Source organism: Kitasatospora sp. NPDC101183 (assembly GCF_044767945.1).
Classification (GTDB): Bacteria; Actinomycetota; Actinomycetes; order Streptomycetales; family Streptomycetaceae; genus Kitasatospora.
The window spans coordinates 222312-278264 of the sequence record NZ_JBIWOW010000002.1; the positions used below are offsets into that span (position 1 = coordinate 222312).

At 75.2% G+C, this 55953-nt stretch carries 50 protein-coding genes and 1 riboswitch (2 of these 51 running past the window's edge); of the genes, 22 read left to right on the forward strand and 28 right to left on the reverse strand.

Features of this window, described 5'->3' with window-relative positions; genetic code table 11:
* Positions 1-231: the final stretch of a hypothetical protein gene (locus tag ACIRRS_RS03165; RefSeq protein WP_402964138.1), read on the forward strand. 372 nt of this gene lie to the left of the window's left edge; 231 of the gene's 603 nt are visible here — the last part of the coding sequence; the start codon falls outside the window, past its left edge; its stop codon occupies positions 229-231.
* A gap of 150 nt (positions 232-381) precedes the next feature.
* On the opposite strand, the gene ACIRRS_RS03170 is transcribed toward ACIRRS_RS03165, so the two are convergent.
* Positions 382-759: a hypothetical protein gene (locus ACIRRS_RS03170; RefSeq protein ID WP_402964141.1), complete on the reverse strand. Its 378-nt coding sequence runs from the start codon at positions 757-759 to the stop codon at positions 382-384.
* 268 nt (positions 760-1027) lie between these two features.
* Positions 1028-1093, forward strand: a riboswitch (guanidine-III (ykkC-III) riboswitch).
* Between the two features lie 11 nt (positions 1094-1104).
* Here ACIRRS_RS03170 and ACIRRS_RS03175 point away from each other — a divergent pair.
* Positions 1105-1965 carry an MBL fold metallo-hydrolase gene (locus ACIRRS_RS03175; RefSeq protein WP_402964144.1) on the forward strand — a complete coding sequence of 287 codons (861 nt, stop codon included), beginning with the start codon at positions 1105-1107 and terminating at the stop codon, positions 1963-1965.
* Here ACIRRS_RS03175 and ACIRRS_RS03180 read toward each other — a convergent pair.
* Positions 1962-2240, reverse strand: coding sequence for a hypothetical protein (locus ACIRRS_RS03180; RefSeq protein WP_402964147.1), 279 nt, complete (start codon positions 2238-2240; stop codon positions 1962-1964). The two genes, ACIRRS_RS03175 and ACIRRS_RS03180, sit on opposite strands and share 4 nt — an antisense overlap.
* Before the next feature lie 86 nt (positions 2241-2326).
* Between ACIRRS_RS03180 and ACIRRS_RS03185 the strand changes: the two genes are divergently transcribed.
* Positions 2327-3208, forward strand: coding sequence for an NAD-dependent epimerase/dehydratase family protein (locus tag ACIRRS_RS03185; protein WP_402964150.1), 882 nt, complete (start codon positions 2327-2329; stop codon positions 3206-3208).
* Positions 3198-3815, forward strand: a complete 618-nt coding sequence (locus ACIRRS_RS03190) for a hypothetical protein (RefSeq protein WP_402964153.1) — start codon at positions 3198-3200, stop codon at positions 3813-3815. The genes ACIRRS_RS03185 and ACIRRS_RS03190 overlap by 11 nt, the downstream gene beginning before the upstream one ends.
* 3 nt (positions 3816-3818) lie before the next feature.
* Here the strand turns inward: ACIRRS_RS03190 and ACIRRS_RS03195 are convergent, their stop codons facing one another.
* Genes ACIRRS_RS03195 through ACIRRS_RS03205 form a run of 3 tightly spaced genes read right to left on the reverse strand, consistent with a single transcriptional unit; the run spans position 3819 to position 12573 of the window.
* On the reverse strand, positions 3819-5210 hold the full coding sequence (locus ACIRRS_RS03195) for a DHA2 family efflux MFS transporter permease subunit (protein WP_402964156.1): 1392 nt from the start codon (positions 5208-5210) through the stop codon (positions 3819-3821).
* Entirely contained in the window at positions 5207-5392 is a 186-nt protein-coding gene (locus ACIRRS_RS03200) for an MbtH family protein (RefSeq protein WP_402964159.1), read from the reverse strand. Before ACIRRS_RS03200 ends, ACIRRS_RS03195 begins: the two co-directional genes overlap by 4 nt.
* Entirely contained in the window at positions 5389-12573 is a 7185-nt protein-coding gene (locus ACIRRS_RS03205; protein ID WP_402964162.1) for an amino acid adenylation domain-containing protein, read from the reverse strand. The genes ACIRRS_RS03200 and ACIRRS_RS03205 overlap by 4 nt, the downstream gene beginning before the upstream one ends.
* Positions 12574-12690: 117 nt before the next feature.
* Between ACIRRS_RS03205 and ACIRRS_RS03210 the strand changes: the two genes are divergently transcribed.
* Complete coding sequence (locus tag ACIRRS_RS03210; RefSeq protein WP_402964165.1) at positions 12691-13821, forward strand: M20 family metallopeptidase; 1131 nt, start codon at positions 12691-12693, stop codon at positions 13819-13821.
* 86 nt (positions 13822-13907) lie between these two features.
* Here the strand turns inward: ACIRRS_RS03210 and ACIRRS_RS03215 are convergent, their stop codons facing one another.
* The 9 genes from ACIRRS_RS03215 to ACIRRS_RS03255 all read right to left on the reverse strand — a co-directional run bounded on the left by ACIRRS_RS03215 (position 13908) and on the right by ACIRRS_RS03255 (position 23222).
* Complete coding sequence (locus tag ACIRRS_RS03215) at positions 13908-14627, reverse strand: AMP-binding protein (protein ID WP_402964168.1); 720 nt, start codon at positions 14625-14627, stop codon at positions 13908-13910.
* Entirely contained in the window at positions 14627-14854 is a 228-nt protein-coding gene (locus ACIRRS_RS03220; RefSeq protein WP_402964171.1) for a phosphopantetheine-binding protein, read from the reverse strand. The genes ACIRRS_RS03215 and ACIRRS_RS03220 overlap by 1 nt, the downstream gene beginning before the upstream one ends.
* The gene (locus ACIRRS_RS03225; RefSeq protein WP_402964174.1) at positions 14851-15498 is read right to left on the reverse strand and encodes an isochorismatase family protein; all 648 of its coding nucleotides are present in this window, start codon (positions 15496-15498) and stop codon (positions 14851-14853) included. The genes ACIRRS_RS03220 and ACIRRS_RS03225 overlap by 4 nt, the downstream gene beginning before the upstream one ends.
* Before the next feature lie 26 nt (positions 15499-15524).
* On the reverse strand, positions 15525-17222 hold the full coding sequence (locus tag ACIRRS_RS03230; RefSeq protein WP_402964665.1) for a (2,3-dihydroxybenzoyl)adenylate synthase: 1698 nt from the start codon (positions 17220-17222) through the stop codon (positions 15525-15527).
* An 8-nt stretch (positions 17223-17230) separates the two neighbouring features.
* Complete coding sequence (gene dhbC, locus ACIRRS_RS03235; protein ID WP_402964668.1) at positions 17231-18382, reverse strand: isochorismate synthase DhbC; 1152 nt, start codon at positions 18380-18382, stop codon at positions 17231-17233.
* Positions 18383-18604: 222 nt separating this feature from the next.
* A complete protein-coding gene (locus ACIRRS_RS03240) occupies positions 18605-19417 on the reverse strand; it encodes a 2,3-dihydro-2,3-dihydroxybenzoate dehydrogenase (protein ID WP_402964177.1) in 813 nt (270 codons plus the stop codon).
* A 158-nt stretch (positions 19418-19575) separates the two neighbouring features.
* Positions 19576-20739, reverse strand: a complete 1164-nt coding sequence (locus ACIRRS_RS03245; protein WP_402964180.1) for a CapA family protein — start codon at positions 20737-20739, stop codon at positions 19576-19578.
* A gap of 286 nt (positions 20740-21025) precedes the next feature.
* A complete protein-coding gene (locus ACIRRS_RS03250) occupies positions 21026-22426 on the reverse strand; it encodes an MFS transporter (protein WP_402964183.1) in 1401 nt (466 codons plus the stop codon).
* A 7-nt stretch (positions 22427-22433) separates the two neighbouring features.
* Positions 22434-23222 (reverse strand): glycerophosphodiester phosphodiesterase, encoded by a 789-nt coding sequence (locus ACIRRS_RS03255; protein WP_402964186.1) that lies wholly within the window; start codon positions 23220-23222, stop codon positions 22434-22436.
* A gap of 170 nt (positions 23223-23392) precedes the next feature.
* Here ACIRRS_RS03255 and ACIRRS_RS03260 point away from each other — a divergent pair, with 170 nt between their 5' ends.
* The 3 genes from ACIRRS_RS03260 (at position 23393) to ACIRRS_RS03270 (ending at position 26302) form a co-directional block, all read left to right on the forward strand.
* A complete protein-coding gene (locus tag ACIRRS_RS03260) occupies positions 23393-24559 on the forward strand; it encodes a M48 family metalloprotease (protein ID WP_402964189.1) in 1167 nt (388 codons plus the stop codon).
* A gap of 30 nt (positions 24560-24589) precedes the next feature.
* Positions 24590-25012, forward strand: a complete 423-nt coding sequence (locus tag ACIRRS_RS03265) for a MarR family winged helix-turn-helix transcriptional regulator (RefSeq protein ID WP_402964192.1) — start codon at positions 24590-24592, stop codon at positions 25010-25012.
* A gap of 99 nt (positions 25013-25111) precedes the next feature.
* Entirely contained in the window at positions 25112-26302 is a 1191-nt protein-coding gene (locus ACIRRS_RS03270) for a PP2C family protein-serine/threonine phosphatase (RefSeq protein WP_402964195.1), read from the forward strand.
* A gap of 64 nt (positions 26303-26366) precedes the next feature.
* On the opposite strand, the gene ACIRRS_RS03275 is transcribed toward ACIRRS_RS03270, so the two are convergent.
* From ACIRRS_RS03275 to ACIRRS_RS03285, 3 genes are all read right to left on the reverse strand, one after another.
* Positions 26367-26900 (reverse strand): RICIN domain-containing protein, encoded by a 534-nt coding sequence (locus ACIRRS_RS03275; protein WP_402964198.1) that lies wholly within the window; start codon positions 26898-26900, stop codon positions 26367-26369.
* Positions 26901-27144: 244 nt separating this feature from the next.
* Positions 27145-28557 carry an ABC transporter substrate-binding protein gene (locus tag ACIRRS_RS03280; RefSeq protein WP_402964201.1) on the reverse strand — a complete coding sequence of 471 codons (1413 nt, stop codon included), beginning with the start codon at positions 28555-28557 and terminating at the stop codon, positions 27145-27147.
* On the reverse strand, positions 28548-29117 hold the full coding sequence (locus ACIRRS_RS03285; RefSeq protein ID WP_402964204.1) for a hypothetical protein: 570 nt from the start codon (positions 29115-29117) through the stop codon (positions 28548-28550). The genes ACIRRS_RS03280 and ACIRRS_RS03285 overlap by 10 nt, the downstream gene beginning before the upstream one ends.
* Before the next feature lie 113 nt (positions 29118-29230).
* Here ACIRRS_RS03285 and ACIRRS_RS03290 point away from each other — a divergent pair, with 113 nt between their 5' ends.
* From ACIRRS_RS03290 to ACIRRS_RS03315, 6 genes are all read left to right on the forward strand, one after another.
* The gene (locus tag ACIRRS_RS03290; protein ID WP_402964207.1) at positions 29231-29857 is read left to right on the forward strand and encodes a hypothetical protein; all 627 of its coding nucleotides are present in this window, start codon (positions 29231-29233) and stop codon (positions 29855-29857) included.
* Positions 29858-29861: 4 nt separating this feature from the next.
* On the forward strand, positions 29862-31781 hold the full coding sequence (locus ACIRRS_RS03295; protein WP_402964210.1) for an ABC transporter permease: 1920 nt from the start codon (positions 29862-29864) through the stop codon (positions 31779-31781).
* On the forward strand, positions 31778-32503 hold the full coding sequence (locus tag ACIRRS_RS03300; RefSeq protein ID WP_402964213.1) for an ABC transporter ATP-binding protein: 726 nt from the start codon (positions 31778-31780) through the stop codon (positions 32501-32503). The genes ACIRRS_RS03295 and ACIRRS_RS03300 overlap by 4 nt, the downstream gene beginning before the upstream one ends.
* A 483-nt stretch (positions 32504-32986) precedes the next feature.
* The gene (locus ACIRRS_RS03305) at positions 32987-33490 is read left to right on the forward strand and encodes an AAA family ATPase (protein ID WP_402964216.1); all 504 of its coding nucleotides are present in this window, start codon (positions 32987-32989) and stop codon (positions 33488-33490) included.
* 84 nt (positions 33491-33574) lie between these two features.
* The gene (locus ACIRRS_RS03310; protein WP_402964219.1) at positions 33575-34252 is read left to right on the forward strand and encodes an ATP-binding cassette domain-containing protein; all 678 of its coding nucleotides are present in this window, start codon (positions 33575-33577) and stop codon (positions 34250-34252) included.
* Positions 34253-34276: 24 nt separating this feature from the next.
* Positions 34277-34702, forward strand: a complete 426-nt coding sequence (locus ACIRRS_RS03315; protein ID WP_402964222.1) for a hypothetical protein — start codon at positions 34277-34279, stop codon at positions 34700-34702.
* A 183-nt stretch (positions 34703-34885) separates the two neighbouring features.
* Here the strand turns inward: ACIRRS_RS03315 and ACIRRS_RS03320 are convergent, their stop codons facing one another.
* From ACIRRS_RS03320 to ACIRRS_RS03330, 3 genes are all read right to left on the reverse strand, one after another.
* Positions 34886-35671, reverse strand: coding sequence for a GNAT family N-acetyltransferase (locus ACIRRS_RS03320; RefSeq protein ID WP_402964225.1), 786 nt, complete (start codon positions 35669-35671; stop codon positions 34886-34888).
* Between the two features lie 74 nt (positions 35672-35745).
* A complete protein-coding gene (locus ACIRRS_RS03325) occupies positions 35746-36483 on the reverse strand; it encodes an MIP family channel protein (RefSeq protein ID WP_402964228.1) in 738 nt (245 codons plus the stop codon).
* Positions 36484-36672: 189 nt separating this feature from the next.
* On the reverse strand, positions 36673-37596 hold the full coding sequence (locus ACIRRS_RS03330) for an NADP-dependent oxidoreductase (RefSeq protein ID WP_402964231.1): 924 nt from the start codon (positions 37594-37596) through the stop codon (positions 36673-36675).
* A gap of 150 nt (positions 37597-37746) precedes the next feature.
* Here ACIRRS_RS03330 and ACIRRS_RS03335 point away from each other — a divergent pair, with 150 nt between their 5' ends.
* From ACIRRS_RS03335 to ACIRRS_RS03345, 3 genes are all read left to right on the forward strand, one after another.
* Positions 37747-39123 (forward strand): LuxR C-terminal-related transcriptional regulator, encoded by a 1377-nt coding sequence (locus ACIRRS_RS03335; RefSeq protein WP_402964234.1) that lies wholly within the window; start codon positions 37747-37749, stop codon positions 39121-39123.
* A 13-nt stretch (positions 39124-39136) separates the two neighbouring features.
* Positions 39137-39568: a protein phosphatase gene (locus tag ACIRRS_RS03340; RefSeq protein WP_402964237.1), complete on the forward strand. Its 432-nt coding sequence runs from the start codon at positions 39137-39139 to the stop codon at positions 39566-39568.
* A gap of 147 nt (positions 39569-39715) precedes the next feature.
* A complete protein-coding gene (locus ACIRRS_RS03345) occupies positions 39716-44119 on the forward strand; it encodes a trypsin-like peptidase domain-containing protein (RefSeq protein WP_402964240.1) in 4404 nt (1467 codons plus the stop codon).
* Here ACIRRS_RS03345 and ACIRRS_RS03350 read toward each other — a convergent pair whose 3' ends face one another.
* Positions 44120-44995: an NmrA/HSCARG family protein gene (locus ACIRRS_RS03350; RefSeq protein ID WP_402964243.1), complete on the reverse strand. Its 876-nt coding sequence runs from the start codon at positions 44993-44995 to the stop codon at positions 44120-44122.
* A gap of 69 nt (positions 44996-45064) precedes the next feature.
* Between ACIRRS_RS03350 and ACIRRS_RS03355 the strand changes: the two genes are divergently transcribed.
* On the forward strand, positions 45065-45556 hold the full coding sequence (locus ACIRRS_RS03355; RefSeq protein WP_402964246.1) for a MarR family winged helix-turn-helix transcriptional regulator: 492 nt from the start codon (positions 45065-45067) through the stop codon (positions 45554-45556).
* A 3-nt stretch (positions 45557-45559) separates the two neighbouring features.
* On the opposite strand, the gene ACIRRS_RS03360 is transcribed toward ACIRRS_RS03355, so the two are convergent.
* Complete coding sequence (locus ACIRRS_RS03360; RefSeq protein ID WP_402964249.1) at positions 45560-46483, reverse strand: urea transporter; 924 nt, start codon at positions 46481-46483, stop codon at positions 45560-45562.
* The gene (locus ACIRRS_RS03365) at positions 46480-47211 is read right to left on the reverse strand and encodes an alpha/beta hydrolase (protein ID WP_402964252.1); all 732 of its coding nucleotides are present in this window, start codon (positions 47209-47211) and stop codon (positions 46480-46482) included. Before ACIRRS_RS03365 ends, ACIRRS_RS03360 begins: the two co-directional genes overlap by 4 nt.
* A 150-nt stretch (positions 47212-47361) precedes the next feature.
* On the opposite strand from ACIRRS_RS03365, the gene ACIRRS_RS03370 reads away from it, so the two are divergent.
* The 3 genes from ACIRRS_RS03370 (at position 47362) to ACIRRS_RS03380 (ending at position 50984) form a co-directional block, all read left to right on the forward strand.
* A complete protein-coding gene (locus ACIRRS_RS03370) occupies positions 47362-49440 on the forward strand; it encodes a HEAT repeat domain-containing protein (protein WP_402964255.1) in 2079 nt (692 codons plus the stop codon).
* Positions 49441-49551: 111 nt separating this feature from the next.
* Complete coding sequence (locus tag ACIRRS_RS03375) at positions 49552-50085, forward strand: SigE family RNA polymerase sigma factor (RefSeq protein WP_402964258.1); 534 nt, start codon at positions 49552-49554, stop codon at positions 50083-50085.
* Positions 50082-50984, forward strand: coding sequence for a hypothetical protein (locus tag ACIRRS_RS03380; RefSeq protein ID WP_402964261.1), 903 nt, complete (start codon positions 50082-50084; stop codon positions 50982-50984). The genes ACIRRS_RS03375 and ACIRRS_RS03380 overlap by 4 nt, the downstream gene beginning before the upstream one ends.
* 47 nt (positions 50985-51031) lie before the next feature.
* On the opposite strand, the gene ACIRRS_RS03385 is transcribed toward ACIRRS_RS03380, so the two are convergent.
* The 5 genes from ACIRRS_RS03385 to ACIRRS_RS03405 all read right to left on the reverse strand — a co-directional run bounded on the left by ACIRRS_RS03385 (position 51032) and on the right by ACIRRS_RS03405 (position 55434).
* Entirely contained in the window at positions 51032-51379 is a 348-nt protein-coding gene (locus ACIRRS_RS03385) for a hypothetical protein (protein WP_402964264.1), read from the reverse strand.
* Between the two features lie 122 nt (positions 51380-51501).
* A complete protein-coding gene (locus tag ACIRRS_RS03390) occupies positions 51502-52704 on the reverse strand; it encodes a glycosyltransferase (RefSeq protein ID WP_402964267.1) in 1203 nt (400 codons plus the stop codon).
* Between the two features lie 159 nt (positions 52705-52863).
* Positions 52864-53622: an arylamine N-acetyltransferase gene (locus tag ACIRRS_RS03395; RefSeq protein ID WP_402964270.1), complete on the reverse strand. Its 759-nt coding sequence runs from the start codon at positions 53620-53622 to the stop codon at positions 52864-52866.
* Between the two features lie 66 nt (positions 53623-53688).
* Entirely contained in the window at positions 53689-54486 is a 798-nt protein-coding gene (locus tag ACIRRS_RS03400; protein ID WP_402964273.1) for an alpha/beta fold hydrolase, read from the reverse strand.
* 117 nt (positions 54487-54603) lie between these two features.
* The gene (locus ACIRRS_RS03405) at positions 54604-55434 is read right to left on the reverse strand and encodes an oxidoreductase (protein ID WP_402964276.1); all 831 of its coding nucleotides are present in this window, start codon (positions 55432-55434) and stop codon (positions 54604-54606) included.
* Between the two features lie 93 nt (positions 55435-55527).
* On the opposite strand from ACIRRS_RS03405, the gene ACIRRS_RS03410 reads away from it, so the two are divergent.
* Positions 55528-55953: the 5' end (the start) of a LysR family transcriptional regulator gene (locus ACIRRS_RS03410; protein WP_402964279.1), read on the forward strand. 480 nt of this gene lie beyond the right edge of the window; only the first 426 of its 906 coding nucleotides appear in the window; its start codon is at positions 55528-55530; its stop codon lies beyond the right edge, outside the window.

Consider the following 55953-nt stretch of genomic DNA (forward strand, 5'->3'; position numbering starts at 1 on the left):
CGCACCGGTAAAGCCCTGCTGCGGGAGCGCGCCTGGCGGCCCGACGGCGAGGAGTGGACGGAGGGCAGGGAATGGGAGGAGGGCGAACTGCTGCACCGCATCGAGCGGATGACCCGCCGCGAGGCCGTACGGCCGGACGGGGCGTGGGCGCCGGTGTTCACGGTGATGCGCACGCTCGCGGGGCTGCACGGCGAGGGGAACGTACGGCTCACCGTCTGGTTCGACTCCTGAAACCCGCCTGCCCCCGCCCGCCGCGTACGGGCCCGGCGTCGACGTGGCTGCGCCCCGCCACGGGCGCGGTGGTCCGGTGTGGCGGGGCGCAGGAGTGCTGAAGCCGGTCAGGGCAGGGTCATCGAGGAATCAGCGAAGGCTGCTGGTGCGTCAGTTCGCGGCGATCGGGTCGGTGCCGTAGCTCCAGTTGCTGCCGGAGCGGCCGTAGACCTGGATGGGGTCGGTGCCGACGGGGTTGTAGTAGACGGTCGCGCACGTCCCGGGGTTGATCCTCGGGGTGACCGTGGAGATGAGGGTCTGACCGGTGCGGGCGTTCGTGATCCACAGGTAGAAGTCGTTCGCGGAACCCTGGTTGTTGCAGATCTGGCCGGTGGCGGTCCCGTTGTAGTTCCAGCCGTTGAGACAGGTGCCGAACCGGCAGTAGGTGTCGCTGGCGGCACTGGCGGTGCCGGTGGTGGCGGCGAGGCCGCCGAGGGCGATGGCTGCGGCCGCGAGGCCCTGGACGGTGCGCTTGGTGACGATACGCATGGGAAGTCTCCCGTATCAGGCATGCGGGGGTGGCCCTGCTGCCTTCCCCCCGCTGGCACCGATGAGCCTAGCCACGGGGCGAGGGGCGCCGTAGGGACACTCCCGGCCATATCCCGTGTGGGGCGCCGGCGCGGCGGTTGCGCGTGATCGCCCGGCGCTACGACCGCCCCTGACCTCGCGGAACGCCTCCCCACCCGCGGTCGCCTCCGCGGGCGGGTCGACGCGCCCACCTTCGTCGCGGGTGTGATCCGCGTGCTAGCGTCCCCGTGGCGGCGCACTGGTGTTCGCCCCGGACGAGATGTGCGCCGTACCCGGCTTGCCAAGACGACGCACCTGGGAGACGTCATGGCCGATGCACCGATCGCCCGTCCGCTCGATGTCCGGTGGATCCACGGGTCTCCGTCCGCGAAGCACAACGGCGACCCCGACATCCAGATCCACCACTATGACGAGAACACGGTCATCCTTCGGCAGAACAAGGCCGTCAACTACGAAGCGCCGTTCCTGTACCTGCTGTTCGGCCCGGATCGGGCCCTGCTGATCGACACCGGGGCGACGGCCGAGCCCGCGTACTTCCCGCTGCGGGAGACGGTCGACGCGCTGGTGAAGCGGTGGCTCGTGCGCAACCCCGCGTCCAGGAACCGGGTCTACGGCCTGGTGGTGCTGCACACCCACCCGCACGGGGACCACGTCGCCGGCGACCGGCAGTTCGCCGGGCGGCCCGCGACGACCGTGGTGGACGCCCAACGGACCAGTGCCTGGCCCTACTTCGGGTTCGACGAGGACCCGGATGCGGTGGCCCGGGTCGACCTCGGCGGCGGCCGGGTGCTGGAGTGCCTGGCCACCCCGGGGCACCACGAGGCGGCCGTCACCTACTACGACCCGTGGACGGGCCTGCTGTTCACCGGCGACACCGTCTACCCGGGCCGGCTGTACATCGACGACTGGCCCGCCTTCGGCCGCACGATCGAGCGGCTGATCGCCTTCGCGCAGGCCCGGCCGGTGACCCATGTCCTGGGCTGCCACATCGAGATGACCCGCGACCCGGGCGTCGACTACCCGATCCGCACCACCTACCAGCCCGAGGAGCCACCGCTCCAGCTCACCGTGGAGCACCTGCACCGCATCCGGGCGGCGATCGCCGAACTCGGCGACGAGCCGCGGAGGTTCGCCCTGGACGACCTCATCCTCTGCCCCAACTCCTAGCCGGCGGCGGGCGCGATGACGGTCTCCGGCAGGTAGGTGAGGTCGGGCACGCGGACGGCGCCCGCCCCGGGCGAGGCGAGGGCGAGGTTGCCGGTCGGGAAGTGGCCGGGCGGGCAGTGGGCCTCGAACTGGCGCCGCACGATCGACAGGTTCCGTTCGTGGATCGGCGGCGGGGGCGCCTGGGCGAGGATCAGGTCGCCGGACAGTTCGGGCTTCCAGCCGGGCGGGAGGGCGAGCCGGGCCCTTGTCAGGAGGCGGTAATGCTCGGGGTTCATCGGGTCTCCTCTGCCGCTCCCCTCACGGTACAGCGCGGGGCGCCGTAGGCTCGGCGGATCGTTGGTGCCGGTGGGGAGGGGTCTTCATGGTGGGGCATGTGCTGGTGACGGGGGCGGCCGGGCTGGTCGGGGGCGCGGTGGTGCGGCGGTTGCGGGTGGCCGGGTGGGGGGTGGTGGGGGTCGACCGGGTGCCGGGGCCGGAGGTCCGGGTGGTGGCGGATCTGCGGGAGGAGGAGGCGTGGCGGCGAAAACTCACCGGCGCCGTCGCCGTGGTGCACGCGGCGGCGCTGCACGCGCCGCACGTGGGGGCGGTGCCGGACGGGGAGTTCTGGGAGGTGAACGTCGAGGCCACCCGCACGCTGCTGAAGGCGGCGGAGGAGGCCGGGGTGCAGCGGTTCGTCCTCACCTCCTCGGCCTCGGTCTACGGGCACTCGCTGGTGCCGGCCGACGGGTCGGCGGTCTGGGTGACGGAGGAGACGCCCTGCCGCCCGCGTGACGTGTACGACGAGACGAAGCTCGCCGCCGAGCGACTGGTCCTGGACGCGGCGGGGCGGATGGGGACGGTGTGCCTGCGTATCGCGCGGTGCTTCCCGGAGCCGCCGGCCGTCCTCGCCCGGCACCGGCTGTACCGGGGCGTGGACCTCGCGGACGTGGCGCGGGCGCACGAGCTGGCCGTGAGGACCATCGGCGCCTCGGGGGTGCTGAACATCGCCGGCCCGTACCCGTGGCGGGAGGCGGACGGGGAGCGGCTGTGGCGGGAGCCCGCCGCACTGGTGGCGGAGCGGCTGCCGGAGGTGGCGGCCGGGTTCGGGCGGCGCGGCTGGGAGCTGCCGGCAGCCGTGGACCGGGTGTACGTGTCTGGGCGGGCGGCCGACGTGATGGGCTACCGGCCGCGCTACGGCGCACCCGAACTGCTGGGCTTGTCGGGTGATCATTCCGAGTGCCAGGCTGGCGCCCATGGCACATGATCAGACCGGCCGGATCATCGGCGCGGGGTTCGGGCTCGTGTTCGTCCAGGCCAACGCGGGCGCCCTGCCCGAGGCGGTGGGCGTGCCGCTGCGGGTGGTGTCCGTGGCCGCGTTCCTCGCGCTGGTCGGGGTCGGCCGCCGCTGGGGCGGGCGCGCGGAGCGACACGAGGAGCGCGGGACCGTCTTCGGGCGCCGGTACGCGGTGATCGTCGCCGCCGAGGTGGCCGCGGTGGCGGCCGGGCTGGCGGTGGTCAAGAACCTGCTGCACACCCCACTGGCCACCGTCCCGTGGATCGCCTTCGTCGTGGGCGTGCACTTCTTCGCCCTCGCGGCCGCGTGGCGCCGGGCCGAGCTGCGCGTGCTCGGCGCGGCGGTGGCGGCCTGCGGGGCGGCCGGACTGGTGCTGGCCTTCGGCGGGGCGCCGGAGGCGGCGGTGGCCTCGGTGGCCGGGATCGGGCCGGGGGCGCTGCTGCTGGGCTCGGTGTGGTGGTCGTCCGTCCAGGAGCACCGCCGGTCCGCGGAGCCGAAGCAGGAACCGGTGCCGAAGCAGGAGCCAGTGCCGAAGCAGGAACCGGTGCCGGACCCGGAGCGGACGACCACCGCCTGACCGTCAGTCCCCGGGCGGCGGCCCGGGCGCCTCGACCGGCATCCGTACGGCGAGCAGGGCGCCTGCCGCGACCAGCGCGGCCGTGAGCCCCAGGGCGATCCGGTACGGCCCCGCGCCCGCGCCGTCGCCGAACGCCCCGATCAGCGCGGCCGCGGCGGCGATGCCGAGGGCGCCGCCAAGGGTGCGCACGATGGTGAACAGGCCCATCGCCCGGCTCATCCCCGGCGGCGGCACGTCCGCGAACCCGGCGATCTGGACGGTGAGCACGGCGGTGCCCAGGACCAGGCCCACCGCGAACATCAACCCCCGTACGGCCCACGGGTTCTCGGCGAAGCCGAGCCCGGCGAGCACCGCGGCCGCCAGCAGCAGCGCGGGCAGGGCGAGGCGGCGCGGGCCGAGCCGGGGCAGCAGCCGGTCGACGGCCTGGGAGGCCGCCATCAGGCCGATCGCCTCGGGGAAGACGCTCAGCCCGGCCTCCAGCGCGGAGGCACCGAACGCGGCCTGGTGCAGCAGCGGGACGAGGAACAGCGCGCCCATCAGCCCGGCGGAGGTGAGCAGGGCCAGCCAGGTGGCGGCGCCGAAGGTGCGGTCGGCGAGCAGCCGCAGCTCCACCAGCGGTTCGGCGGTGCGCAGTTGGTGCCGCACGGCGAGGGCCAGCAGGGCGAGGCCGAGCGGCCCGGAGAGGGCGACGCCGGGCGAGGTCCAGCCGTGCGCCGGGCCGAAGCCCAGGGCGTAGACGAGCAGGCCGAGTCCGGGGGTGGCGAGCAGGAAGCCGGTGGTGTCGAAGCGGCCGGCAGGCGGCTCCTCCTCGGCCCGCAGCCCGACGGCGCCGAGGGCCACCGCCGCCACGCCGATCGGGACGTTGACCAGGAACAGCCAGTGCCAGCTGAGGTGTTCGGTGAGGAACCCGCCCAGCGGCGGCCCGAGGGCGGGCATCAGGGCGGTCGGCACGATGAGGACGCGGCCGAGGCCGGCGCGCTCGTGCGGGGCGAAGGCCCGGAACAGCAGCGTCATGCCGACGGGGGTGAGCAGGCCCCCGGCGACGCCCTGGAGGGCGCGGGCGGCGGCGAGCCAGCCGAGGTCGGGGGCGGCCGCGCTCAGGGCGGAGGCGGCGGTGAAGGCGGCGAGCGCGGCGAGGAAGACCCGCTTGACGCCGTACCGGTCGCCGAGCCAGCCGGCCACGGGCAGGCCGAGGGCGAGGCCGACGAGGAAGGCGGTCTCGACGGCGTTGGCGGCGGACAGGGGGCGGCCGAAGTCCTCGGCGATGCTGTACAGGGCCGGGTTGACGATGGTCGAGTCCAGGCCGTTCATGCACATCGCGGCGGTGTAGACGACGACCACCGCGGCGCGCCCCGCGAGCAGGGGGCGCGTCGCGGCCGGGGCGGGTGCGCTCACAGGTCGGTCCAGTGGGCGGTGATCCAGGCGAGGGCGTCGGCGCGGGCGCCGGGGCCGTGGGCGACGGTCCAGCCGGCGGGGACGGCGGCGAAGGCGGGCCAGAGGGAGTGCTGGCCCTGGGAGTTGACGAGGGCGAGGAAGTCGCCGTCCGCGTCGAAGGGGTTGGTGGGGGCGTCGCTCATCGGGTGCTCTCCAGGCGGTCGGCGATCACGCGGGCGATGTGCGCGATCGGTTCGGGCAGGGTCATGTCCTTGTGCGAGCAGGCGACGTCGGTGTTGTCGATCCGCCCGGTGACGTAGGGCGCCCAGAGCTCGGGCACCAGGGTGTCGTCGATGGTGTCGACGGTGGCGCGGAAGAACCGCACGTCGCCGTCGAAGGGCCGGTGGTCGTGGCCGCGCACGAGGTGGTTGGTGTGCAGGTAGATGCGGTTGAGGGCGTCGACGGTGGCCTCGTCGAGCCCGGCCAGCGGGCTGCCGGCGCCGCGCAGCAGGGCGCTGACGGCGGGGAGTTCGAGGGCCTGGCCGTCGAGGTCCTCGGGGCCGAAGCCGCCCATGGTGAGCAGTGCCTCCAGGGCCTCGGCCTGGTCGGGGACGGGCAGGTCGCGGAAGCCCTCGGCGGGGTAGGCGTCGAGGATGGCGAGGAGCTCGACCTCCTGGCCGAGGTCCTGGAGCCGGACGGCGAGCGCGTGGGCGATGATGCCACCGGTGGACCAGCCGAGCAGCCGGTACGGGCCTTCGGGCTGGACTTCGCGCAGCCGGTCGGCGTAGTGCGCGGCGAGCTCCTCCAGCGTGGCGGGCAGCGGGAGTCGGGCGGTGGCCGCGCCGACGCCCTGGGCCTGGAGGCCGTAGATCGGCACGTCGGGGTCGAGGTGGCGGATCAGGCCGGTGTAGCACCAGCTGAGGCCGCCGGCCGGGTGGACGGCGAACAGGGGGCGCTGCCGGCCGGGGGCGGCGGGGCGCAGGGGCAGCAGCACGTCCAGGGCGTCCACGGCGTCGGCGGCGCCGGACAGGCTGCTCTCCAGCCCGGCGGGGGTGGGGGCCTGGAAGAGGGTGCCGATGCCGATCTCGAGGCCGAGGACCTCGCGGATGCGCCCGGCGAGGCGGACGGCGAGCAGGGAGTGACCGCCGAGGGCGAAGAAGTCGTCGTCCACGCCCACGGTTTGGGCGCCGAGGACTTCGGCGAACAGTTCGCACAGCTGCTGTTCGCGGGGGCTGCGCGGGGGCCGTCCGCCTCCGGTGGGTGCGGGCGCGGCGGGGGCGGGCAGGGCGCGGCGGTCGAGCTTGCCGTTGGCGGTGAGCGGCAGGCGCTCCAGCGGGACGACGGCGGAGGGCACCATGTGGGAGGGCAGTTCGGCGGCGGCGTGGGCGCGCAGCTCGTCCGGCTCCGCGTGGGAGACGGCGTAGCCGACGAGGCGCCTGTCCCCCGGGGTGTCCTCGCGGACGATGACGGCGGCGTCGGCGACGGCGGGGTGGGCGGCCAGGACGGCCTCGATCTCGCCGAGTTCGATGCGGAAGCCGCGCAGTTTGACCTGCTGGTCGGCCCGGCCGAAGTACTCGAGGACGCCGTCGCGGCGGCGCCGGGCGAGGTCGCCGGAGCGGTACATCCGGGTGCCGGTCTCGCCGAAGAGGTGGGCGTACGGGTCGGCGACGAAGCGGGTGGCGGTGAGGTCGGGGCGGCCGAGGTAGCCGCGGGCGAGGCCCGCGCCGGCGACGTACATCTCGCCGGTGACGCCGGGCGGGAGGGGCTGGAGGTGCTCGTCGAGGACGTAGACGCGCAGGTCGGGGATGTTGACGCCGATGGTGCTGCTGCCGGTGGTGGCGGTGCTCGCCCGGTCGAGGGCGAGGTGGGAGACGTGCACGGTGGTCTCGGTGATGCCGTACATGTTGACGAGGACGGGGGCGTGCTCGTCGTGGCGCGCGTACCAGTCGTCGAGGCGGGCGAGTTCGAGGGCCTCGCCGCCGAACACGACGTAGCGCAGGGCGAGTTCGGCGCCGGGGTGCTCGCGGTCGGCGGCGGCGAGCTGGTAGAAGGCGGACGGGGTCTGGTTGAGGACGGTGACGCGTTCGCGGGCGAGCAGGTCGAGGAAGGCGGCCGGGTCGCGGCTGATCAGGTGGGGGACGACGACGAGGCGGCCGCCGTGGAGGAGGGCGCCCCAGAGTTCCCAGACGGAGAAGTCGAAGGCGTAGGAGTGGAAGAGGGTCCAGACGTCCTCGGCGCCGAAGTGGAACCAGTGGTCGGTGGCGGTGAACAGCCGGACGACGTTGTGGTGGGTGACGGGGACGCCCTTGGGGCGGCCGGTGGAGCCGGAGGTGTAGATGACGTAGGCGGTGTCCTCGGGCCGCAGGTCGCGGGTGCGCTCCTGGGGGGTGAACGGCTCGGCGGGGCCCTCGATGGGGCCGTCCTCCGGGGCGTCGACGAGGAGGACGGGGAGCCCGTCGTGGCCGGGCAGGCGGGGGGCGGTGTCGCCGTCGGTGATCAGGGCGGCGGGGGCGGCGTCGGCGAGCATGTAGGCGAGGCGGTCGGCCGGGTAGTCGGGGTCGAGCGGCAGGTAGGCGGCGCCGGACTTGGCGACGGCGAGGAGGGCGACGACGAGGCGGACGGAGCGGGGCAGGGCGAGGGCGACGATGGTGCCCGGGCCGATGCCCCGGCGGGCGAGCTGCCGGGCCAACCGGTCGGCCTGAAGCGTGAGTTCGGCGTAGGTGAGGTGCTCGTCGCCGCAGCTGACGGCGACGGAGGCCGGGTGGGCGGCAGCGGCGGCCCCGAAGAGGTCGGGGAGGGTGGCTCCGGGCTGGGTGTGCACGGGGGCGCCGTTGGCGCTGCTGCTGTTGAACGTGACGAGGGCGCGGTGGCGTTCGGCCTCGTCGATGAGCGGGAGGCGGCCGATGGCGGTGTCGGGGGCCTCGGCGGCGGCGGTGAGCAGCCGGGCGAGGCGCTCGGAGAGGGCGGTGGCGGTCTCGGCGTCGAAGAGGTCGGTGCGGTACTCGAGGAAGCCGCCGATGCCGCCGCCGGGCAGTTCGCCGGCGTTGAGGGTGAGGTCGAACTTGGCGGTGCCGCTGGGGATCGCGGTGAGGTCGGCGGTGAGGCCGCCGCCGAGGTCGAGGGGCTCGTCGGGGCGGCTCTGCCAGGCGAGCATGACCTGGAAGAGGGGGTGGCGGGCGAGCGAGCGGGGCGGGTTGAGCTCTTCGACGAGGCGGTCGAAGGGCAGGTCGGCGTGGTCGTGGGCGGCGAGGACGGCGGTGCGGGCCCGGGCGAGGAGTTCGCGGAAGGCGGGGTCGCCGCCGGTGTCGGTGCGCAGGACGACGGAGTTGACGAAGTAGCCGACGAGGGCGGCGCTCTGCTCGTCCTCGCGTCCGGCAACGGGGGTGCCGACGGGGATGTCGGTGCCGCAGCCGTGGCGGGTGAGCAGGGCGGCGAGGCCGGCCTGGACGGCGGTGAACACGGTGGTGCCGCCGGCGCGGGCGAGGTCGGCGAGGGCCGTGTGGGCGGCGGCGCCGAGGGTGAAGGGCACGGTGGCGCCGTGGTGGGCGGCGACGGCGGGGCGGGGGCGGTCGGTGGGCAGTTCGAGCTGGTCGGGCAGCCCGGCGAGGGTCTCGCGCCAGTACGCGCCCTGGCGGGCGGCGAGCGCGGTGGGCTCATCGGTGGTGCCGAGCAGCCGGTGCTGGCGGGCGGCATGGTCGGCGAACTGGACGTCCAGCGGCGGCAGTTCGGGGGCGTGGCCGTCGAGGCGGGCGGTGTAGGCGGCGGCGAGGTCCCGGCTCAGAGGCGTGGTGGAGGCGCCGTCGCTGGCGATGTGGTGGAGCAGCAGGAGCAGGGTGTGGCGCTCGGGCCCGTGGGTGAACAGGGTGGCACGCAGGGGCGGTTCGGCCGTCAGGTCGAAGGCGTGGCGGACGGCTTCGGCCAACTCGCCCGTGCCGTCGTGCAGTTCGGTGGGTGATGCGGGCAGGATGCGCTGCCAGGGGGTGCCGTCGGACTGTTCGCCGTAGACGGTGCGCAGGATCTCGTGCCGCTCGACGAGGTCGCCGAGGGCGAGGGTGAGGGCGCGGCGGTCGAGCGGGCCGGTGAGGGTGAGGGCGAGGGGGATGTTGTAGGTGGGGCTGGGGCCTTCGAGGCGGTGCAGGAACCAGAGGCCTCGCTGGGCGGGTGACAGCGGCATCCGGTCGGTGCGGGGCACGGGCACCAGGGCGGGGCGGGTGTCGGAGGCCGCGGCGGCGGAGCCGAGGTGGGCGGCGAGGGCGGCCGGGGTGGGGTGGCGGAAGACGTCGGCGAATCCGGCGGGGGTGCCGAGGGCCTCGCGCAGCCGGGCGGCGAGGCGTCCGGCGAGCAGGGAGTGGCCGCCGAGGTCGAAGAACGAGGCGTCGCGGCCGGGGAGTTCGGGCAGGCCGAGGAGTTCGGCGTACAGGGCGCAGATGGTCTGCTCCTGCTCGGTGGCGGCGGCCTCGCCGCTGAGGGCGGCTGCGGCGGGCTCGGGCAGGGCGCGGTGGTCGAGCTTGTCGTGGGCGGTGCGCGGGAGTTCGTCGAGCAGCGTCACGGCGGCGGGCACCAGGTGGGCGGGCAGCCGCTCGGCGAGGGTGGCGCGCAGGGCCTCGGCGTCGAGGGCGGCGCCGGGGGCGGGGACGGCGTAGCCGAGCAGCCGCTTGCCGTGCGGGCCGGGGCGGGCGATGACCACGGCCTGGGCCACGCCGGGCAGTTGGGCGAGGGCGGCGGTGACCTCGGCGGGTTCGACGCGGAAGCCGCGGATCTTGACCTGGTCGTCGGCGCGGCCGAGGAACTCGAGGGTGTTGTCGGCGCGGCGGCGGGCGAGGTCGCCGGTGCGGTACATCCGGCTGCCGGGCGGGCCGTAGGGGTCGGCGAGGAAGCGTTCGGCGGTGAGGTCGGGGCGGCCGAGGTAGCCGAGGGCCAGGCAGGCGCCGGCGACGTACAGTTCGCCGGTGGCGCCCTCGGGGGCGGGGCGCAGGGAGGCGTCGAGGACGTAGGCGCGGGAGCCGCGCACGACGCGTCCGTGCGGGGCGCCGTCGGGGCCCGGGGTCCAGGCGTAGGCGTCGACGGTGGTCTCGGTGGGGCCGTACAGGTCGATGGGGTGCAGGCCGGGGGCGGCGGTCAGGCGGCGCCACAGGGCGGGCGGGGTGGCCTCGCCGCCGACGGCGACGACGGCGGGGCGGTGGTGCTTCTCCCCCGCCGGGCCCTCGTCCAACAGGCCTTCGGCGAGGAGGACTTCGAGGTAGGAGGGGGTGAGGTCGAGGTAGTCGACGCGTGCGCGGCGCAGGTGGTCGAGGAGGGCGGCCGGGTCGCGGTAGGTGGCGTCGTCGAGCAGGTGCAGTTCGTGGCCGTGGACCATCCACAGCACCGGGTCCCAGGAGGCGTCGAAGGCGAAGGAGGCGCTGTGGGCGACGCGCAGCCGGTCGCGGCCGGTGCGGGCGAGGGCGGGGGCGATGTGGTCCTCGCCGTGGCCGGCGTGCAGGTTGGCGAGGGAGGCGTGGGTGACGACGACGCCCTTGGGGCGGCCGGTGGAGCCGGAGGTGTGCAGGATGTACGCGGCGTCGCCGGGGCGGGGCGCGGGTGGCCTCGTGGCGGTGCGTCCGTGCGCGTCCTGCGCGTCCTGCGCGTCCTGCGGCCGTACGGTGGCGGCGCCCTCGGGCAGGGCGAGGGCGGCGAGGGTCTCGTCGGTGCCGATGACGCAGGCGGGGCGGGCGTCGTCGAGGACGGCGGCCAGGCGCTGGGGCGGGTGGGTGAGGTCGAGGTTGACCAGGGCGCCGCCGGACTTGAGGACGGCGAGCATCGCCGTGACGGTGCCGGTGCCGCGCGGCAGGGCGACGGCGACGGGTGCTCCGGCGCGAACGCCGCGCTCGGCGAGGAGGGCGGCCAACGCGTCGGCGGCAGCGTCGAGTTCGGCGAAGGTGAGGGCGTCGGCGCCGCTGCGCACGGCGACGGCCCGTGGGGTGCGGGCGGCCTGCTCGGCGAACAGCTCGGGCAGGGTGCGCTCGACGGGCGGCTCCTCGCGGCCCGCGACGGCGCGGCGCAGGGCGTCGGCGTCGAGCAGGTCGATCCGGCCGATGGGGGTGTCGGGGGCGGTGAGCAGCAGCTCGGCGAGGGCGTCGAGGTAGCGAAGGAGGCCGTCGCGGTGGGCGGCGAGGGAGTCGGCGCCGTGGCGGGCGGGGTCGGCGTCGAGGGTGAGGCGCAGGGCGCCGTCCGGGCCGGGCGAGACGTTGAGGGCGAGGTCGTCGACGGGGCCGGCGGCGAGGTTGCGGGCGGTGCCGGGCAGGCCGGCGAGGTCAAGGTCGGCCTCGAAGGCCTTGATGTTGACCATCGGGCCGAACAGGGCACGGCGTTCGCCGGTGAGGCCGAGGTCGCGGCGCAGGTCCTCCAGCGGGTAGCGCTGGTGGCGGCGGGCGGCGCGCAGCTCCCGGACGACGTGGCGCAGGAGGGCCTGGGCGGTGTCGGAGGGGCGCACGCTCAGGTGCAGCGGCAGGACGTTGGCGAGGGCGACGGGGGTGCGCAGGGCGGCGGGGCCCCGGCGGTTGGCGAGCGGCAGGCCGAGGACGGGGGTCGCGGTGCCGGTGAGGCGGTGGAGGTAGCCGGCGGTGGCGGCGAGGAGGAGTTCGGCCCAGGTGGCGCGGGCGGCGTCGGCGGCGCGCTGGAGGCGTTCGCGGGTGCCGGCGGGCAGGTCGGCGCCCAGGCGCAGCGGGGTGGCGGCGTCGGCGGCCTCGGAGGGCGTGCCGGGGAGGGTGGCGGGCTCGTCGGCGCCTTCCGTGCGGGCGGCCCAGTGGGCGCGGTCGGCCTGGTACTCCTCGCCGGTGCGGTAGGCGGCCTCCTCGGCGGCGGTCTCGGCGAGGGGCGCGAAGGGGGTGGGCGCGGGCTCGGCGCCGGTGGCGTGCGCGGTGTAGAGGGCGGCGACGCGTTCGCCGAGGAGGTTGAGGGCGTAGGCGTCGACGGCGAGGTGGTGGATGCGCCGGTACCAGAGGGTGCGGTCCTCGGCGAGGCGGATGAGGGCGTGGGTGAAGAGCGGGCCCTCGGTGAGGTCGGCGGGGCGGGCGAGGTCGGCGCGCATCCACTGCTCGGCCTCGGCGTCCGGGTCGGCGGCGGTGCGCAGGTCGAGGTGGTGCAGGGGCCAGGGGCGGCCGGGGCGGGGGCGCTGGCGGGGGGTGCCGTCGGGGCCGGTGACGACGACGGCGCCGAGGGCCTCGGCCTCGTCGACGGCCCGGCGCAGGGCGCGTTCGAACCGTTCCTCGTCGAGCGGGCCGGTGATCTCGACGGCGTCACCGGTGTTGTAGACCGGGCTGGCGGGGTCGAGGGCCTGGGCGTACCAGATGGCGGCCTGGGCGGGCAGCAGCGGGACGTCGGCGGCCTGGGTGTCGACGGCGGGCATGGTTCGGGGTGCTCCTCAAGGGGGTCGAGGTGACTTAGGTTAGCCTAATCTAACCTCATCTGATCTGGTCAACGGCCGTCCGACGGCCCGACCCTGACACTGCGGAGACCGCCGCCCATGACCGCTCCCCCGTCCGTGAAGCAGGCCGTCCGCGAGCGCGTGCTCGCCCACCGGCGCGAACTGCTCGCGCTCAGCCGGCGCCTGCACGCCCACCCCGAGACGGCCTTCGAGGAGCACCGGGCCGCCTCCTGGTGCGCCGGGGCGCTGCGGCGGCACGGGTTCACCGTCACCGCGCCCGCGTACGGGCTGGCGACGGCCTTCGACGCCCGCCTCGGGAACGGGCCGCTGACCGTCGCCCTGGTCTGCGAGTACGACGCGCTGCCCGGGCTCGGGCACGCCTGCGGGCACAACCTGATCGCCGCCGCCGGGATCGGCGCCGCGCTCGGGCTCGCCCCGTACGCGGAGGAACTCGGGCTCACCGTCCGGGTGATAGGCGCGCCGGCCGAGGAGCGCGGGGCGGGCAAGGCGCTGCTGCTGGAGGCGGGGGCCTTCCACGGGGTGGACGCGGCGATGATGGTCCACCCCTGCCCGGTGGAGGTCGCGGACTTCCGCTCCTTCGCGCTCGGCACGCTGTCCGTGCGCTACACCGGGCGCGCCGCCCACCCCAGCCTCAACCCGCACGAGGGGCGCAACGCGGCGGACGCGCTGACCCTCGCCCAGGTGGCGATCGGGCTGCTGCGCCAGCAACTGCCGCCGCAGTGGCGGGTGCACGGGGTCACCACGGCCGCCGGGACGGCGCCCAACGTGATCCCCGACAGCGCGAGCGCCGAGTACGAGATCCGCGCCTCGGCCGCCGAGGACCTCGCCGAGCTGCGGGCGAGGGTGGAGGACTGCTTCCGGGCCGGGGCGCTGGCCACCGGCTGCGAGGTGGCGCTCACCCGGCCGGAGCCGGACTACCTCGACATGCGCTCGGACCGGCGCCTGCTCGCCCTGTGGCGGGCGAACGCGGCGGCGCTCGGGCGGCCGGAGCCGGTGGAGAGCGGGCCCTTCGCCTGCACGGACATGGGGAACGTGTCGCATGCGGTTCCGTCGATCCACCCCGTGCTGGACATCACGGGCGGCGTCTGCGCGCCCCACGAGCCCGCCTTCGCCGAGGCGGCGGCGGGGCCGGAGGGCGAACGGGCGCTGCTCGACGGCGCGGTGGGGATGGCGTGGACGGCGGTGGACCTGACGACGGCGAACGGATGACGGGGAACAGATGACGGATGACAGCGAACAGATAACAGAAGACGTCCGATGACATCTGTTCGCTGTTCGCCGTCATCCGTTCGTCGTCACCCCGCCGACAGCACCCCCGGCGCCACCCGGATCGCCGTCACGCCCAGCTCCCGTACCAGCTCCCCCACCTCTCCCGGCCGCTGCGGGTCGGCCAGCGCCACGGCGGCGCCCGTCCGCAGCGGCCACAGGAACTCCCACAGCGGCAGGCCCAGTTGCAGCACCCGGTCCCCCGGGCCCAGCGGGTGGGCGGCCTGGAGGTCGCGCACCCGCCGGTCCGCCTCGGCGTGGGTGAGGCGGACGGGCTGCGGGCTGCCGCCCGGGCCGAGGCCGACGCAGAACGGGTGCTGCGGGGTCAGCGCCCGGGGCGGGTCGGTGGCGAGCGAGCCCGCGGCGCCGTCCAGCTCCCCCTCCCCCACCACGCACACCGGCGCGAACTCCGCGAGCAGCCGCTCCCGGCGCCCGGGCGCCTCAGCCGGGTCCAGCGGCAGGTACGCCGCCCCCGACTTGGCGATCGCCAGCAGCGCCGTCACCAGATCGGCCGGCCGCAGCTCCCCGGCGAGGCCGACCACGGCCCCCGGCCGGGCGCCGCGCGCCGCCAGCGCCCGGGCGAGCCGGTTGGCCGCGGCGTTCAGCTCCCGGTAGGTGACCGCCCCGCCGCCCGCGAGCACCAGCGCGGGCGCCGAGGGCGTCCGCGCCGCCTGCGCCTCGACGGGGCCCACCATGGTGGTCGGCGGGTACCGGCGCCCGGCGGGCGCCTCGACCGCGAGGGCCGTCATCAGGACGCGCCCAGCAGTTCGGCCCAGGCCTCGACGGCGGGCCGCTCCGCGAGCTGGACGAACGCCACCTCGGCGCCCTCCGCCCGCCAGCGTTCGGCCAGCGTCATCAGCCGGATCGAGTCCAGCCCCCAGTCGACGAGGTTCTCGTCCACCGGGATCTCCTCCGGGTCCTCGCCGAGCAGGTCGGCGACCTCGGCCCGGATGCGCTCCACCGTGAACACGCTCATCGCCCCTCCCCCGCAAGCTCCTCGATGACCTGCGCCGTGGTGCTGACGAAGCCGCAGCGCCCGGCCACCCAGGCCAGTGCCGCCCGGTGCTCCTGCGGCCCGAAGTCGGCGACGGCGTCCGCCACCACGAAGGCCGGGAGGTCCCGCATCCACGCGTCGCAGGCGGTGGCCTGCACGCCGATGTGCGCGTACACGCCGGTGATCACCAGCTGGTCGCGGCCCTGCTCCTCCAGCAGCCGCGCCAACTCGGTGCGTACGAAGGCGCTGTACTTCCACTTGGTGAGCACGGTGTCCCCCGGCTCGGGGGCGACGGCCCCGGCGACGGCGACGGCGCGCGGGTCGTCCGGCAGGCCGGGGCCCCAGAAGTCCTGCTGGAGCCCGCGCTCGGCCGGGCTCTGCCCGCCGACCTGCGCCGAGTACACGACCGGCACCCCGGACGCCCGCGCGGCCCGCGCCAACGCGGCGACGTTGCCGAGCAGTTCGGGGACGGGCGCGGCCTCGGCGGCGAACGCGTCCAGGAAGTGGTTCTGCAGGTCGTGCACGAGCAGCACGGCCCGCGCCGGGTCCACCGCCCAGGAGACCCGGTTCTCGGGCAGCTCCTCGGCGGTCGGCAGGGGGTACGAGGGGATGCGGGGCAGGCCCACGACGGTTCTTCCTTAGCTCAGTGACGTCAGTTGACGGTGGTGGCGGTGGCGGTGGCGTTGGTGGCGCCGGTGGCGGCGGCCGCCGCGATCGCGGCCCGCAGGTCCTTCTTGCTGACCTTGCCGATGCCGGTGGCGGGGAACTCCTCGACGAACTCCACCCGGTCCGGCACCTTGTAGTCGGCCAGCCCGCGCCCGCGCACGAAGCGCTTCAACTCGACGGCCTTCGGCGGCCGTTCGCGGTGCCCGCCGCGCAGCACGACGTACGCGCAGGTGCGTTCGCCCAGGTACGGGTCGGGCATCGAGACCACCGCCGCGTCGTGCACGGCGGGGTGCGCGAGCAGGTGGTTCTCGATCTCCTCGGCGGCGACCTTCTCGCCGCCCCGGTTGATCTGGTCCTTGGCCCGCCCCTCCACCACCAGGTACCCGCCGGGCAGCCGCCGGACCAGGTCCCCGGTGCGGTAGAACCCGTCCTCGGTGAAGGAGCCGGCGTTGTGCTCGGGCGCGTTCCAGTAGCCGCGGATGGTGTACGGGCCCCGGGTGAGCAGGTGCCCGGTGGCGCCGTCCGGCAGGTCCGTGTCCGCGTCGTCGACCACCCGCACCTCGTCGTCCGGCGAGATCGGCCGGCCCTGGCTGACGGCGATCAGCTCCTCCGGGTCGTCCAGGCGGGTGTAGTTGACGAGCCCCTCGGCCATGCCGAACACCTGCTGGAGCACGCAGCCCAGCACCGGGCGCACCCTGCGGGCCGCCTCCTCGCTGAACTTGGCGCCGCCGACCAGCAGCACGTCCAGGCTCTCGTACCCGCGGGCGCCGCGCTCGGCGGCCTCCAGCCACAGCAGGGCCAGTGGCGGGACGAGCCCGGTGATCGTCACGCCCTCGCGCTCGATCAGCGGGAAGGCCGTCTCCGGGCCGGGCTGCGGGCAGAGCACCACCCGGCCGCCCGCGTACAGCGCGCCGAGCGAACCCGGCGAGCTGAGCGGGAAGTTGTGCGCGGCGGGCAGTGCGCACAGGTAGACGCCGTACTCGTCCAGGCCGCAGATCTCGACGGAGCCGCGCAGCGAGTAGATGTAGTCGTCGTGGGTGCGCGGGATCAGCTTCGGCACGCCGGTGCTGCCGCCGGAGAGCTGGAGGAAGGCGACGTCCTGCGGCTCGGGTTCGCGCTCGGGCCCGGGGCCGTCGCAGGGCACGTCCGCGAGCCGCTCGTGCTCGCCCGCGTCCTCCCCGGCGACCAGCACCAGGCGCAGCGCGGGGCTCTCGGCCCGTACCTGTGTGGCGAGTTCGCGGTAGTCGAAGCCGCCGGAGACATCCGGCACGATGTAGGCGACGGCGCCGGTGAAGGCGCAGAAGTACCCGATCTCGGTGCGGCGGTGGGCGGGCAGCGCGAAGACGGGCAGCGCGCCGATCCGGAACAGCGCGAAGACGACCTCGAAGAACTCGGCCACGTTGGGGAGTTGGACCACCACGCGGTCGCCGCGCCCGATGCCCCGGGCGAGCAGCCCGGCGGCCATCCGGTCGGCCCGGAGGTCGAGTTCGGTGTAGGACCAGCGCCGCTCCTCCCGGGAGGCGGTGTGGCCGCCGGGGTCGACGATCGCGGTCCGCTCGCCGTGTGCGGCGGCGCGCTCGCGCAGCATCCGCCCGAACGTCTCGCCGCGCCAGTGCCCGGCAGCGCGGTAACGCTCGGCGAACTCGGCGGGGTAGGGCGTGAATCCGTCCAGGACGGTCTGCATCGGCGTGGTCACCGGGGCACCCCCGCCGCGTCCAGGAAGGTGCGGAACTTGGCGCTGGTCTCGGCGAGTTCGTCCTCGGGGCAGGAGCGGTCGACGACGCCCGCCCCGGCGAAGACCCGCAGGGTGCGCCCGTCGGCCTCGGCGCAGCGGATGGTGACCACCCACTCGCCGTCGCCGGTGGCGTCCTGCCAGCCGACCATGCCGGTGTACAGGCCCCGGTCGAAGGGCTCGACCTCGCCGATGACCTGGCGGGCGAGCGGGGTGGGCGTGCCGCAGACGGCCGGGGTGGGGTGCAGGGCGGCGGCCAACTCCAGGGCGCCGACGGCCGGATCGGCCAGTTCGCCGCTGATGGTGGTGGCCAGGTGCCACATCGCGGCGGTGCGCACCAGGGTGGGCCGCTCGGGCACGTCGAGGGTGCGGCAGTACGGCGCCAGGGCGGCCCGGATGGCGTCCACGACGACGGCGTGCTCGTGCAGGTCCTTGGGGGACTCCAGCAGCGCGGCGGCCCGGCGGACGTCCTCGCCGAGGTCGGCGCTGCGCGGCACGGAGCCGGCCAACGGGTTGGCGGTCACGGCGGTTCCGCGCCGGGAGAGCAGCAGTTCGGGGCTGGCGCCGATCAGCGTGCGGCCCTCGCCGGCGGGCAGGGCGAAGGTGTAGCCGCCGGGGTCGCGGCGGGCGAGCCGCTGGAGGACGGCGGGCAGGTCGAGGGGCCGGTCGGCGGTGAGCTCCAGCGTGCGGGCGAGCACGACCTTGCTCAACTCGCCTCCGCGCAGCCGCTCGACGGCCTCGGCGACGCCCGCGCCGTACGCCTCGGGGGCGGGGACGGGGCGCACCTGCCAGGCGACCTGGTCGGCGGCGGGCGCGGGCAGGGCGATCAGCGGGTCGTCGCGCAGCGGGCCGGCGGTGCGGACGGCGGCGGGGACGGCGAGTTCGGCCCGGCTGTCGTGGTCGAAGGCCACCGCGCCGACGACCAGGGGCAGTTGGGCGCCGTCGCGGACGGCCTCGGCGAGGGTCTCGGCGACCCTCCGGGGCAGCGGGCGCGCATCCTGCGGGACGCGGGCGCGCACACCGGAGGCCAGCAGGGTGCGGGTCGGGGTGGCGAGGAAGGCCTCGTCGGCGCCGGCCCGGTACTGGCCGAGCAGTCCGCTGGCCGCGCCTATGACGGCGTGGTCGGCGGAGGGTCCGGCAGGTCCGGCAGCGGGCTCGGGGCCCGCCTGGGCGGAGGCGGGCGTCCCCGCCGGGGCGTGGTGCACCGTGGTCACGGTGGTCTCTCTCCAGTCTGGAACGGATCTGGCGGCGTGCGGAGTTGACGGCGTGCGGAACAGGCCTACGGAGTTGAGCGCGGAGGGCGGGACGGGACGAAACGGTCCGGAGCGGTCCGGTCAGGCGCGCAGCGTGGCGCCGCCGTCGACGTACAGGTCGTGCATGGTGATGTGCCGGGCGCGGTCGGAGGCCAGGAACACGACGGCCTCCGCGATGTCGGCGGGCGCGGCGATGCGCCCCAGCGGGATGCCGACCCGCCAGGCGCCGGGGTCGCCGTCGATGACCCGCCGTTCGGCGGCCTCGGCGTCGGCACCCCAGAGGGCGCGCTGCATCTCGGTGTCGGTCGAGCCGGGCGAGACGATGTTGCAGCGCACCCCGGAGCGGGCCAGTTCCAGCCCGAGGCAGCGGGTGAGCATGGTGGCCGCTGCCTTGGAGGCCGCGTAGGCGGCCATGCCGGCGCGCGGCACCCCGGCGGCGTTGGAGCCGACGGTGACGATGCTGCCCCGGCCCCGGGCGGCCATCTTCCGGCCGACGGCGCGGCCGGTGTGGAAGACGCCGGTGGAGTTGACGGCGAAGGTCTGCGCCCAGTCCTCGTCGGTGAGTTCGACGACCGGTGCGGTGCGCAGGATTCCGGCGACGTTCACCAGCACGGCGACGGGCCCGAGTTGACGCTCGATCACCTCGACGATCTCGCCGACGGCCTGGGAGTCGGAGACGTCCAGGACGTACGGGTGGATGTTCTCGTGCTCCGCGGCGACGGCGCCGAGCGGGCCGCCGCGCAGGTCGACGGCGGCGACCACGGCGCCCTCGGCGGCCAGCGCCCGGGCGACGGCCGCTCCGATGCCCTGTCCGGCGCCGGTGACCATCGCGACGGCACCGGCGAATTCGGATCGCTGCACAGGACATCCCCTCCGACCAGCATGATTAGGCAAGGCTAACCTAACACACCTGTTCGGCTACGCCGAGAGCCTGTGCGAGCGTCAACTCCCCCAAGGGCGCAAGACCGGGGCCGCAAAGGAGCGGCAAAGGGGCAGCAAAAAAGGGGCGAGGCGGATCGCCTCGCCCCGCCGACCCTCCGTCGGCTACCGGCTCACCCGCCGGCCGGGGCCGCCGCGGCGGCGGGAGCCGGGGACAGCCCGGTGCAGCCGCGCAGCCCGTCGCGCCGCTTGAGCGCGTTCGCGGCCGTCGCCCCGGTGACCGGCTGCGGTATCCCCTTGTCGTCGATCGTCGCCGGGGTGAACGCCTCCCCCTTGACCTTGCCGTCCGCCGTCAGCGTCAGCGTGGTCACGCCCGTCTCGTTGGAGTTGGCGTAGTTCGAGGTGCCGTACCAGAGGAAGTTGCCGAAGCCGTACCCGACATAGGTGGTGCCGAGCATCCCCGAGCCGACCATGGTGTGCGCGTGGGTGCCGACCACGGCCGTGGCGCCGACGCCCGCGAGCTTCTTGGCGACGGCCTGCTGGGCGCTCGTCGGGCAGGCCTTGCCCTCCTCGCCCCAGTGCAGGTACACGAGCACCACGGGCGCCTGCTGCTTGGCCGCCTCGACGGCCTTGGTCAGCGCGGGCACGTCCAGCGCGGAGGCGATGCCCGGCTTGTCGGCCCCGGCCCGCCACTTCTGGTTGGTGATGTCCTCGACCTGGCTGGCGGCGACCACGGCCACCTTCACCCCGCGCACCGTCGTCACGTACGGGGCGTACGCCTCCTTGGCGTTGTGCCCGACGCCGACCACCGGGATCGGCGAGGAGTCCTTGGCCGCGAGGGTGTCGGCGAGACCGTCCGCGCCGAAGTCCACGGCGTGGTTGTTGGCCATCGAGACCACGTCCACGCCCGAGTCCTTGAGCACCGACAGCGCCTTGGGCGAGGTGCGGAAGGTGTACGTCTTCGCCTCCGGCGCGCCCCGCCCGGTGATCGCGGTCTCCAGGTTGAGCACCGACAGGTCCGCCCCTTCGAGGGTGCGGGCGATGGGGCCGAGCGCCGTGTCGGGCGCCTTGACGGACAGCCGCGACTCGGTGCGCCCCTCGAAGTGGACGTCCCCCGCGAAGGCGACGGTGATGGTGCCGTCCGGCCGGGGCGCGCCGCCCTTGGTGGGCGCCGGGGCCGGGGCCGTGCCGGAGCCGTCCCCCGTGGCCGGGGCCGCACCCGACGCTCCCGGCGCGGCCTGCTTCGAGTCCGCCCCCGGCGCCGGATCGTCCGGCCCGCAGGCGGCGACGGTCGTCAGACCGACGAACAGAGCGACGGCGGCCGCGGCACGGCGCATGAGTGCTTCCCCCCGGATTCGGTTCAAGAGCGGTCAGCCTACGCCACCGTTTCGCCACCTCTTCGGCCCGCCTCAGCAACAGTCCGGACACAAAGTGCCAGGTGCGCACACGGACGGCGACCGGTTCGGGCCCGGACGTCCAGACCCCGCCGAGGTCCCGCCAAGGCCCCGCCGATGTCCCGCCGATGTCCCGGAACCGGTCCCGGAAGGGCCTCGGAAAGCGAGGAAGCCGCCGTCCCGACCACGGACCGGCGGCTCACCCCGCACCTCGTCGAGGAGGCGGACCCTAGAGCCGCTCGGGCACCGGGTTGCCCACGGCCTCGATGGCCCGGCGCACCGGCACCTTGGCCAGCACCACGAAGCCGATCACGAAGAACACCAGCAGCGAGATGATCGCCGACCGGTAGCTGCCGGTGACCTGGTACGCCACGCCGAAGACCAGCGGCCCCATCCAGCTGGTGCCCCGGTCGCTGATCTTGTAGAGGCTGAAGTACTCGGCCTCGCGGCCCGCCGGGATCAGGTGCGAGAACAGCGAGCGCGAGAGCGCCTGGCTGCCGCCGAGCACCAGCCCGATCATGCAGGCCAGCACGTAGAACCAGACCGGCTGGTGGGCGGGCATGAAGTACCCGAGCGCCAGGGTGACCACCCAGCCGACCAGCGAGCCGAGGATGGTCCGCTTGGCGCCCCAGCGGTGCGCGATCCGGCCGAGCAGCAGCGCGCCGCCGATCGCCACGACCTGCACCAGCAGCACGGCGGTGACCAGCGAGGTCTGGTCCATGCCGAGTTCCTCGCTGCCGTACAGCGAGGCCTGGGAGACCACGGTCTGGATGCCGTCGTTGTAGCAGAGGAAGGCCCCCAGGTAGAGCAGCGTCAGCGGGTGCTCGCGCATGCTGCGCAGCGTGCGGCCGAGTTCGCGCAGGCTGCTGCCGGCGGCGGGCCGCCCGGCTGCCGCGGCCGGGTCGGGCGCGACGCCGGCCCGCGAGGGCAGGCGCGTCAGCGGGACGAGGGTGAACAGCGCCCACCACAGGCCGGCCGAGGCCAGGCAGATCCGCACGGCGGTGCCGGAGGCGATTCCGAGCGCCTCGTGACCCTGGAACAGCGCCAGGTTGGCGATCAGCAGCAGCCCGCCGCCCGCGTAGCCGTACGCCCAGCCCTTGGAGGAGACGGCGTCGCGCTGGTCGGGCGTGGCCAGACCCGGCAGGTAGGCGTAGGAGAGGGCCACCGAGACCGCGTACGCGATGTTGGCGACGACCAGCAGGGCGCCGCCGAGCAGGTAGCGGTCGCCGTCGAGGAAGAACATCCCCATCGTGGCGATCGCGCCGACGTAGGCGAAGCCGCACATCAGCTCCTTGTGCCGCCCGGTGCGGTCGGCGACGGTGCCGGTGAACAGCATGGCCGCGACCGAGATCAGCACGGAGAAGGAGACCGTGTACGGGAAGAACGATCCTGCGCGGATCGTCAGGCCCAGGGGGTGGACGTCGCCGTTGGCGTCGGCGGCGTTCTTGGCGATCTCCGTCAGGTAGGGCCCGAGGAAGACGGTGAGGACGGTCGCCGAGAAGGCGGCGTTGGCCCAGTCGTTGATGTACCAGCCGAACTGCATCCGGCGCAGGGCGCGGCCGTCGTCGGCGGCCGCCGCCGTGGGCGTCGCCTCCGGCAGGTGGTCGGGCACGTGGTCCGTGGTGCTCATGGGGCTCCTATGCGCTGCCGGCTGCCCAGCAGCCGCGCTCGCCGAGGACGTCGCGCAGGACGTCGATGCGATCGGCCATGATGCCATCCACACCCAGGTCGAGCAGAGCCCTGATCCGTGTGGGATCGTCCACAGTCCACACGTGGACCTGCAGGCCGAGCCGGTGCGCGGCCCTCACGAAGGCCCGGTCGACCACCCGCACGCCCTTGTACCGCTCCGGCACCTGGGCGCAGATCCCGGCGTACGGGGCGCCGGTGCCCAGCAGTCCACCGGGCAGCAGCCCGCCGGCCAGCGAACGCAGCCTCAGCCGGGCCACCTCGCGCGGCCCGAGCGAGGTCGCGAGCCGGGGGCCGGCGGCGGCGCGGACGGCGGCGAGGCGGGAGTCGGAGAAGCCGCCGACGCAGACCCTGTCCCAGGCGTCGGTGCGGCGGATCGCCTCCACCAGGGGCCCGATGGCGGGTGCGGCCTTCACGTCGATGTTGAACCGGGCCTCCGGGAAGGCGCCGAGCAGGTCCTCCAGCAGGGGCACCGGCTCGCTGCCGCCGATCCGCGCCCGGCGCACCGTCTCCCAGGGCAGTTCGGCCACCGCGCCGGCCCGGTCGGTGACGCGGTCGAGCCGGGTGTCGTGGAAGGCGACGAGCACGCCGTCGCTCGTGGCGTGGACGTCGGTCTCCAGGTAGCGGTACCCGAGGGCGACGGCCGCCTCGAAGGCCGCGAGCGAGTTCTCGGGGTGACCGAGATCACCGCCCCGGTGGGCGAAGGCGAGCGGCCCGGAGTGGTCGAGGAAGGGGTGCATACGGGCTCCGAGCTGCGGGAAGTGGGGCCGGAGAGGGGGTGCCTGAGTGCGTTACAGTATGACGCACTCCGTCACGTGGTAACGATGCGGTCGGGCGCCGACGGCGGGCCGTCGGGTGCGTCATGCTGGGGTCCACGCACCCGACCGCGACGAGGGGTCTCACGCCACCGATGGACGACGGCACCGCCTCCGGCTCCGACTTCACTCCCGCCGAGCGCGCCCGGGGCCGGGCGCTGCGCCGCGCGCAGGTGCCGTGGGTGCTCGCGGCCCGCCTCGCCGGACTGGCGCTGACCCTGGCACTCGGCCTCACCCCGGCCGGGGCCGGCCTGGTCACCGCCGTCGGCGGCTGGTTCGGCGGCTCCTGGGCGGCCGAGGTGCTCGCCGGGGCCGCCGCCCTCGTCCTGCTCGGCCAGGCGCTGCGGCTCCCCTTCTCCGCCGGGGCGCGGTCGGTGCGCGCCCGCTACGGCCTGGTCACCCAGGGCTGGGCGGGCTGGGCCCTGGACGCGCTGCGCGGGCTGGGGCTCACCCTCGCCCTCGTCCTGCCGCTGGCCCTGGCCCTGTTCGCGCTCACCGGCTGGTCCCCCCGGCACTGGTGGCTCCCGGCGGCCGGTGGGGCCGCGCTGCTGACCGCCGCCCTCTCCTTCCTCCACCCGCTCCTGATCGAGCCGGTCTTCAACCGCTTCACCCCCATGCCCGAGTCGGAGCTGCGCTCCGCCCTGCTGGCCCTGGCCGATCGCGACGGCGTCCGCGTCCGGGACGTCCTGGTGGCCGACGCCTCCCGCCGCACGACGGCCCTGAACGCGTACGTCTCCGGCTTCGGCGCGACCCGCCGGATCGTCGCGTACGACACGCTGCTGTCGACGGCGGCCCCGCGTGAGGTGGAGCTGGTGGTCGCGCACGAGCTGGGCCACGTCAAGCACCGGGACGTGCCGCTGGGCACCGCCCTCGGGGCCGCCGGCGCGGCCGTGGCCGTCGCGCTGCTCGGGCTGCTCGCCGGCTGGCGGCCCCTGCTGGACGCCGCCGGGGCGGCGGACGCGGCGGACCCGAGGGCCCTGCCGCTGCTGGCCGCGCTCGCGGCGCTGCTGGGGGCACTCTCCGGCCCGGCGCAGTGCGCCGTGAGCCGCCGGATCGAGGCGCGGGCTGACCGCCACGCGCTCGAACTCACCGGGGACGTCGAGCAGTTCGTGGCGATGCAGCGCAGACTGGCGGTGGCGAACGTGGCCGATGTCGACCCGCCGAGGGTGCTTGAGCTACTGTTCGCCACTCATCCGAGTGCCACCCGCCGGATCGCCGCCGCCCGCGCCTGGCGGTCCGAGACGCGGGATTCCGTTGTATAGTGCAACAAATCCCGAGGACGTAGGAGCACCGTGCCCGGCCGTCAGTCGTCCATCGACACCATCCAGCGCGAGCTGACCGCCTTCGCCCGCCGCGCCCGGCACAAGGCCTCCCAGCTGCACCCCGACCTCTCCCTGGTCACGTACAGCGTCCTCGACCTGATCACCGAGCGCGGCGGCTGCCGGGCGGCCGACGTCGCGGCGCACTTCATGCTCGACAAGTCGACCGTCAGCCGGCAGGTCGGCGCCCTGGAGAAGCTCGGGCTGCTCGCCCGCGAGACCGACCCGGACGACCAGCGCGGCCAGATCCTGCGCGCCACCGAGGCCGGGCTGACCCTGCTGCGCGACGCCAACGAGCAGCGCCGCCAGGCCTTCACCAGCCGGTTCAACGACTGGTCCGACGAGGACGTCGCCCGCTTCGCCGACTACCTGGCCCGCTACGGCGCCGAGGGCTGAGCCGCCGCCGCGAGCAGCCGCCCCGAGCGGCTGTCCCGAGCAGCCGCCCGGGGCGCCTTCCGGGTGCGTGGCACCACTCGCACGGTGTACAGAGGAGGGGTGCCCCTCCGGCAGCGCCCCCGCGCCACCCCCTCCCGCGACCCCGGCCGCACCTGGCGCACGGACGACCGTGTGCTGACGGCCCTCGTCCTGGTGCTGATCGTGCTGATCACCGCCGTGGACATCCTCTCCCCGCCGCACATCCACCTCGGCCCGCTGCTGATCGTCGCCCCCGCCCTCACCGCCTCCTTCGCCGGGGCGCGCGGCACCGCCGCCGTCGCCCTGCTGGCGATCGCCGCGCTCACCTTCATCGGCCTGGCCCGCGACGGGCTCACCACCGCCAACCACCAGACCCAGCTGGGCGCGCAGGCCGTCGTCTCCACGCTGATCGTCGGCCTGCGGGTGCTGCGCGACCGGCACGAGCGCGAGCTGGCCCGGGTCCGCACCGTCTCCGAGGCCGCGCAGCGCGTCCTGCTGCGCCCGCTGCCCGAGCGGATCGGGCCGCTGCGCCTGGCCTCGGTGTACCTGGCCGCCGAGGCGGAGGCGCAGGTCGGCGGCGACCTGTACGCGGCCGCCCGTACGGCCACCGGCACCCGGCTGCTGGTCGGCGACGTGCGCGGCAAGGGCCTGTCCTCGCTCGGCGACGCCGCGCTGCTGCTCGGCGCCTTCCGCGCCGCCGCGCACCTGCACGCCGAGCTGCCCGACCTGGCCGCCTACCTGGACGGCAGCGTCAGCTGGGACCTCGCCCAGCTCGCGGAGCAGAAACGTATCGCCAAGGGGGAGGTGGGCGAGGAGGCGGGCGAGTCCTTCATCACCGCCGTCCTGCTCGACATCCCCGACGACGGCACCGAGGTGCGCCTGGTCGACTGCGGCCACCCTCCCCCGCTGCTGCTGCGCCCCGACGGCGTCACCGCGCTCGCCGCGCGCCGCCCGTCCCCGCCGCTCGGCCTGGGCGAGCTCGCCCCGGCGCGCTACGAGGTGGAGACGTTCCCGTTCGGGCCGGGCGACCGCCTGCTGATCTACACCGACGGCGTGATCGAGGCCCGGGACGCGCAGCGGCGCTTCTACCCGCTGACCGAGCGCGTCGCCGCCTGGTGCGGGGAGCAGCCCGGGACGCTGCTGCGGCGGCTGCGCGGGGACCTGCTGGAGCACGTCGGCGGGCACCTGGACGACGACGCGGCGATGGTGGTCGTGGACCGGCTCGACCGGCTCCCGGGCGGCGGACCGCCCGGGAGCCGGCGCAGGGCCTGATCAGGTCCGGGCCTGACAGGGTCCGGTTCTGATCGGGTCTGGTTCTGATCGGGCCCGGGCCTGATCAGGTCTGCTGCCACCACTGGTCGTCCCAGACGTCCGAGCAGTCGTACTGGAAAGCGCGGCTCCAGTTGTCGTAGCCCTGGATGACCATGCACCTGCCGGTGGCGGCGTTCTTGAACTGGAAGTCGCCGCCGCGCTGCTTGACGGACCACCACTGGGTCAGGTCCTGGGAGCCGGGGACCTGGACGATCGGGTTGCCGTTGTCCGGGCCGGAGGCGGACAGGTAGAGCTTGCTGTTCGTGTTGTAGAGCTTGTACACGCCGTCGATGCCGTTGTAGCCCACCGGCAGGGCCGGGCCCATGATCAGCCAGACCTGGTCCTGGAAGGAGGCGCAGTCGTACTGGCCCGGCGTGTCGCCGACCGTCGATCCCTGGATCACCAGGCACTTCCCGCTGTGCACGTTCTTGAGGTGCCAGCGGCCGTCGGTGATCCCCGCCGAGGCGGATCCCGCCGTCCCCACCACCAGCCCGAGCGCGAGGCCCGCCGCCGCGAGCACGGGCGCTCCGGCCCGTACGACCCTGTTCTTCGTGCGCATTCCGCATTCCCCTTTGCGTTGCATTGGTGACGCGTTCCGGAAAAGCCGGTGATGCCGTGATTCGGCATCGAACGACCATGGAGAGGGCTGCGATCGACGCCCGGTCGATCGCATCGGAACGCTATCCCCGGGAATCGGCGGAAAGGAATGCGCGGCGGTGATTCTTCAGGTTCTCGCAGGTCCCGCCGAATTTCTTCGCACCGCTTTTCCCCCGCGTTCCGCCGGGGCTCCGCCCGGGCGATCCTCACGGGTGGTACGGCAGCTGCGGGACCTCGAAGCAGGTGGTGGTCATCGACGGCACCTGGGTGACCCAGCCGCCCCGGCCGTCCGCCGCCGAGTCCTGCCAGCGGGCCGCGTCGAGGCAGGCGCGGGTCGGGCCGGTGGGCGGGGGCTGCGGGACGAAGGAGGCCGGCAGGATCAGGCCGTGCGCGTCGTAGGGCTCGGCGCGGTTCAGGAAGGCCTCCACGCAGGCGCGGGTGAGCGCGGCGCCGCAGGAGTCCACCGCGTCGGCGAGCCACTGCGCGCCCGCCCAGCCCTCCAGCTCCCAGGCGGACAACTGCCCTGCGCGGTCCGGGAAGTAGCGCGCCATCGCGGTGCGGAACTCGTGCACGGCCGGCTGCCGCTCGTCCTCGTAGTTCTGGCTGGAGGAGGTGGCCCAGAGCGCGTTGCGGCAGTTCGGCGAGGCGGCGTAGTCGGTGCGCACCGACTCCGACCAGTTCTGCACGTTGGTCACCTTCGCCGCCACCCGCACCCCGGCCTCGTCCAGCGCCCGGCACAGGGCGGCGTTGCCCCGGGTGTCCATCGCGTCGAACAGCAGCTGCGAGCCGTCGGCCCGGACGGCGGCGGCCACCGCCTGGAAGTTCGGCAGCGCGAAGTCCACCGTCTGGAGCAGGACGCGGTAGCCCTCCGCCTCCAGGCCGGCCTTCACCTGCCCGGCGTAACGGGCGGAGTCGGCCTGGTTGTAGGCGACCACGGCGGCGGTGGTCGCGCCCAGGCGCTGCTTGAAGAAACGGAACACCTCGGTGCTCTGGTAGAGCGTGCCGTTCCAGCCGACCGCCCGGCCGTCGCGCGGGGCGGCGCTGCCGTAGATCCCGTAGAGGTGCGGCCAGCGGTCGTACGCCGTGCCGATCGGCTGGCCGCCGACGTCCGGGACCGCCCGGGCGCTGACGTACGGGGCTCCGGCGTAGTCCAGGACACTGCCGCTCGCGAAGGCGAACACGTGCTCCTGGTCGATCAGCCGGTGCACGCAGTCCTGGTTGCCGATGCCGCTGCCGCCGTCGTCGCAGGTGACGAGCCTGACGGTGCGTCCGTGCAGGCCGCCCCGGTCGTTGAGGGCCTGGAAGAAGGCCTGGGCGCCGTAGCGCGGGCCGCTGAACACGTCGCTGCCGACCGGGCTGGTGAGGGAGGTGACGACGCCGACGCGGATCTCGTCGGGGGTGACGCCGGTGTCGGAGGCGGGGTTGGTGCCCGTCGCCGTGCCCGCGCCCGCGCCCGGGTGGGCACGGGCGGTGAAGGCGGTGTCCGGCAGCCGGGTTCCGCAGCCGGTGAGGGCGAGGGTCGCGAGGACGGCGAGGGCGAGGGCGGCGGCCGTCAGGGCGGTCTGGGCGGTCGGGGCTCTCAGGGCCGCCGGGGAGCGCCGGGGCGCGGTCAGCCGCATCCGGGGATCGGGGTGCCGCCGGCGCCCGCCGCCTGGGTGAGCAGGCCGCACAGGGTCGAGCGGGAGACCTTCCAGGTGCCGTTCTCCAGCACGGACCGGCCGCTGGCGCTCGGCTCGACGACGGTGCCCTGGAGGGAGAGGGAGTACGTCACCTTCGCGTCGGCGGCGTCGGTGAACGCCACGTCCGTCACCGTGGCCTGCACCTGGCCCACCCTCGGGTCCTGTGCGAAGCCCTGGAGGACGGGGAGCAGCAGGTCACCGCCCTGGAGCAGCTTGGCCTTGTCGGGGATGGGGGTGGCGGGGTCGAAGAACTTCTGCCAGTTCGTGGTGATCTCGGCCTTGGCGGCGGCGGGGTCGGAGGGGGCGGTGGCGCTCGCGGACGCGGTCGGGGTGGCGGTGGCGCTCGCGGCCGGGGCGGCGCTGGTGCTCGCGGAGGTGCTGGACTTGCTGCTGCCGCACCCGGCCGCCGCCGTGCCCGCCAGGGCCAGGGCGAGCAGGGCGCCCGCCGTCCGCAGGGCCCGGGCGCCGGCCTTCGGGGTGCCGCTTCGCCTCACGTGCATCTGTCTGTTCCCTCTCGACTGCGCGGCCCCGGGCCGGTGGTGGGCCCGGTCTCCCGGATGCTGTTCCGGGCCGTTCCTGGAAACGTCTCGGGTGACACCATGAAGGCGGATACATGGACGAATCGCAATCCGGCGGAGGAATCGCCCCGGACGCGCCCCGGCCGTCCGCGCTCCGGCGCGCCGGACGGGCCGTGCGGAAGGTCCGGGAGGTGCGGGAGGTGCGGGCCCGGGAGTGGGCGGGCTGGGTGCTGCTCGCCGTCGGCACCGTGCTGTGCGTCCTGGGCTGGTACGGGGTGTCGGGCCAGCGGTTCGTGGAGCAGCAGGTCCCCTACCTGGCCTCCTCCACCCTCCCCGGCGCGGCGCTGATCGTCGCCGGGGCGGTGCTGCTGGCGCTGCGTCCGTCCGGCGGCGGGGTCGGCGGAGAGCTCGGCGGCGGGGTCGGCGGCGCGGCGACGGACCTGCGGGTGCGGCAGCTGTACGAGCTGCTGGTCGAGCCGGTGCCGGGCGCTCCGGAGAAGCCCGCCGTGACCGTCGGTTCGCTGGCCCTGCCCGGGGGCACCCGCTACCACCGGGCGGACTGCCCGCTGGTCCTCGGCAAGGCGCAGGCCGCGCCCGTGGACCGGCGGGCCGTACGGGAACGGGGGCTGACGCCCTGCCCGCTGTGCGAGCCCGGGCCGCCGCCCGACGGTCCCGAGGGCCCCGCCGCCCGTCCGGGCGACCCCGATCCGGCAGACGGCTGAACCCGTGGGCAGCCTCACGATCGACCTCGCGCTCGCCGGGCTCACCATCGGCTCCGCCGCCGCGCTCAGCGGCATCGGCCTGGTGGTGTGCCACCGGGCCACCGGCGTGCTCAACATCGCCCAGGGCGCCCAGGCGATGGCCGTCGCCTACCTGCTGCGCGACCTCGTGGTGGTGCGTCACTGGCCCGTCTGGCCCGCCGTGGCGGTGTGCCTGCTGCTCGTCGCCCCGGCGCTCGGCGTGCTGCTGGACGTCCTGGTGTACCGGCCGCTGCAACGGCGCGGCGCCGGACCGGCGGAGACCATGGTCGCCGGGCTCGGGGTGTTCGTACTGCTCATCGGCGTGGCCGTGCTGCTGTGGGGCGCGGCGCCGCTGGCGGGCGCCCCCTCGCCGCTGGGCGGCGCCCCGATCCGGCTGCCCGGCGGGCACACCCTGCGGCCCGACACCGTCGCCTCGCTCGCCGCGATCCTCGCCCTCGGCCTGACCGTCGCCGCCGTCACCCGCTGGACGGCCTTCGGGCTGCGGCTGCGCGCCGTCGTCGACGACCGCCACCTGGCCGCCCTCTCCGGGGTCGACGCCGACCGGGTCTCCGCCGCCGGCTGGGCCTTCGGCACCTTCACCGCCGGGCTGGTCGGCGTCGCCCTCGCCCCGTACCTGCTGCTCGACCCGTACGGACTGCCGCTGCTGGTCATGGAGACCATGGCCGTCGCCGTCGCGGCCCGGCTGCGCAGCATTCCGGTGGCCGTCGCGACGGGCCTCGGGCTCGGCGTCGCCCAGGCCGAGCTGACCCGGCTCCGGCCGTCCGGGCAACTGCTGCCGCTGGTGGAGGCCGTGCAGTCCAACCTGTTCGTGGTCGCGCTGCTCGCCACCGCGCTGCTGGCCGGGCCGCGCATCACCGGGGAGTCGCCCACCCGGCACCTCCCCCTCGGCCGGACGGGCCCCGGCGGCGGACGGCTCGCCGGGGTCGTCTGTCTGGTGCTGCTCCTGCTGCCGTTCGGCTTCCGGGGCAACGACCTGCGCAGCGCCCTGCTGGTACCGGCACTCGCCCTCGTGCTGCTCTCCGTCACCGTGGTCACCGGCTACGGCGGGCAGATCTCCCTCGGGCAGGCCGGGTACGCGGGCCTCGGCGCGCTCGGCACGGCGCTGCTGATGTCCGGCCGCGTCCCCGGCGTCCCCGCGCTGCCGGCCGTGCCCGCGCTGCTGCTCGCCGTCCTCGCCACCGCCCCGCTCGGCCTGCTCACCGGATACCCCGCCATCCGGCGGCGGGGGCTCGCCCTCGCCCTGGTCACCTTCGCCGTCGGGACGGCGATGAGCCGCTTCGTCTTCGAGCAGCCGTACGCCACCACCGGGCTCACCCTCGACCGGCCCTCCTTCATCGACGGCGACCGGGCCTTCTACCTCGCCGAACTGCTGCTGCTCGGCCTCGGGCTCCTCGCCGTGCGCGGCCTGCACCGGGGGCGGCTCGGCCGCGCGCTGACCGCGATGCGCGACCACGAGGCCGGGGCCGTCGCGGCGGGCGTGGACGTCCCGGGGCTGAAGCTCCTCGCCTTCGTCGTCGGCGCGGCGCTCGCGGCGCTCGGCGGCGGGCTGATGGGGCTCGCCGGGCGGGCGTTCGACGCGGCCTCCTTCGACCCGGTGCGGGGGCTGCTGTGGTTCGCGGCCGTGGTGGTGGCCGGCGCGGACAGCGCGCTCGGCGCCGTGCTGGCCGCCGCGCTGCTCATCGGGCTGGACGCGGGGACCGTGCCCGGGGTGTCGGCGGTGGCGGTGGGGGTGCTGGCCGCCGCCATCGGACGGCTCCCGGGCGGGCTCGCCTCGCTGCGACGGCGGGGCGCCGCGGTGCCGGGCCTGCCGCCGCCCTTGCCGCCGTTGCCGCCGGTGCGGCTCTCGGCGGCGGGGCGGGCGCTGGCCGCGAGGCGGCGGCCGTGAGCGCCGGCGCGTTCTCCCGCCTGACCGCGCGGGGCATCGTGCGCCGCTACGGGGGGATCGAGGCCGTCGGCGGGGTCGACCTCGTCGCGCCGCCCGGCCGGATCACGGCGCTCATCGGGCCCAACGGGGCCGGGAAGAGCACCCTGTTCGACTGCCTCGCCGGCACCGCCCGCCCCGACGCGGGCCTGGTCCTGCTCGGCGGACGCGACGTCACCCGCCTCCCCGCCCACCGCCGCGTCCGGCTCGGCCTGGCCCGCACCTTCCAGCAGATCGCCGTCTTCCCCACCCTCTCCGTCGCCGACAACGTCCGCATCGGCGCCGAACACCGCCACGGCCGCGCCGACCCCCGGACCGTCACGGAGTGGACCACCCGCGCGCTCGCCCTCCTCGACCTCCAGGACCTCGCCGCCGAACCCGCCGGTGCCCAGCCCACCGGTGTCCTGCGCCTCGTCGAACTCGCCCGCGCCCTCGCGGGCGACCCCCGCGTCCTCCTCCTCGACGAACCCGCCGCCGGCCTCGACACCCGCCAGACCGCCCGCCTCGTCACCGTCCTCCACGACCTCGCCGCCCGAGGCCTCGCCCTCCTCCTCGTCGAACACGACCCCGACCTCGTCGCCGAACTCGCCCACACCGTCTACGCCATGTCCCAGGGCCACCTCCTCGCCACGGGCCCCACATCCACCGTCCTCACCAACCCCCACCTCACCCGGGCCTGGGGCTGACGCGCCCGCGCCGGCTACTGAAGTGCCCCACCACGCCGCTGCGCCCTCCGGGGGCGCAGCGGCGGTGACCCCGCAGCGTCCACCCCACACCCCGGCCACATCGGGCGCGAGGTGCTGGGGCGGGGTCCAGGAGACAGCCCAGCTCGGGGGCACGTGCGTCGGCACGTCACGGTTGGGGCAGCAACGGGAACTGAGCGGGCATGCCGGGCGGTGAGACCCCGGGGCAGTGCCCATGGATCGGCCGGCTCGGGAGCGGTGGGTGGACCAGGGTGGAGGTTTCCCCGGGTGGCGCCGGGAGTTGGCCAACTCAGCGGGCAGGGGTGCCCCACAGCACGGCGAGCGAGCTGGGCTGCTCGGGGCCGGGAGTTCAGGGGCGGGGCGCTGTTCGACGGCGAGGGCTTGCTCCAATACCGGTCACCTCCTGGGCCGTTGGGTGTCCTGAGCCCCCGTCGGGGCCTCGGCTGCGGGGTTAGCCTGGCCCGCATGACAGGGCGATCGAGCACGGTGGTGTTGATGTGCGGGCTTCCCGGCTCGGGGAAGACGACGTATGCGAAGGGGCTGGTGCGGCGGGGGTTCGTTCGGTTGTCGATCGACGAGGTGGTCTGGCAGCGGCTCGGGGGGCGTGATGCCGGGGTGGTGCTGGCGGCCGAGGAGTTCGACCGGCTCAAGGAGGAGGTGCGCCAGCAGCAGCGGCTGGAGCTGGTCGAGCTGATGCGGGCCGGGCGGGACGTGGTGGTGGATTACAGCTTCTGGAGCCGCGCCGCCCGTGAGGAGTACAAGACCCTGGTCGAGAGCCACGGCTGCCGGTGGGAGCTGGTGCACCTCAAGGCCGACCGGGAGACGCTGGAGCACCGCCTCGCGGTGCGGAACGGCCAGGAGGGGGCCAACGCCGTCACGGTGGACGAGGCGCTGCTCCACCGCTACCTGGCCGCCTTCGAGGAGCCGGACGGGGAGGGCGAGCTGCTCCTCGTGCAGCCCTCGCCCTGAGGGGCGTCCGGGTCGCCGGGTCGCCGGGTCGCCGGGCGGGCGGGGGGCGGCGAGGATGCGGGGAGGAGGTAGGGAGAGGCAGGGATGGGCGTCGACGTCGCGATCAGCTCCGTTCGGGTTCGGTACGGGCCGCTGGAGGCGCTGCACGGGGTGGACCTGGCGTTCCCCTCCGGGGCGGTGACGGTGCTGCTCGGACGGAACGGGGCCGGGCGGACGACTGTGCTGCACACGGTGGCGGGGGTGGTGCGGCCGGCGCAGGGGCGGGTGGTGTGGCGGGGGCGGGACCTGGCCGGGGTGGCGGTGCACCGGCGGGCGGGGATGGGGATGGCGTTGGTGCCCGCCGAGCGCGGGGTGTTCGGGGCGCTCACGGTGGCGGAGAACCTGGGGCCGGCGGGGGACGGGGGCGGGCGGGGGGAGGTGCTGGAGCTGTTCCCGGAGCTGGTGCCGCTGCTGGGGCGCCGGGCCGGGGAGCTGTCGGGCGGGCAGCAGCAACTCGTGGCGATCGGGCGGGCGTTGGCGGCGCGACCCCGGCTCCTGCTGCTGGACGAGCCGGAGCGCGGGCTGGCACCGGCCGTCACGGCCCGGCTGCACGGGCAGCTGCTGGCGGAGGCCGCGGCGGGGCGGACGGTGGTGCTCGCCTCGCAGTCGCTTCCGCGCACGCTGGAGGACGCGGCGGTGGTCTACGTCCTGCACCGGGGCGAGGTGGCCTTCTGCGGGGAGCCCGGCGAGCTGCCGGCCCGGGGGCGGGCTTCGGCCGGGTGAGCACGGACTGGTACGAGTGATCGTATGAGTCACGAATCGAGCGCCCGCTCCCCTGGGTGGGCGCGGGCCGGGGGCCCGCTGCTGGTCGCCTGCCTGGGCTGGGCGTGCGCCGTGCCGACGGTCGTCGCGGACGACCGCCTCCGCAGGGTGCTGAGCGACTGCCGGCCCGGCCCGGGCGCCGCTCCGTACGTGTTGCCGCTCGCCTGGGCGGGCCTGGCGCTGGGCGTGGTGGCGGTGTGCTGGGGCGGATGGCAGCTCGCCACCGTGCTGCGGCGCGGGGCGCTGCGGTTCGGCGCGGGCCACGCCGTGCTGCTGTGCGTGGTGCTGCCGGTGGCGGTGATCGGCGTGCCCGTCCAGTACGCCCTGGTGGGGACGGCGTCGCTGGACAGCGGGCCGCACCGGCAGCCCTGTGTCGGGCTCGGCGAGCCGGCGGAGGAACAGAGGGCCTGAGAGGCGGCGGAGGAACTGGAGGAGGCGGCGGTGCACGGTGGGGCTCCCGTCTGTGGTGCGTGCCCCAACCATGGACCGTGAAGGCCCGATCGCACATGTGCCGATCGGACCATCCTGAGCAGGGAAAACGCCTGTGCCCCCTGCCGATCGGCAGGGGGCACAGGCGGGTGGGCCGGCCGCCCGTCAGGCGGGGCCGACGCTGCGCACGTACGGCGTCGTCGACGTCAGGCGGGCGAAGCCGAGGCGCTGGAGGATGGGCCGGCTCTGGTCGCTCGCGTCGACCTGGAGGTAGCGGTAGCCCAACTCGGCGGCCTGCAGAGCCCGGTGGGCGACCAGGGCGCGGTAGATGCCCCGCCCGCGCCACTCGGGCACCGTCCCGCCGCCCCAGAGCCCGGCGAAGTCCGTGCCCGGGACGAGCTCCATCCGCGCCGAGCAGACCGGCCGGTCCCCCGCCATCGCGACGACCATGCTGACCGTCTCGGAGCCGCGCTCCAGGTGGTCGAGCAGCCGCCGCCGCTGCGTCGGGTTGGGGGTGCCGAAGGCCTGCTCGGCGGCCTCGGCCAGCAGGTCGACCCCGGCGGCGTCCGTCACCGGGAGCAGCCGGACGCCCTCGGGGAGGGTGGCGTCGGTGGGCAGCTCGTGGACGTCGGCCACCATCACCGCCTGCTCGTCCTCGGCCGTGAACCCGGCCGCGAGCAGCCGTTCGCCGAGGTCGGCGGGGGCGTCGTGGGCGTAGGTCTTCCACTCGAAGTCGAGGCCGAGGGCCGTGAAGCGGTCGATCTGCGCGGCGATGGCGGCGTCGGCCGTGGCCTCGTCGAGGTCCGACCAGACGACGCCGTTCCAGTCGTGCGCGAGGCCGAGCTGCCGGATGACCGCGCCGTCCTGTTCGATGCGGGTGCTGTCGCTGTCCGGCCGCGCCTCGCGGCGGAGCTGGCGGTCGAACAGGGCGAGCACGGTGTCATGATCCATTCAGACAGTGGAGCACGCCCGGCACCTCGGTGACCAGCGATTTTGCAGCGCCAGCAACTCCCGCGGCCGCCCCGTCACCCCCGGGCGCGGGCCTCCGCCGCCAGTACCTCGACCACCGGCAGGTCGGTACGCGGGTGCGTCAGCAGGTGCGCGCCCGCCGCGAGGGCGGCGCCGACGAGGGGGGCGAGCAGGAAGAGCCACAGCTGGGAGAGCGCGTCGCCGCCGGCGAACAGGGCCGGGCCGAGGCTGCGCGCCGGGTTGACGGAGGTGCCGGTGAGCGGGATGCCGACGAGGTGGACGACCACCAGGGCGACGCCGATCGGCAGCCCGTCGAAGCCGACGGCGGCCAGCCGGTGGGTGACGGAGAGGACGACGTAGACGAGCAGGAAGGTGAGGACGACCTCGGTCAGGAACGCCCCGGCCGCGTCGATGTGCACCTGGGAGCGGTCGCCCCAGCCGTTGGTGCCGAGCTTGCCGTGGGTCTCCAGGCCCGGTATCCGCTTGGCGAGGAGCAGCACCAGGGCCGCGCCGGCGATGCCGCCGAGGATCTGCGCGATCCAGTACGAGACGGCCGTGCGGAGGTCGATCCTGCGGGCGAGCAGGACGCCGAGGGTGACCGCCGGGTTGACGTGGCAGCCGGAGACCGGCCCGAGGGCGTACGCGAGCGCGAGCAGCACGAAGCCGAACGCGAACGCGATGCCCACCGGGCCGATCGCCGTGCCCGCCAGTACGGCGGCGCCCACCGCCAGCAGGACGAGCAGCAGGGTCCCGAGGAACTCCGCCGCGACGGCCCGCCTGTCCTTTTCGCTCATGTGTTCGATCCTTCCGCCGGTGGGCGGCCCGGTGCCGCCCGTACCCGGACCACCCTGGTGGGCCGTTCGGGTGGCCGCATGTCGACCGAACGGGTGCAGCCCGTGATCACGGCGGTTCCGCACCCGGAATTACTCCGAACGGGTGAGCGACGGGTGGCCCAGACGTGAGCGAAGGAGCGGGCGGGAGCCTCAGACCGCGAGGACGATCTTGCCGCGCAGGTGCCCCTGCTCGCTGATCCGCTGCGCCTCGGCCGCCTCCGCCAGCGGGAGCACCTGGTGCAGCGGCAGCCGCAGCTCCCCCGCGTCGTGCAGCGCCAGCACCGCCGCGTACGCCTGGCGGTGGCGCGGGCCGTCCTCGATGCCGCTGAAGTGCACGCCGTGGTTGGCCGCGCCGAAATCGGCGATGCTGACGACCCGCTGCGCGTCGCCCGTCAGCTCCACGGACAGCGCCACCTCGCCGTCCCGCCCGGAGGCGTCCAGCGCCCGGTCGACCCGCCCGCCCGGGGCCGCCGCCCGCACCCGCTCGGCCAGGCCCTCCCCGTACGTCACGGGGATCGCGCCCAGCTCGCGCAGGTAGTCGTGGTTGGCCTCGCTCGCCGTGCCGACCACGGTGATCCCGCGCGCCCGGGCGAACTGCAGCAGCAGGGTGCCGACCCCGCCCGAGGCGCCGTGCACCAGCAGCGTCTCGCCCTCCCGCACGCCCAGGATGTCCAGGACCCGCTCGGCGGTCTCCGCCGCCACCGGGATCCCCGCCGCCTGCGCCCAGTCGAGCGTGGCGGGCTTGCGGGCCAGCAGCGCGGCCTCGACCAGCGCGTGCTCCGCGTAGCCGCCGCCCATCAGCGCGCCGAACACCTCGTCGCCGGGGGCGAACTCCGTCACGCCCTCGCCGACCTCGGCCACCACGCCGGCCAGCTCGTAACCGGGCACGGCGGGGAAGGTGATCGGGAAGATGCCGTCCATCTCTCCGTTGCGCACCTTGTGGTCCAGCGGGTTGACGCCCACCGCGCGGACCTCCACCCGCACCTGGCCGGGGCCGGGGGCGGGCACGTCGAGGTCGACGGGCAGCAGCACGTCCGCGGTGCCGTACTCGTGGAAAGCGATCGCCTTGGTCATGGGAAGCTCCTCGTTCCTCAAGGGAGTTGACGTCCTGTTTCGCTCTCCATCCTGGGCCGCGGGCCCCGGCCGACCGGCCCGTCTTTCGGACGGTTCCGCCTGTCCGAACGGCCAGGCGGCCCGCCCGCCCGGCGGGTTAGGCTCGACGGCATGGACGAAACCCCCGGCACCGCCCCCGCGACCGTCTACGGCAGCGACCTCGACGAGACCCGGCGACGGCACTGGGGCCGGCCCGAGGACGTGCTGGAGCGGGCCCTGGAGGTGCTGAGCACCCCCCGGCCCGACCTGCTGCAGCGGCTGTCCGAGGTCATCGGCACCCTCGTCCCGCACGAGGCGCTCGCCCAGATGAGCCGCCTGTGCACCTACTCCCCCACGGTCGCCCACGGCCCGGCCGGCTTCGCCGAGCTCGTCGGCGGCCTGGAGCTGGCCCGGCTGTCCGAACTCGGGGCCGAGACGCTCACGGCCGGGCACCCCTGGCAGGGCGAGGCCCGGCTCGTCGGGCGTTCGAGGCCCGTGCTGGTGGTCGCCGCCACGCCGGGCGGCAGCGCCGGGGCGGAACTGGTGCTCGTCCTGGCCGACGACCGGCCCGTGCCGCCCGAGGCGCTCGGCCTCCTCCAGCGGCTGTGGGACGTGCTCGTGGCCCACCTCGACCACCGCGCCACCGACTCCACCCCCGACACCGCGGCCAGGTCCCGCGCCGCCGCCACCGCCCGGTCCCGCGCGATCTCCGAGCTGAGCGGCGCCCACAACGCGGCGCTCACCGCGATCCTCGCCCCGCTGCGCTCGGCCGCCCTCGACGACACCGCCGCCCGCCGCGCCGCCACCGACCTCGCCGTCACCGCCCTGCTGGACCTGCGCCGCGCCGCCGACCTGGACCAGTCCCTCAGCGAGGAGCCCGCCGAGGCCGCGTTCGCCCGCCTCACCGAGGAGTTGCGGCCCCTGCTGCGCCACACCCTCGTGCGCCTCGACGTGGCACCGGCCGCGGAGGCCGAGCGCTCGGTGCCCAACGACGTCGCCCGCGCGGCCCGGGAGGCCGTACGGGCGGCCGTGCTGGTGATGCTCGAACAGGAGGAGGTCGGCCGACTGCACGTCGGCTGGCGGTTCGTGGACGACACCCTGCGCGCCGTGGTCCGCGACGACGGGCCGGGGCTGCTGCCCGCCGACGTGCTGGCCGTGCACCGCACCGCCGACCGGATCGCCGCGCTGGGCGGGCGCTGCGCCGTCGAGGCCGTCCCCGGCTGGGGCAGCACCGTCACCGTCGAACTGCCCCTCGTCCTGGCCGAACCGCCCACCGCCGCCGACCCGTTGGAGGGCCTGCACCCGCGCGAGCGGGAGGTGCTGCGGGAACTGGCGCGCGGGCGGCGCAACCGCGACATCGCCGAGGCTCTGCACATCAGCGAGTCGACGGTGAAGTTCCACGTCGCCAACATCCTGGCCAAGTTGGGCGTCTCCACCCGGGGCGAGGCCGCCGCCCTGGCCCACCGCGCCGGGCTCCAGGACGCCGTGCCGCTGCACGTGGCCTCCTGAGGCGGGCCGTACGGTGAACACGAGTTGGGAAGCGTCCGCCCCCGGAGTGCTGCGACTGCCCTCCGGGCGGCTGGTGCGCGGGCGCGGGCTGTCGCGGCCGCTCCCGGACGGGCCGCAACCCGCCTTCGGGATCTACCTGCTGGGCCGCGACCCCGGGCCGATGGACTGGCCCCGGCGGTGGGTGCGCTGGCCGGACTTCCGGCTCCCGGCCGACCGGGAGGACGCGGCCGACGCGTTCCGGCAGGCCTGGGCGCGCTCCGCGGTGGAGCGCGTCGAGGTCGCCTGCGCGGGCGGGAAGGGCCGGACGGGCACGGCCCTCGCCTGCCTGGCCGTCCTCGACGGCGTACCGCCGGGCGAGGCGGTGGCGTACGTACGGGAGCACTACTCCCGGCACGCCGTCGAGACGCCGTGGCAGCGCAGGTTCGTGGCGCGCTACCGCCGCTGAGCGCTCCCGTGCGCCCGTGCGCCCCCTCGAACTCCGTACGTTCACCCCCACGCCGGTGAGTTGTCATTGACATGCTCCAACTCCCTTGTGAGGCTGGGGCGATTGGCTGGTTCGCAGCCGATCCTGGCGCACCGGGGGGTAGCAGCCGTGACGTTCTCGGGCGAGGTCGGGCCCAGAGCACTGGACGCGGCGATCCTGCGGGTGCGCGGGCCGGGCGGCTTCCCCCTCGGCGTCGGGTTCCTGGTCACCGGCGAGTTGGCGCTCACCTGCGCCCACGTCGTCACCACCGCCCTCGGCCTCGCCCCCGGCGAGACCCCCGCCCCGGACGCACGCCTCGCCCTCGACCTGCCGCTCCAGCAGGACGGCGCCGCGCACACCGCCACCGTCGAGCACTGGGCGCCCGAACGCGACGTCGCCGTGCTGCGCCTGGCCGAACCCCCCGACGGCGCACGGCCCGTACGGCTGGTGGAGGCCTCCGACGTCTGGGACCACGAGGCCCGCGCCTTCGGCTTCCCCGCCCGCCACGACAGCGGGGTCTGGCACGCCGGACGGCTGCGCGGGCGCCAGGCGGACGGCCTGGTGCAACTCGACATCGACCGCGACGGCGGCTACCAGGTCGCCCCCGGCTTCAGCGGCGGGCCCGTCTGGGACGAACGGCTGGTCGGCGTGGTCGGCATGATGGCCGCCGCCGAATCCGGCCCGACGGCCGCGAGCTTCCTCGTCCCCACCGCCGAACTCCTGCGCGCCTGGCCCGAGTTGCGCGCCATCGCCCTGCCACCCTCCCCCTTCCGCAGCCTGCGCGCCTTCCAGGAGGACGACGCCGACCTCTTCTTCGGCCGCGACGAGGAGGCAGCCAAGCTCACCCGGGCCCTGCGCCGATCCCGCTGGGTGACGGTCGTCGGCGCCTCCGGCTCCGGCAAGTCCTCGCTCGCCCTCGCCGGGGTCGTCCCGCGCTGGCGCGCCGCCGACGGCCTCGCCGTGGTGCTGCGCCCGGGCGGCGGCAGCAGCCCGCTGTCCGCGCTCGCCGGGGCGCTGCTGCCGCTGCTGGAGCCCGACCTCTCCCCCACCCGGCGGCTCGACCGCCTCGGCCCGCTCACCGCGCACCTGGCCGCGCCGGGCGGACTCGCCGAGGTGATGGGCCAGTTGGCGCAGCTGCACGGGCGGCGGCGCAGGCTCCTCGTGGTCGTCGACCAGTTCGAGGAGCTGTTCGCGCGCGGCGAGCAGGCCGTGGACGAGCTGGCGGATGTGCTCTTCGGAACGGACCTCCCGCACTCGGTCCGGGTGTTGAGCACCCTGCGGGCCGACTTCCTGGAAGCCTTCCTGCACCACCGGCGCCTCGGCGAACTGTTCCAGGCCGCCCCGGAGAGCGGGGAGGAGGACCACGAGAGCCTCCTCCTCGGCCCCATGAGCCGCACCCACCTGCGCGAGGTCGTCACCGCGCCCGTCGCGGCCACCGGCTCCGTCACGTACCAGCCGCACCTCGTCGAGCGCATCCTCGACGACGCCACCGCCGAACCCGGCGCGCTGCCGCTGCTCGGCTTCACCCTGGAACAGCTGTGGCAGGCCCAGCGCGGCGGAGCGATGAGCCTGGAGTCCTACGAGGAACTCGGCGGCGTGGGCGGCGCGTTGAGCGCCTACGCGGAACAGGCCTGGCAGGAGAACGTCCGCCCCGCCGACCGCGAGGCCGCCCGACGGCTGTTCACCCAGCTCGTCCGCGTCCCCCTCGGCTCGGCCGGCGCCACCCGGCGGACCGTCCCGAGGACGGATCTGGGCGAGGCGGACTGGCGGATCGCCCAACAGCTGGCCACCACCCGGCTGTTGGTCACCGGGCGGCTCGCCGAGGGCACCGAGACCGTGGAGCTCGCACACGACGCGCTGATCACCCACTGGCCCCGGCTCGCCGACTGGGTCGCGGAGGACCGGGCGTTCCTGGACTGGCGGGAGTCGCTGCGGCACGACCGGGAGCGGTGGAAGGCGGCGGAGCGGCCGAACGAACTCCTGCCCACGGATGTCACGTTGGCGGCCTCGCAGCGCTGGGCCGAGGAGCGGGACGGGTACCTGACGGAGGAGGAGCGGGACTACCTGCGGCGCGGCCGGCGCCACCGCAGGTCACGCCGGAGGCGAAGGACGGCGGTGGCGGCGGTGCTGTGCGTGCTGACGCTGGTGGCGGGCGCGATCAGTGTGGTGTCGTGGCAGTTGAGGGACGAGGCGGCGCGGCGCACGGCGACGGTGCACTCGACGAGCCTGGCCGGCGACGCGGCGGCGCTGGTGAACACGGACCCGGGGATGGCGGCACAACTGGCGGTGGCGGCATACCGGTTGGCGCCGACGAAGGAGGCGGCGAGCCAGCTGTACACCGCGCTCCGGACGCCGATCGACCGGGTCGTCGCGAATACCGGGCACAGGATCAAGCGCATCGCGGCGCAGCCGGACGGGCCGCTGGTAGCGGCAAGCGACGAGACCGGCGCACTGCGGATCTGGGACCTCGGCGATCCGGCCGCTCCCGTCCTCTACTCGACCCTCCAACTACCGAAGTCGTCCGCGCTCGTCTTCCTCCCGCACCATCCGCTTCTCGCGGCCCCGTGCCCGGAGGGACGCGAACTGTGCCTGTGGGACCTTTCCGATCCACGCACACCCACCGTCTCAAGCCACCTGCCCGAACCCGCCACCGTCCTGACAACCGGTTCACTGGCCACGGACGCGGAGGGCGGCCACCTCGCCTGCGTCGACCACGACGGGCACACGCTGCTGTGGTCGACGGCCGATCCGGCGCGGCCGGAGCTGATTTCGGTCCTGCCCAACCCGACCCCGAAGAAGGACAGTCCGGGCGCAGTGGCGCTCACGGCGGACGGCAAGCGCCTCGCGCAGACAGCCCCGGGCGGCTCGACCACCGTATGGGACATCTCCGCCTCGCCAACGCGAACGATCGAGTTCCCCAAGGGCTACGAGTCACTCGCCTTCAACCCGGACGGCAGCGTCCTGGCCGCTGTCGATTCCGCCGATGTCCAACTGTGGCGTCTGGCCGACCCGGGTGGCCCCGCATCCACCCACGGCTCCTTGTGGTCCGTGCTCTCGGACCCGTTCAACGTGTCCTTCCGTCCGGACGGCCACGAGCTGGTGATCGGCGGGATCGACACCTGGCGCCCGAAGGGAGGGCTGTGCTTCGTGAACGTGGATCGACTGGACTGGACCGAGGAGTACCTGCCCCCGCTCAACTGCGTCCATGCGGCCTTCGACACCATCGCCGTCGCGTACACCGCCTCGGGCTCGATCCTCACCGGCGGCTCGGACGGTGCGCTCAGGCTCTGGCGTCAGCCGCTGCGCCGATTCGGCCCGCTCTCGGTCTCCGTGGGTCGGAACGGCTGGGCGTTGAGCCCGGAGGGTCGGCTCCTGGTCGCCGGGGCGTTCCGCCCCAAGGAGTCGTCGACGGCCAACACGGTCCTCGCGATCTGGCCCCTGGACCGGCCGGAAGCCACCACGCAGGTCGCCACCATCGACCTGGGGGCATCCCCCCAGCACATCTCCTTCGTCACCGAGACCCTCCTGCTGACCATCGCACACGACGGCACGGTCCGGCTCTGGGATCTCCACGACCCCGCGCATCCGTCCGGAGGACCGCCGGGCAAGGCCGAGTTCCCCACGCGGGACGTCGGGATCGGCAGGGAGATCATGGCCCCTGGCGCGAATGCCGTCGAGACCGGCCACGGGGACGCTCTGATGGGGGTCCAGTACGGGGGCGGGTTCCACCTGTCCACCGTCTCGAAGACGGGGGAAGCCCACGAGGTGGGATCGTTCCCTCTCGTCGACGGGGTCCAGGACATTCCCGTACTCGTGGACACCCGGACCGCCGTCGTGATCGAGTCGACCTCCCTCGCCTGGTGGGACGTCACCGATCCGGCGAAGCCCGTGCGGACAGGCACTTCGCCCGTGAGAGCGGGCAAACGCCTCGGGAGCGTCATCAGCGAATCGGGCCTCGTCACCATGAACCTCGGGAGCCTGGACGGAGGGGAACTCACGGTGTACTCCGCCGGGGAAGGCCGGGTGCTCAGTTCCGCCCGGCTTCCCGGGTTCGTCGGCTCCACCATCGAACTCGGCCGCAGCGGACACCTGCTGGCCTCGACCGGTCCTGCGAATGACGGCATCTCGGTCTGGGACCTGACGGACCGCGCCCATCCCCGCGCACGGGGAGCAGTGCTCACTCGGCCGGGAACCGCCAGGTCGGCTGTCAACGACGCCGAGACGATGCTCGCCGCCTGGCAGGACGACTTCTCCGACTCCGACATCAATCTGTGGAACGTGTCCGGCTCCGGCCCTCCGTCGCCGATCGCCATGATCGCACCACTGGGTAGCCGTGAGCACGATTCGCCGCACGTCACCTTCACCCGGTCCGGTGGCCAACTACTCGTCCTGGCCTCAGGATCCGGCCGGTTCTACGACACCGACCCCTCCAAGGTCGCCGACCGCCTCTGCACCCTCACCGGCAGCACCATCACCGAGGAGCAGTGGCAGCAGTACGCCCCCGGCATCCCCTACCAACGGCCCTGCGGATAGTCACAGCCTCCAGTCCTCCCGCGCCGCCCACTCCTCCAGCGTGAGCCAGTGGATCTCCGGGTGCTCGGCGCGCAACGCCTCCGCGTCCACCTCCAGGCCCGTGGCCTGGAAGTAGCGGAACATCGCGGCCAGATCCTCCGAGTACCCCTCGACCACCGTCAACGGCACCTCCTCGAACGCGATCTCGCGCCCGCTCCCCACCGCGATCGCCGCCGCGATCTGCTCGCCCGTCACCCACTGGGCGGCCAGGTCGATGCGGCGCCCCGCGTACCGCGCCGGGTGCGCCAGCACGTGCGCCGCGAAGTCGCCGATCGTCCGGGCGGCGATCACCGGGATGGGCACGCCCGGCGGCATCGGCAGGTGGAAGACGCCCCGGCGCAGGGACTGCCGCGTCCAGCCGTTGGCGTAGTTCTCCAGGAACGCCCCCGGGCCGAGCACCGTCCACGGCACCCCCAGACCCTTCAGGTGGCGTTCGAGGCGGCGCTTGGTCTCGAAGTGGGGGATGCCGGTGGGGCGGTCGGCGTTGCTGGCGGAGGTGAGGACGATGTGCTCGACCGTCCCGCTCTCCCGGGCGGCGTCCAGGAGGGCGGTGCCCTGCCGGACCTCGCCCTCCAGGTCGCTGCCGAACGGGGTGGACATCGCGAAGAGGGCGCCGGCGCCGTCGAGGGCGGCGCGGAGCGTGGCCGGGTCGGTGAAGTCGGCGCGGACGGTCTCGGCTCCGAGGGCGGCGAGTTCGGCGGCGGCCGGGGAGGAGGGGTCGCGGGTGAGGGCGCGGACGGGGCGGCCGGCGCGGAGCAGGGCGCGGGCGGTGGCGCCGCCCTGGGCGCCGGTGGCACCGGTGACGGCGACGGGACGTGCGTCAGATATCTGCGTCATGCAGATAAGATAGCCACTACATACCTGCGTCGCGCAACTTATTTCCACGCAACCCGCTACCCTTCCCCCATGACCACCCGCGCCCGCGACGACCTGATGGCCGAGCTCTGGCCGCTCTCGCGCCGCTACCTCGCCTCGTACGTCCTGTTCAACCAGGCCGTCGCCGACCACCTCGGCATGCACCCCACCGACGTGCAGTGCCTCAACCTCCTCACCCTGGAGGACGCGCCCGTCACCACCGGCCGGATCGCCGAGCTGACCGGCCTGACCAGCGGCTCCGCGACCAGGCTGGTCGACCGGCTGGAGAAGGCGGGCCTGGTCGAGCGCAGGCGCGACGAGGCGGACCGGCGGCGCGTGCTGGTGGCCGTGCGCCCGGAGGCGCTGGAGCGGTTCGGGGCGCTGTGGCGGGAACTGGGCGCCGACTGGGCGCCGGTCTTCGACGAGGACAGCGAGGCCGAACTCGCCTTCCTCCTGCGGCACATGCGCCGCACCGTCGAACTCGGCCACCGGCAGGTCGCGCGGCTGGCCGCAAAGGACGCGAAGGGCGCGAAGGAGACGTAGCCCTCAGAGGCGGCGCAGCCTCGGGATCGCCGGGACGGCGGCCAGAAAGACCAGCGTCGTCACCACGAACGGCCAGGTCAGCGCGTGCCCGCCGGCCGGGGCGGTCAGGGCCGTGAAGGCCGGGGTCAGTACGGTGGCGGCGGCCGCGCCGAGCAGGGCGTACCCCGTGCTCCACCGGTCCCGCGCCAGGAACACCCCGCCCCCCAGCGCCAGCGCGACCAGCACCCCGCTGTACCCGTACAGCCCCTGCCCGACGGCCTCGCCGGGCGCGCCGAGCGCCCAGGCGGTGAGCAGGCAGACGGCGCTGCCCGCACAGGCGGCCAGGGCGGCGAGGCGGCCGGCGGCGACGAGCCCGGCCAGGAACAGCAGGCCCGCGTACCACTGCGGCAGGAGGAAGGCCTGCCCGATGTTGGCGAGGAAGCCGTGCCAGAGCTGGTCCCAGCTCAATCCGGGAACAGCCGCTGCGGGAACAGCGGCTGCGGGTGCGACGGCTGCGGCCGGGGCCAGCCGGTGGAAGGCGGGCGCGGCGAGGGTGACGGCGGTGGCGGTCAGGCAGAACGGCACGGTGAGGACGGGCAGTCGCCAGGTGTCGAGCAGGGCGGTGAGCCCGGCCGCGAGCACCACGGAGACGGCGGCGCCGAGCGCGGCGACGACGGCGGTGGCGGGGCTGTCGGGGTCGAGGAACGCGGCGCAGCCCAGGGCCACCAGGCAGCCGTTGTACCCGTGGAGCCCGGCCTCGACGGCCTCCCCGCGCTGTCCGAGCGCACGGGCGGCGGCGGTGGCGACGGCCGTGCCGAGCAGCCCGTAGACGCCGAAGCGCCAGTCGGCGGAGAACAGTGCGGCCGTGAACAGCAGTCCGCACAGGGCGGACGGCATGAAGTCGACCTGGGCCACGCCGCGCAGGACGTGGACGGGAAAGTCCTTCACGGCAGCAGATGCCGCGTCAAAGCCGCTTCGGAGGCGGCCAGTTGGACCTCCGGAACGTCCTCGTGACCCCCCGGGTTGGCGTGCAGCGTCCGGACCGGGGAGGCGAAGGCGCCGAACAGCTCCAGCGCGGTGGCGCGGGGCACGAGGGTGTCGTCCCACTGCACCAGGAACTCCACGGGGACGGTGACGCGGCCGGCCGCCTCGACCAGGGAGGGGCCGCCGGTCAGCCCGAACACGGCGGCGGTGACGCGGGGTTCGGCCGCGGCGAGGGTGATGCCGGTGCCGGAGGAGAGCGACAGGCCCCAGTACCCGACGGGCCCGAGGCCCTCGCCCTCCTCGCCGAGCGCGTCGAGCACGGCCGTCCACTCGGGCACGGCCCGCTCGGCGAGGCCGGTGCTGTGCCGGACGACCCAGGCGCTGACGGGCCGGCCCGCGAGCAGCAACTCCCCCACCTCGCCAGCGAACCGCGTGTCGGCGGCCGTGCGCGGACGCTCGCCGTGCCCGGGAGCGTCCAGGGCGACGGCGGCGAAGCCGTCCGCGACGAAGCGGCGGGCCCGGGCGACCAGGCCGGGGGCGAGCTTGTGCTGCCCGCCGCCGTGCCCGAGCAGCACCAGCGGCCGCCCGGGGCGCATCGCGCCGGCCGGGCGCCACAGCACTCCGGGCGCGTCTCCGCAGGTGAAGCGGTACTGCGCCGCCCCGTCCGAAACCGTCCGCTCGCCGAACCGCACGATGCCGCCCCCTTCTGACCGACCTCCACCTGCCCGAACAAACGCTCACGCACCGTACCCCCAGCGGGGGCGGGCCGGTCCTCGGGCCCCCTCGGGAAGTCGGCGGGGCAGGCGGCCGACCTGTCGGTGGGGTCGGGCACAGTGGCGATCATGCTCACCGGACTGCACGACATCGACTGGTCCCGCCTCGACCACGCCTACGGCACGGCCGAGGACGTGCCCGGCACCCTCCTCGCCCTGGCCTCGGGCGACGAGGAGGCCCGGAGCGGCGCGCTGAGCCACTACTGCAGCGCCGTCCTCCACCAGGGCACCGTCTATCCCGCCACCACCGCCACCCTCCCCTTCCTCCTCGAACTCGCCCTCGACGAGGGCCACCCGGGGCGGGCCGCGATCGTCGACCTGCTGGGCGCCGTCGCCGAGAACGCCGTCGAGCACGAGGTCTTCGCCGCCGAGTACGGCTACGAGCCCGGGGACGCGGGGGACTGCGCCGCCTACCTGCGCGGCCGGGCCGAGGAGTTCGTGACGTTCGGCACGGACGGCGACCGGCTGGTGCGGCAGGCCGCGATCCCCGTGCTCGGGCTGCTGCTGGACGACTGGCGCCGCGCCGCCGCCCTGCTGCGCGAGCGGCTGCCCGCCGAGGCGGGGGCGGTGGAGCGGCTGCTGGTGCTGAGGACGGCCGCGAGCCTGGCCCTGCGCCTGCCGGAGGCCGTCCCGGAGACGGAGGCCTGGCTCGGCGGCATCGCCCGGGACGGGGCCCTCGACCCGACCACCCGGCTCGGCGCCCTCGTCCACCGGGCGCGCTGCGCACCGGAGTCCATCGACGCGGGGACGGTGGAGGCCGCGATCGCCCTGCTGCGCGAGCGCACCGCGCCCGAGAGCGGCTGGTGGCGCTCCCCCACCCCGCCCCGGCCGACGCCCGCCGTGCAGCCGAGTCCCGACGTCCCCCCGCACGTCCTCGCCGCCTTCGCGGAACTGGACCGCGCCGGCGTCGTCCACACGCCCACCAGCACGCTGCTGAGCACCTTCCACGAGGTGCTCGCCTCGCGGGTGCCGGAGCGCACGCGGCTGCTCGCCGAGCAGCTGCGCGACCCCGATCCGGGCGCCCGGATCGACGCGATGCGGATGGGCGCCGAGCTGATGCGGGGCCGGCGCGGGGACCACGGCGCGCTGGTGTCCCTCATCGGCGGCCAGCTCGCCGACCCCCGCCCCGATGTGGCCGCCGAGGCGGCGGCCGCGCTGAACAGCTGCCACCCGATCGCCGGGCCCGCCCGCGAGGCGCTGGCCGCGTTCGCCGCCGCCGGCGGTTCGCGCTCCTGGGCGGCCGTGCACCCGGAGGCGCGCCGGGCCCACCAGGAGGCCGTCATCGCCCTGGCCCGGCTCGGCGACGAACGGGCCGCGCCCAGCCTGCTGTTCGCGCTGGAGAGCGGGGAGGACAGCTGGCGCGCCGCCGGTCCGGCCGGTGAACTCCCGGACTTCGCAGCCGAGTTCACGCCGGCGCTGATCGGCCGGGTGCGGGCGGGCGCCCCGTCCTCCTTCGGCATGGGCTCCGAACTGCACGCCGCGATCGGCGCATTGGCCCGCCTGGGCGCGCCGGACGCCGTCCCGGTGCTCGTCGAGAAGCTGGACGAGGCGCTGCGACTGGAGGAGTGGGACACCGCGAAGACGACCCTCCAGGCGCTGCGGCGCCTCGGCCCGGCCGCCTCCCCCGCCCTGCCGACCGTCCGGGCCCTGGCCACCGACCCGCCCGCCCGGAACCTGGCGGACGTCGCCGTGGCGGCGCTCTGGGCGATCACCGGTGACGCCGCCGAGGTCCTGCCGCTCGCGATCGACCGGCTGGAGAACGGCAACACCGGGGACGCGACGGAGCTCCTCGCCGAACTCGGCCCGGCGGCCGCCCCGGCCCTGCCCCGGCTGCGCGAACTGATGGCCGAGCACGACCGGGTCGGCTGGGGCCAGGTGAACCCCGCCCTGGCGGTGTGGGCGATCGGCGGCGAGCCGGAGGCGGAGGCGGTGCTCGCCGTCCTGCTCCCGGCCTGGGAGCGGAACTCCTCGACGGGCGGCCACGTCGCGGCCTGCCTGGAGCGGATGGGCCCGGCCGCCGCCCCGGCCGCCGGGGCCGTACGGGAGCAGCTCGCCCGGCCCGAGCGCGGCGGGCGCTTCGGGGGCGTCGCGGAGGACGAGGAGCTGCAGGCGCTCTGCCGCACGGTCCTGTCCCGCTTCCCCGACTGATCCCGCGACCGTCTCCCGCCCGTGGGACGGGTCAGAGCCCCGCAGGAACCCGCAGGACCCGAGTAAGCGCTTTCCCGCACCCCTGGGCTCTGTAGGGGCGAGGAGGTGCTCATGGGAGAGACGAAGATCGGCCGGGACGAGGAGTTCCAGGCGTTCATCACCGGCAGTTGGCCCCGTCTGGTACGGACGGCCTACCTGCTGGCGGGTGACCAGTACGCGGCGGAGGACCTCGTCCAGTCCGCGGCGGAGAAGGCGTGCGCGGCCTGGTCGAGGGTGCGCCGGGCGGACGATCCGCACGCGTACGTGCGGCGCATCCTGGTGAACGAGCACGCGCGCCGGGCCCGGCGCCGCCCGCCGGAGCTGCTGGTGGAGGCGGTGCCGGACGCGGCGGGCGCGGAGGACGGCTTCGCGCGCTCGGACCAGCGCGGGGCGCTGCTCGCGGCCCTGGCGACGCTGCCGCCGCGCCAGCGGCAGGCGGTGGTGCTGCGGCACTGGGAGGACCTCAGCGACAGCCAGACCGCGGCGGCGATGGGCTGCTCGGTGGGCGCGGTGCGCAGCCACGCGTCGAAGGGCATCGCCAGGCTCCGCCAGGTGACGGCCCTGGTGGAACTCAAGGACACGACCCACATCGGAGGTGCGGTATGACCGGGACCGGCAACGACCAGCAGGACAGGGACATCTGGCTGGGCCTGGGCCTGGCGGAGGCGGCCTCCGGGGTGCGGACCGGCCCGGTGCCGGTGGCGGACATCATGGCGGGGGGCCGCCGCATCCGCCGTCGCCGCCGTACGGTGGTCGGCGCGCTGGCGCTGGCCTCGGCGGTGACGCTGGGCGGCGGCGCCCTGGCGCAGCTGCCCCGGGGGCAGGCCCCGGCGACGGCCGCTGCGGGCACCTCGACCCTGGTCGCCGCGGGCTCCGCCCCCTCGGCGGCCGCCACTGCGGCCGTGAAGGACCCGTTGAAGCCGCAGCGGGTGCTGCTGGCGGAGGGCGTCACGGACGGGAAGTCCTGGAAGGTGTGGCGGGCCCTGTGGCCGCTGGCGCCGAAGGAGCGGGCGTACGAGCAGGCGCTGGCCCTGTGGCAGGAGCGCAGCCCGTACAGCCCGAACGCGACCAAGCCGACCGAGGCGTACGTCGCGCAGTACTGGCAGTCCGGTAACGACCTGGTCAACGACTACGTCGAGGTGGACGGCGTGCGCCAGGGCCACGACTCCGCGGGTTCGCTCCCCGCGGCCGGCCACCTGGACCCCCGGTCGGTGACGGATCAGACGACCTTCGGCGCCGGCATGCTCGGCCACTGGAGCAAGGACGACCCGGGCCCGTTCTTCCCCGCCGAGATCGGCACGGTCGGCCTGGGGCCGGTGGTGGACAAGGTGGTGATCACCTGGTCGGACGGGACGAAGACCGAGCCGAAGCCGGTGACGGTCGGGGACTCCCCGATCCGGGAGATCGCCCTCGCCCAGCCCTCGGGCAAGCGGGCGACGCTGTGGGAGTTCTTCGCCCGCGACGGCCGCAAGCTCCCCAACGACGGCACCACGCTGTTCAGGTGACGGCCAGGGCGCCGGCCCCCTCGACGAACCCCGAGGGGGCCGGCGCCCTACTCGCCCTGGCCGAGGTCCTGCCCCGCCGTGTACCGGGCGGAGAGCAGCCGGGCCATCGTGCGCAGCCGCTCGAAGTACGCGCGGCCCTCCGGGTCGGTGATCTGCGGTACCACCGCTTCGAGTTCGCCTCCGCAGGTGTCCAGGGCGGCGAGGGAGGGGTGGTCCAGGCCGCGGTGGAGCTCGCTCGACACCAGGCCCGCGACGGCGAAGTCGAGGTACACCAGGTCCACGCCGTCGATCTCCACGCGCCGCAGGCCGTCCGGGAACGGCAGCGGTCGGTGTTGTTCCCAGAGCTCGGCCAGTTCGAGGTCCGAGGGCGTGGCGGCGGGCAGAATGGTGTTCATCCTGGCAGTCTCGCGGGCGGGGTGGCCGCGCGCCAGCACATTCGGGCTGCGTCGCCGAGCTGCTCCCGTTCCGGTGCCCTTCCGTTCCCCGTCCGTTCCCCTTCCGCCTCCGTTCCGTTGCCTCAGCGTGGCCCGTCGAGCACCAGCCGGGCGGCCCGCTCCGCGCCGTCCGTGCGGATCATCGGGGCTACCTGGCGGGCGCGTTCGCGGGTCGGCGCGGCGAGGGCGTGGTCGAGCGCGGCGGCCAGGGAGTCGGTGGTCGCGGCCGGCCCGTCGTGGGCGGCGCCGATGCCGAGGTCGGCCACCCGCCGGGCCCAGTACGGCTGGTCGGCGATCTGCGGCACGACGACCTGGGGCGCACCGGCGAGGCCCGCGGCGGTGGTGGTGCCGGCGCCGCCGTGGTGGATGACGGCGGCGCAACGCGGGAACAGCGCCTGCTGGTTGACCTCGCCGACGAGGAAGCAGTCCCCGGCGCCGTCGACGCCGGCGAGCCCGGCCCAGCCCTGCGCGAGGACGAGTCGGCGGCCGTGCGCGCGCACGGCGGCGACGGCGACCTCGGCCGCCTCCGGGGCGCCCTGCAGCGGCATGCTGCCGTAGCCGACGTACACCGGGGCCTCGCCCGCGTCGAGGAACTCCGACAGGCCCTCGGGCAGCGGCCGTTCGTCGTCGAGCAGCCAGGCGCCGGTCTGTTCGACGGCGAGCGGGGCGGGCTGCCGCCAGGGGCCGAGGACGGGGTCGGTGGCCAGCCAAGGGCGTTCGCCGTACGCGTGGTCGCGCACGTTGTCGACGGCCGGGAGCCCGATCGAGGTGCGGACGGTGTTGACGGCCTCGCCGAACAGGGCGTTCATGGTGGAGATGTTGAGGTCCCAGAGCCGCTGCGCGTCGGTGACCTCCGGCGGGTACGGGAGCATCGGGTACTCGAAGGGCCGGTGGTACGGGGAGGGCAGCATGCAGGGCTGGAGCGCCACCGCGTGGAAGCGGGCGCCCGCGCGTTCGGCCGCCGCCCGGGCGCCGGCCACGGTCGGGAACAGTCCGGTGGCGATCACCACGTCCTCGGGGCCGGCCAGTTCGGAGACCGCCGTCCGGAACTGCGCGGCCAACACCGCCGCCCGCCGGGGCAGTTCGGAGGGCGCGGGGCGCGGCCCGGTCACCAGGGCCCGGACGGACTCGCCGACCGCCACGGCCGGTACGCCCAGTGCTTCGAACTCCCCGTCGGGCGGGGCGCAGACCGTCACCCGGGCACCGTGCGCCCGCAGCCGCAGCGCGAGGGCGGCGAGGGGCTGGACGTCGCCGCGCGAGCCGTACGTGGAAAGGATCACCTGCATGTCGTGAGTCTCCAAAAGTCCCGTTCATCACTGTCGAGTTGGAGATTCTGGCTGCTCAGGGGGGCCTTGCGGCAAGGCCCCCCGTGCGCTATACGTTGAGAGTGGCGAGGAGTGGGTGCACCTCCGGCGCCACTCCCCCGGGGCCACTCCTCCGTGGGCTCAGCCCGGGAGCCGGTCGAGCGTGATGCCGAAGTGCTCGCGGTACGCGGCGATGGCGCCGCCGTCGGTGAGTTGCTCCTCGGTGCGGGTGCCGTCCGGGGCGGTGCGGATGAGCCGGGTACCGCTCAGGGTGGTGCGGCCGCCGCCCCCGGTGGGCAGGGAACAGGTCGTCGAGCGGGTGAAGTGGGACTGCGGCGAGGTGGTCTGCCACCAGCAGGTCGGGGCGAAGTCGGAGAGTTCGTACGACCGTTGGTCGATCCGGTACTGGGGTTCGCCGCCCCGCAGCACGTCGAGTTCGCCGTCCTCGCCGGACGGGCCGATGGCGAACCGGCCGTAGGGGTCGGCCTGTTCGCCGCGCTCGTCCAGGCGCAGCGGGTGCAGGGCGAACCGGCCGAAGCCGACGTCGACGAGCCAGGGCTCCGCGAGGTCGACGCGCAGGGCGAGGTGGTCGAAGGGCGGGCCGAGGCGCTCCCCGTCGAAGACCCGGGCGGCGAGCAGGCTGACCTCGTAGCCGAGCGAGCGCAGCAACTCGGCGAAGGCGCCGTTGAGTTCGTAGCAGAACCCGCCGCGCCGCCGCTGGACGACCTTCTCCACCAGGGCCGCCGGGTCGAGGACGACGGGCTCGCCGAGGTGGATGCTCAGGTTCTCGAAGGGGACGGCCCGCAGATGGGCCTCCTGAAGCCGGGCGAGGTTCCCGGCGCCGGGCTCTCCGGGGTCCGCCACGCCGATCCGGTCCAGGTACGCCTGCTGCTGATCCATGCGGTCATTCCACCTGGTGGCGAGGGGGCGGGCCATCGGTCCTTGGTCCTAGGACGCGAGCAGGCGTCAGGCATCGAGGAACGCGGTGAGAAACTCCCGTACGGCGGAGGGCTCGTCGATCCACGGCCAGTGCCCGCAGCCGGGGAGCGCCTCCAGCCGCGCGTTCGGGTACCCGGCGGCGGCGCGGCGGGCCGCCGAGACGCCCCCGACGCCGTCCTCCGCTCCCGCGATCACCAGCACGGGGCTCGCGACGGCGGCGCGGCGGGCGGCCTCGCGCACCGGGTCGGGCCGGACGTAGAACGCCTCGCGCAGCCAGGCGGGCGGCTGCGGGTACGCGGCGTCGGCCTCGAAGTGGCGGCGGGCCGCCTCCGTCCACCGGCCGTACAGCCAGGGCTGGACCCCGGCCGCCGAGGCCTCGGCGGCGCCCGGCTCCTGGGCCCGGCGCGCCCGGATCGCGTCCACCTCGGCCTGGTCGATCTCCCGGGCGACCAGGCCGGCCGGGGTGATCAGGACGATCCGGCCCACCCGCCCGGGGTGGTCGGCGGCGTAGGCCTGCACGGTGAGGGTGCCCGCCGAGTGGCCGAGCAGGTCCAGGCGTTCGGCGCCCAGGTGGAGGCGCAGCGCCTCGATGTCGCGGGCCTGCTCCGGGAAGGCGCAGCTCGCGCGATCCTCGGGCACCTCGGAGCGCCCGGCGGCCCTGGCGTCCAGCATCACCAGGGTGCGCGGCCCGGCGAGCAGCGCGCCGAGCCCGTCGAGGTCCCGGACGTCCGCCCCGGGGCCGCCGGCCAGGCAGACCAGCAGGGGGCCGCTGCCGGAGAGCGTGTAGGACAGTGTCGTCCCGTCGTGGGAGGTGAAGTGGGGCATCCGGCCATCCTGGCAGAGCGGGAGGGCCGGGTGGGAGACTCCCGGTCATGATCACCGAACCGAACCCGAAGGCCGAGCTGCCGAGTCGACCACCGAGACCCGAACGAACGGACGGACTCAGGCGTCGAAGCCCGTGGCCCGGGAGAGCTTCTCCCAGGCGAGGACGTCCTCGCGGACCCCGTCGAGGTGCGTGAGGACGCCGCTCACGCCGTCCTCGCCCAGCGGCAGCCGCAGCGGGGTGCGCTCCGCGGCCAGGGCGGCCAGGATGACGGCGGCCGCCTTGCGCGGGTCGCCGGGCTGGGTGCCGTCCCCGCCGGAGACGAAGGCGCGGGTCTCGGCGACCCTCGGGTACAGGCCGGTGTCCCCGCTGACCCCGGCGCGGCCGGTGCCGAACAGCGAGGTGCGGAAGGCTCCCGGCTCGACGATCAGCACCTTGATGCCGAACTCGCGCACCTCGTCGGCCAGCGCCTCGGAGATGCCCTCCAGCGCGAACTTCGTCCCGCTGTAGGCGCCGAAGCCCGCGAAGGACATCTGCCCGCCCACGCTGCTCATCTGCACGATCACGCCCGAGCGCCGCTCGCGCATGTGCGGCAGCACGGCCCGCGTCAGCGCGGCCGGGCCGAAGACGTGCACGTCGAACAGGGCGCGCAGGTCCTCGTCCGAGGTCTCCTCGACGGCGCCCACGTGGGTGCGGCCGGCGTTGTTGACCAGCACGTCGATGCGGCCGTGCCGGGCGACGACGTCCCGGACGGCGCCCTCGATCGCGGCGGTGTCGGTGACGTCCAGGCGCAGCGCCTCCACCTGGTCGGGGTGCGCGGCCCTCAGGTCGTCCAGGGCCCGCGGGTCGCGGGCGGCGCCGACCACCACGTCCCCGGCGGCGACGGCCGCCTCCAGGATCTCCCGCCCGAAACCGCTGCTCGCCCCGGTGACCAGCCAGACCTTGTTCACGGCGACTCCCTCTGCTGTGCGTTCTCCTGACGCCGTTCATGCTGCCGCCGGACCCGCTTGCCCGTCCAAGACCGGTGGTGATAGCCAACGGTCATGACCATGGACGTCCACGGGCGGGACCTGCGCTACTTCCTCGCCGTCGCCGAGGAGCTGCACTTCACCCGCGCCGCCGAGCGGCTGTACGTGTCGCAGCCCGCACTGAGCAAGCAGATCCGGGCGCTGGAACGGCGGTTGGGCGCGGAGCTGTTCCGCCGCGACCGCCACGCGGTGGAGCTGACGGCGGCCGGCGCGGCCCTGCTGCCGCACGCCGCCCGGGTGCTGGCCGCCTGGGAGGAGGGCGCGGCGGCGGTGGAGGCCGCCAAGGCCGAGCAGCGCAGCACCCTCGTGGTGGGGATGAGCACCAGCCCGGCCCGGGGCGGGCTGCTCCCCGCCGTCCGCTCCCGCTTCGGCGCCACGCATCCGGAGGCCACCACCCGCCTGCGGCAGGTGAGTTGGGACGATCCGACCGCCGGTCTGGCG

Excerpts from the sequence above, each read along its gene's own strand:
- ACIRRS_RS03220 (WP_402964171.1), bottom strand. The coding sequence starts at position 14,854 with ATGAGCGTGTTCACGGTGGAGCGCATCCGGGCCGAGGTCGCCGACCTG.
- ACIRRS_RS03215 (WP_402964168.1), bottom strand. The coding sequence starts at position 14,627 with ATGACGGCCCTCGCGGTCGAGGCGCCCGCCGGGCGCCGGTACCCGCCG.
- ACIRRS_RS03210 (WP_402964165.1), top strand. The coding sequence starts at position 12,691 with ATGACCGCTCCCCCGTCCGTGAAGCAGGCCGTCCGCGAGCGCGTGCTC.
- ACIRRS_RS03320 (WP_402964225.1), bottom strand. The coding sequence starts at position 35,671 with ATGGATCATGACACCGTGCTCGCCCTGTTCGACCGCCAGCTCCGCCGC.
- ACIRRS_RS03370 (WP_402964255.1), top strand. The coding sequence starts at position 47,362 with ATGCTCACCGGACTGCACGACATCGACTGGTCCCGCCTCGACCACGCC.
- ACIRRS_RS03305 (WP_402964216.1), top strand. The coding sequence starts at position 32,987 with ATGACAGGGCGATCGAGCACGGTGGTGTTGATGTGCGGGCTTCCCGGC.
- ACIRRS_RS03200 (WP_402964159.1), bottom strand. The coding sequence starts at position 5,392 with ATGAGCGACGCCCCCACCAACCCCTTCGACGCGGACGGCGACTTCCTC.
- ACIRRS_RS03255 (WP_402964186.1), bottom strand. The coding sequence starts at position 23,222 with ATGCACCCCTTCCTCGACCACTCCGGGCCGCTCGCCTTCGCCCACCGG.
- ACIRRS_RS03315 (WP_402964222.1), top strand. The coding sequence starts at position 34,277 with ATGAGTCACGAATCGAGCGCCCGCTCCCCTGGGTGGGCGCGGGCCGGG.
- ACIRRS_RS03380 (WP_402964261.1), top strand. The coding sequence starts at position 50,082 with ATGACCGGGACCGGCAACGACCAGCAGGACAGGGACATCTGGCTGGGC.
- ACIRRS_RS03385 (WP_402964264.1), bottom strand. The coding sequence starts at position 51,379 with ATGAACACCATTCTGCCCGCCGCCACGCCCTCGGACCTCGAACTGGCC.
- ACIRRS_RS03285 (WP_402964204.1), bottom strand. The coding sequence starts at position 29,117 with ATGCACGTGAGGCGAAGCGGCACCCCGAAGGCCGGCGCCCGGGCCCTG.
- ACIRRS_RS03350 (WP_402964243.1), bottom strand. The coding sequence starts at position 44,995 with ATGACGCAGATATCTGACGCACGTCCCGTCGCCGTCACCGGTGCCACC.
- ACIRRS_RS03395 (WP_402964270.1), bottom strand. The coding sequence starts at position 53,622 with ATGGATCAGCAGCAGGCGTACCTGGACCGGATCGGCGTGGCGGACCCC.
- ACIRRS_RS03190 (WP_402964153.1), top strand. The coding sequence starts at position 3,198 with ATGGCACATGATCAGACCGGCCGGATCATCGGCGCGGGGTTCGGGCTC.
- ACIRRS_RS03325 (WP_402964228.1), bottom strand. The coding sequence starts at position 36,483 with ATGAGCGAAAAGGACAGGCGGGCCGTCGCGGCGGAGTTCCTCGGGACC.
- ACIRRS_RS03400 (WP_402964273.1), bottom strand. The coding sequence starts at position 54,486 with ATGCCCCACTTCACCTCCCACGACGGGACGACACTGTCCTACACGCTC.
- ACIRRS_RS03245 (WP_402964180.1), bottom strand. The coding sequence starts at position 20,739 with ATGCGCCGTGCCGCGGCCGCCGTCGCTCTGTTCGTCGGTCTGACGACC.
- ACIRRS_RS03290 (WP_402964207.1), top strand. The coding sequence starts at position 29,231 with ATGGACGAATCGCAATCCGGCGGAGGAATCGCCCCGGACGCGCCCCGG.
- ACIRRS_RS03310 (WP_402964219.1), top strand. The coding sequence starts at position 33,575 with ATGGGCGTCGACGTCGCGATCAGCTCCGTTCGGGTTCGGTACGGGCCG.
- ACIRRS_RS03335 (WP_402964234.1), top strand. The coding sequence starts at position 37,747 with ATGGACGAAACCCCCGGCACCGCCCCCGCGACCGTCTACGGCAGCGAC.
- ACIRRS_RS03170 (WP_402964141.1), bottom strand. The coding sequence starts at position 759 with ATGCGTATCGTCACCAAGCGCACCGTCCAGGGCCTCGCGGCCGCAGCC.
- ACIRRS_RS03330 (WP_402964231.1), bottom strand. The coding sequence starts at position 37,596 with ATGACCAAGGCGATCGCTTTCCACGAGTACGGCACCGCGGACGTGCTG.
- ACIRRS_RS03175 (WP_402964144.1), top strand. The coding sequence starts at position 1,105 with ATGGCCGATGCACCGATCGCCCGTCCGCTCGATGTCCGGTGGATCCAC.
- ACIRRS_RS03180 (WP_402964147.1), bottom strand. The coding sequence starts at position 2,240 with ATGAACCCCGAGCATTACCGCCTCCTGACAAGGGCCCGGCTCGCCCTC.
- ACIRRS_RS03205 (WP_402964162.1), bottom strand. The coding sequence starts at position 12,573 with ATGCCCGCCGTCGACACCCAGGCCGCCGACGTCCCGCTGCTGCCCGCC.
- ACIRRS_RS03260 (WP_402964189.1), top strand. The coding sequence starts at position 23,393 with ATGGACGACGGCACCGCCTCCGGCTCCGACTTCACTCCCGCCGAGCGC.
- ACIRRS_RS03185 (WP_402964150.1), top strand. The coding sequence starts at position 2,327 with ATGGTGGGGCATGTGCTGGTGACGGGGGCGGCCGGGCTGGTCGGGGGC.
- ACIRRS_RS03390 (WP_402964267.1), bottom strand. The coding sequence starts at position 52,704 with ATGCAGGTGATCCTTTCCACGTACGGCTCGCGCGGCGACGTCCAGCCC.
- ACIRRS_RS03355 (WP_402964246.1), top strand. The coding sequence starts at position 45,065 with ATGACCACCCGCGCCCGCGACGACCTGATGGCCGAGCTCTGGCCGCTC.
- ACIRRS_RS03280 (WP_402964201.1), bottom strand. The coding sequence starts at position 28,557 with ATGCGGCTGACCGCGCCCCGGCGCTCCCCGGCGGCCCTGAGAGCCCCG.
- ACIRRS_RS03275 (WP_402964198.1), bottom strand. The coding sequence starts at position 26,900 with ATGCGCACGAAGAACAGGGTCGTACGGGCCGGAGCGCCCGTGCTCGCG.
- ACIRRS_RS03230 (WP_402964665.1), bottom strand. The coding sequence starts at position 17,222 with ATGCAGACCGTCCTGGACGGATTCACGCCCTACCCCGCCGAGTTCGCC.
- ACIRRS_RS03375 (WP_402964258.1), top strand. The coding sequence starts at position 49,552 with ATGGGAGAGACGAAGATCGGCCGGGACGAGGAGTTCCAGGCGTTCATC.
- ACIRRS_RS03250 (WP_402964183.1), bottom strand. The coding sequence starts at position 22,426 with ATGAGCACCACGGACCACGTGCCCGACCACCTGCCGGAGGCGACGCCC.